Source organism: Streptomyces sp. NPDC002467, assembly GCF_042889825.1.
In the GTDB taxonomy this organism is placed as follows: domain Bacteria; phylum Actinomycetota; class Actinomycetes; order Streptomycetales; family Streptomycetaceae; genus Streptomyces.
This window is the reverse complement of the sequence record NZ_JBIARJ010000005.1, coordinates 123158-178014: the sequence shown is the minus strand read 5'-3', so window position 1 is coordinate 178014 and position 54857 is coordinate 123158. Positions and strand designations below refer to the sequence as shown.

Here is a 54857-nt window from a genome sequence, read left to right as displayed (position 1 = left end):
GTGTGGATCTCCACGCCGAGGGCGGTCAGGTGGGTGGCCAGCAAGGCGGAGGCGTCCGCGTCCAGTTGGCGTTCCATCAGGCGTTCGCCCTGCTGCGTCAGGACCACCTGCGCGCCCCGCGCGGCCAGCGCACGGGCCGCCGAGACGCCCAGCAGGCCCCCGCCGATCACCACCGCCCGGACCCCGGGGCCCACGGCCGCCGAGAGGGCCAGGCAGTCGTCCATCGTGCGGAAGGCGTGCACCCCGTCCGGGAGTTCCCGGCCCTCCGGCTCGAACAGGCCCCGCAGCGGCGGGAGTACCGCGTTCGAGCCCGTCGCCAGTACCAGCGCGTCGTACGGCAGCGCCGCGCCGTCGTCGCAGTGGACCGTACGGTCGGCGCGGTCGACGCGGACCGCCCGCACCCCGCGCCGCAGCGCCGGTCCTACCGCCGGGAGTGCGGTCACCTCCGGGGCGTACCGGCCCGCGAGGACCTCGGCGAGCAGCACCCGGTTGTACGGGACGTGGCTCTCCTCGCCGAGTACGGTCACCGCCGCGGCGCCGCTCAGCCGCGCGGCGAGTCGCAGGCCCGCGAGGCCGCCGCCGATCACCACCACACGCTGCTCCGATGTCATGGAACGAGCGTGCGGGGCCGCTGTTTCCCCTCGGCATCGCTCCTGTTACCCGGACGGAACGCCGACCTCAGCACGGGGATTAAGGGTCGGTGAGGCCTCCCTCAACGCCGCCTTAAGGATCGACCGCGCCGCCTCCGGGGCCCTTAGCGTGCTGCGCATGCGAGATGCGGCGGTGCGGGTCAGGGGTGGGATCGCGGCCGGGGCGGGGGTGGTGGCCCTGCTCTGGGCGGCGCAGGTGCGGCCCTCGGCCCGCCCCGACGCGCTGTTCGCGACCGCCGCGCACCTGACCGGGCTGCTCGCCGGGTACGGGGTGCTCGTGCTGCTGTTCCTGATGGCGCGGGTGCCCGCCGTCGAGCACGGGGTCGGCGGTGACCGGCTCGCGCGCTGGCACGCCTTCGGCGGCCGGCACGTACTGCTGCTCTGCTTCGGGCACGGGCTGTTCGCCCTGCTCGGATACGCCGTGCACGAGGAAGTCGACGTGGTCTCCGCCGTCCGGGAGCTGCTCGGCTACCGCGCGCTCGCCGCCGCCGCGGCCGGGACCGTCCTCCTGGCCGCGGTCGGCGTGTCCTCCGCCCGGGCGGTACGCCGCCGTGTCTCGCACGAAACCTGGCGCGGGGTCCACCTGTTCGTGTACCTCGCCGCCGCCCTCGCCTTCGCGCACCAGCTCGCCGGGCCCGACCTCGCCCCGGTCGCCTGGTTCTGGGCGCTCGCCCACACCATGGTCGCGGTGCTGCTGGTCTGGTACCGCGCGGTGGTTCCCGTACGGCAGGCCCTGCGGCACGGGCTGCGGGTCGCCGAGGTGAGGGCGGAGGGGCCCGGGGTGGTCTCCGTCGTGATCCGCGGGGAGCACCTGGCGGAACTGCGCGCGGAGCCGGGGCAGTTCCTGCGGTGGCGGTTCCTGGAGCGGCGGCTGTGGCACACGGCCCTGCCGTTCTCGCTGTCCGCGCCGGTGTACGGGGACTCGTTGCGGATCACCGTCAAGGGGCTCGGCGGCCACTCCCGGCGGATCCGCCGGCTGCGCCCGGGGACGCGGGTCCTGGCGACCGGTCCGTTCGGCGCGCTCACCGCGGCCCGGCGGACCAGGCCCAAGGTGCTGCTCATCGCGGGCGGGGTCGGCATCACCCCGATGCGGGCCCTGTTCGAGACCCTGCCCGGCGGCCCCGGGGACATCACCCTGCTCTACCGGGCCGGGGCCGAGGAGCACCTCGTGCTGCGCAGCGAACTGGAGGCCATCGCGGCCGAGCGGCGGGCGGGCCTGCACTACCTGCTCGGGCCGTCGGGCGCCGCCTACGATCCGCTGGCCCCGCAGGCGCTGGCCGAACTGGTGCCGGACCTGGCGGAGCACGACGTGTACCTGTGCGGGCCGCCGGGGATGGCCGAGGCGACCCGGGGCGCGCTGCTGCGGGCCGGGGTGCCGGCCGGACGGATCCATTCCGAGTGCTTCAGCTTCTGAGCCCCTTCCGATCAGAGAGGTGTTCCGTTCCATGCGCCATCCGCTCCACGTCGCCGTGTCCGTGCCGGTGTCCGCGTCGGACACCGTGCCCCTCGCGGGGGCGCCACAGGCCCGGCACCGCAAGCCGCGGCGGCCGGTCGTACCGGTTTCCCTGCGGCCCGGGCAGCGGCTGGCGGTCGGGTTGGGGCTGGCCGGCGTACTGGCCGCGACCGTGCTGACGGCGGTCCTGGACCCGGCGGCGCCGGTGGCCCCGGACCGGGCGGCGGACCCGCGAAGCTCAACCTTTGCGCAACTTTCCGCGGATTGATGGTCACTGCACCGAACAGGTCCATAGGGTCGGGTCGTGCCTGACATATCAACGACCATGATCATCGTGCTGTGCGTGGCCGCCGCGGCGGCCGGCTGGATCGACGCGGTGGTGGGCGGCGGCGGCCTGCTGCTCCTGCCCGCCCTCCTCCTCGGCCTGCCCAACGCCCACCCCGCCACCGTCCTCGGCACCAACAAGGCGGTGGCCATCGTCGGCACCGCGGGCGCCGCGATCACCTATGCGCGCAAGGCCCCGGTGAACGTGAAGCTCGCCGTCCGCATCGGCCTGGCCGCGCTCGCCGGCTCGATGGGCGGCGCCGCGCTCGCCGGAGGGATCAGCAAGGACGCGCTGCGGCCGCTGATCATGGTGGTGCTGGTGGTCGTCGCCGGCTTCGTGCTCTTCCGGCCCGGCTTCGGCGCCGCCCCGGCCACCTCGCCCGTCAGCCGCCGACGGGTCCTGCTGGCCATCGGCCTGGCGGGGCTGGGCATCGGCTTCTACGACGGACTCATCGGCCCGGGTACGGGCACCTTCCTGGTGCTCGCGCTGACCGCGCTGCTCCACCTCGACCTGGTCACCGCCTCCGCGACCGCCAAGATCGTCAACTGCTGCACCAACGCGGGGGCGCTCGCGATGTTCGCCTACCAGGGCATGGTGCTCTGGCAGCTCGCCGCGCTGATGGCCGTGTTCAACCTGGCCGGGGGCATGATCGGCGCGCGCATGGCGCTCAAGAAGGGCAGCGGCTTCGTCCGCGCGGTGCTGCTGACCGTGGTCAGCGCGCTGGTGGTGAAGCTCGGCCTCGAACAGTGGGGTTAGAGGACGCGCCCCGGGTCAGTACGTCCCGGTGAGGTGGGCGAAGACGACCACGTTGCCGCGGTAGCCGGTGCGCGGGGAGAAGCCGCCCCCGCAGGTGATCACCCGGAGCTCGGCGCGCCGCGAAGCCCCGTACACGCGCTTGTCGGGGAAGGCCCCGGCGTCGTAGACCTCGACCGCGTGGACCGTGAACACGGCGGTACGGCCGTCCGCTCGCGGCACCTCGATCGAAGCTCCCCGGTGCAGCGCGCCCAGATGGTAGAAGACGGCCGGCCCGACCGCGTTGTCCACGTGCCCGGCGATGACGGCGGTGCCCGTGGCGCCCGGGGTGGTGCCGTCGCGGTACCAGCCGGCCAGGTCGCGCCGGGCCGGCGGCGGCACCTCCAGACTGCCGTCCGACTCCAGGCCGAGACCGGTCAGCGGCGCGTCGACCCGGATCGAGGGGATCCGGATCCGGGTGGGCGGGGAACCGGGGAGCGGGGCGACGCTGGGCCCGGTGGTTCCGGCCGAGCTCAGGGCATCGGCGGGGGAGGGCAGTGGTGGTCCGATCGGCTCGCGGGAGCCGCTGGAGACGAGCCAGATGCCGATGCAGGCGGCGAGCGCGACGATTCCCCCGTGACGGCGGGCCGGGGAGTGGAGGGCCCGCCTCGGCGGGCGCGCACCCGATCCGGGGCGGATGCCGGCGGCGGGCCGGGGCTTCCGGTCGGGGCCTCGGCCGCCACCGAAATCGCCACCCATGAGAACCCCCTCGGCGTCCGTGGCGGGGTCAATGGCCGTCGCCCGCCCGCGAACGGGGGGACCTCGCGGAGCGGGCGACGGAGGACGGTACCGGTCGGACCGCGGCCGGAGCCGCGGTGGGCGTCCGTCAGCTCCGCGTGCCGCTCGCCCGGCGACGCAGGAGCCAGGTACCGCCGACGGCGGTCGCGGCCAGCACTGCCGCTCCCGCCGCGATCTTGGCGGGGTCGGTGGTGGTGGTCGTGCCACCGCCCACCCCGGTGTGGACGTGGCCCTGGGGGCCCCGTTCCGTGACGGCCAGGTCGCCGGTCGCGAACTTGCCGTCAGCGCAGGTCACCCCGATGCCGTAGCTCCCCGGCCGGATGCCGCGGGCGACCTGGAACTGCCCCACGACCACCTCCTTGTGGGTGGTGGGGACCAGCTTGAACCGGCCGCCGCCCACGGTGGTCGCATCCCCCTCGGCGTGGCTGCCGGGGCCGCACGCGGTGGTGTTCACCGTGACCGTGGCCCCGGGGGCGGCCGACTTGGGCCACACCTCCAGCGGCGCGAAGTCCCCGGGCGCGAAGGCCACCATGCCGATGTCCGCGGCCGCGAACGCACCCGCCACCGGGACGGTGAACGCGGCGGCGGTCAGCGCGGTCGCGGTCAGCGCGTGTGCGGTACGTCGGCGCATGGGGCTCTCCTGGTGACACGGGGTCGTGTCCCAGAGGTAACCCGGCCCTCCCGACGGCCGCCTGCTGATGTCTCGTCAGATATCGCCCGGCGCACCCCGCCGCCCCGCGTTTGCGCACGTCAGCAGGGCCGTGAGGCCATTCGTGCCACCCCACGCCGTCCGGGTGATCGGCCGGCCCGCAGAGCTCCTCCGCCTTGCCGAGGCACGGCCGCATCCGGGGCACCGGCGCGGGCTCCCGCCGGCCCTCGGCGGCGGCGGGGGCGGCGCAGCCGGTGGCGACGGCCGCGCAGAGGCCCAGCAGGGCGATGGGGAGACGGCGGGAGGAAGGTGTCATGGCGGGCCGGCGCCAGACGGCGGGGGTCACGGGCACCGGGAGGTTGTGCAACAGCGGTGCGTACGGTGGAGTGACGCGGAAAAGTCGGGACCTTCGACCCCGGCCCGACGGCACCGTGCCCCACCCCGAGGAGAGCCCCCGTGACATCGCTCCCGTTCTTCGTCTACGGGACCCTGCGGCCGGGGGAGGTCAACCACGACCTGTTCCTCCGCGGACGCACCGCCTCGGAGGAACCGGCGAGCCTCCCCGACACGGCGCTCTACGACGGCCCGGGGTATCCGTACGCGGTCCGGCGGCGCGGGTCGGCCGTCGTGGGGGAGCTGATCACCGCGGCGCCGGGGGTCTACGCGGAACTGCTGGCGGCGCTGGACCACCTGGAGGAGTACCGGGGGCCGGGACTGCCGGGGAACGTGTACGACCGCATCGCCCGCGAGGCCGTGCGGGTCGACGGCACCGCCGTCCTCGCCTGGGTCTACGTGGCGGCCCCACCGGTGGCCCTGCGGCTGGCCCGATCGGGCACGGAAATACCGAGCGGCGACTGGCTCCGCCGCCGCTAGCCCCCGGCGGGCCGGTTCTGTGGCACCCCGGGCCGTCGGGGTCGGGTGTGCGGTGGGGTGCCCCCGCAGGGCGTCGAACGCGACCCCACTGTGCTTGCCGGTGCCGCTGCCCGTTCGACGCCCGAGGAGGTGCCCCCGGCGCGCGCCCGGCCCCGACGGCACCGTCCCCCGGTCCGGGGCGTGGTGCCGCTGCGCGGAGCCGGTCCCCTACCCGCCCTTCCACCGTTCCCTGGGGCTCCGCCCCAGACCCCGCGCCTCAAACGCCGGCGAGGCTGAAAGCGTGCCGCGGACATGGTGCGGGCGGCGGCAGCCAAAACCAGCCCCGCCGGCGATTGAGGCGCGGGCGCGGAGCGCCGTAGGGGCGAGTCAGAGCCCTTCCGCGCCCCGGTTGCGGAGGCGTTGGCCGTATTGCTGGAGGACCCACAGTTCCTCCTGGACCGCCGCCAGTTGTTCCGGCGGTGCCTGCGCGCCCAGGCGGGACAGCGTGCCCTGGACCTCGTGCACCCGCCGGTCCACGGCGCGCAGCCGGACCTGGACCAGCTGGACGCCCGCGTACATCTCGTCCACCGTCTTCGCGTGGATCGCCTCCACCGCCAGCTCGGTGACCAGCGCCCGCACGGTGTCGTTCGGCGCGGCCTCGCGGACCCGGGCCAGGTAGTCCTCGGCGCCGAGCGAGGCGCCGCCCGCGTCCTGGATGGCCTGGCGCACCGAGGCGTACGGCGGCGCGGTGAACTCGTCGATCCCGTAGGCGTCGAAGGCCGGCGAGACCAGCGCCGGGCGCTGCAGCGCCAGCTTCAGCAGCTCGCGCTCGGTGCGGTGCGCCGGGCTGCGCAGGTTGAGGGCCGGGCCGGAGGCGGGTGCGGCGGCGGTTTCGGGGGCGGGGTCCGGGGAGCGGCGCCCGCCGCGGCCCTGCTGCTGCGGCTGGTTCCCGCGCTCCCGCGCCCACCGCGCCAGCTGCGCCACCCGCTTGACCACGAACTGCTCGTCGCGGATGCCCAGCATGCCCGCCAGCTGTACCGCCGACTCGTGCTGGATGGCGATGTTCTTGATGTTGGCGACGACCGGAGCGGCCTCGTCCAGCGCGGCCGCCCGCCCCGCCGGGTTCTCCAGGTTGTGCCGGGACACGATGTGCCGCAGCGCGAACTCGAACAGCGGCGTGCGGGAGTCCACGAGTGAGGCCACGGCCGCGTCGCCTTGGGCGAGGCGCAGGTCGCAGGGGTCCATGCCGCCGGGGGCGATGGTGATCGAGGTCTCGGCGGCGAACTTCTGATCGTCCTCGAAGGCCCGCAGCGCGGCCTTCTGGCCCGCCGCGTCGCCGTCGAAGGTGAAGATCACCTCGGCGGTGGCGTTGTCCATCAGCAGCCGGCGCAGGATCTTGATGTGGTCCCCGCCGAAGGCGGTGCCACAGGTGGCGATCGCGGTGGTGACCCCGGCCAGGTGGCAGGCCATCACGTCCGTGTAGCCCTCGACGACCACCGCCCGCGAGGTCTTCGCGATCTCCTTCTTGGCGAGGTCGATGCCGTAGAGGACCTGGGACTTCTTGTAGATCGAGGTTTCGGGGGTGTTCAGGTACTTCGGGCCGTTGTCGTCCTCGCGCAGCTTGCGCGCGCCGAAGCCGACCACCTCGCCGCTGATGTCGCGGATCGGCCACATCAGCCGGCCGCGGAAGCGGTCGATGGGCTTGCCGCTGCGGCTGTCCTGGGCGAGCCCGGAGGTGATCAGTTCCTTGTCGGTGAAGCCCTTGCCGCGCAGGAAGCGGGTCAGGTGGTCCCAGCCGGCCGGGCTGTAGCCCACGCTGAAGTGCGCGGCCGCGGCCTGGTCGAAGCCGCGCTCCGCCAGGAACTTGCGGCCGATCTCCGCCTCGGGGCCGCCGAGCTGGTCCACGTAGAACTGCGCGGCGGCCTTGTGGGCCTCGACGAGCCGGATGCGTTCGCCGCGGCCGCTGGTGCCGGCGGTGTAGCCGCCCTCCTCGTACCGCAGGGTGATGCCCGCCTGGCCGGCGAGCCGCTCGACCGCCTCCGAGAAGGAGAGGTGGTCGATCTTCATGACGAAGTCGAGGGTGTCCCCGCCGGCCTGGCAGCCGAAGCAGTGGTAGAGGCCCTTGCTGGGGCTGACCTGGAAGGACGGGGACTTCTCGTCGTGGAAGGGGCACAGGCCCTTGAGGTTGCCGCCGCCCGCGTTGCGCAGTTGGAGGTAGTCGGAGACCACGGCGTCGATCGGGACCGCGTCCCGTACCGCCTTCACGTCGTCGTCATTGATCCGTCCTGCCACCCGTGAAGTCTACGGCCGGGCACAGGCAAACCCGTCAGGCCCCCTCGGCCGGGATCAGCGACTCCAGCGGAACGGACGGGTCCGCCAGGGCCTCGCGGTCCACCGGGGCCTTTGACCTGATCAGGGCCTGGATGTGCTCCGTGACGTCCCACACGTTCACGTTCATCCCGGCCAGCACCCGGCCCTCCGAGAGCCAGAACGCGATGAACTCCCGCTTGCCCGCGTCGCCGCGCACCAGCACCTGGTCGTAGCTGCCCGCCGGGGCGTGTCCCGAGTACTCCAGACCCACGTCGTACTGGTCCGAGAAGAAGTACGGCACCCGGTCGTAGGCGACCTCCTGGCCCAGCATCGCCCGCGCGGCCGCCGGGCCGCCGTTGAGGGCGTTGGCCCAGTGCTCCACCCGCAGCCGGGTCCCGAGCACCGGGTGGTGGGCGGCGGCCACGTCGCCGACCGCGAACACGTCCGGGTCCGAGGTGCGCAGCGAGGCGTCCACGGCGATCCCGCCGCCGTGCTCCCGGTCGACCAGGGCCAGCCCGGAGGTCTCGGCGAGCGCGGTGCGAGGCGCCGCCCCGATCGCGGCGAGCACCGCGTGCGCCGGGTGTTCCTCCCCGTCGTCCGTACGGGCCGCCAGCACCATGCCGTCCTGGCCGACGATCTCCGTCAGCTTCGCCCCGAAGTGGAACCGCACCCCGTGCTCGGCGTGCAGGTCCTCGAAGAACCGGCCGATCTCCGGGCCGAGCACCGCGTGCAGCGGGGTGGCCAGCGGCTCGACCACGGTGACCTCGGCGCCGTAGGAGCGGGCCGCGGCGGCCACCTCCAGGCCGATCCAGCCTGCGCCCGCGATCAGCAGGTGGCCGTTGTCCCGGCCGAGCGAGGTGAGCGCCTTGCGCAGCAGGTCGGCGTGGGTGAGCCGGCGCAGGTGGTGGACCCCGGCCAGGCCGGTGCCCGGGATGTCCAGGCGGCGCGGCTCGGAGCCGGTGGCCAGCAGCAGCTTGTCGTAGTGCAGCAGGGTGCCGTCGCCCAGGCGCACGGTCTTCGCATCGCGGTCCAGGTGCACCGCGGGCTGGCCCAGGTGCAGCTCGACGTCTGCGCTCGCGTACCAGGACTGCTCGTGGACGAAGACGCTGTCGCGCTCCTCCTTGCCGAGCAGGTAGCCCTTGGACAGCGGGGGCCGCTCGTAGGGGCGGTCGCGCTCGTCGCCGATCAGGATCACCCGGCCGGTGAACCCCTCCGACCTCAGCGTTTCGGCGGCCTTAGCCCCGGCCAGCCCCGCGCCGACGATGATGAACGTCTGGTGTGCGTCGACCACCTGATGCCTCCTCATAACCTCTCCGCCACATGCGACCACATGCGAGCGTCCCGCACTGAGCCTGCCGCGTGAAGGGGGAGTGGCCCGATCAACTCACCCTTCGGCGCGTCGCGTGCGCCGGGTGAGGCGGGCGTGCAGCGAGCGGGCGGACGCGTCGGTGAGGCAGGCGATCTGGTCGATGACCGCCCGCTTCCTGGCCTTCTCGTCCGGCGCCGCGTCGAAGATCGCCCGGAACTGCGGGTCCAGCCCCTCGGGCGCGCGGGCCTGGAGGGCCTCCGCCAGTTCGGCCAGGACGATGCGCTGGTCGGCGCGGATCCGCTCCTGCTCGTCGCGCTGCATGACGTACAGGTCCGCGACCGCCTTCAGCACCGCGCACTCGTTGCGCGCGGCCCGGGGCACCACCAGTTCCGCGCCGTACCGGGTCAGCCGCCCGCTGCCGTGCGCCTCCCGCGTCGCACCCTCGGCGGCCAGGCAGAAACGGCCGATGAGCTGGCTCGTGGCGTCCTTCAGCCGGGCCTGGGCCACGGCCGAGCCGTCGTAGCCGTGCGGCCACCACTCCTGCTCCATCAGCCGGTCGAGGGCCTCGCGCAGCTCCTCCGGCTCGGTGTCCGCGGGGACGTAGCGGCCGATGGCCACCTGCCAGATCGCGGCGCGCTCCGGCTCGGCGAAGAGCAGGTTGGGGTCGAGGTGGCCGGCGTGGAGACCGTCCTCAAAGTCGTGGACGGAGTACGCGACGTCGTCGGACCAGTCCATCACCTGGGCCTCGAAGCACTTGCGGTCCGCGGGCGCGCCGCGGCGCAGCCACTCGAAGACCGGCAGGTCGTCCTCGTACGCGCCGAACTTCACCGAGTCGGGGTCGGTGGGGTGGCCGCCGCGCGCCCAGGGGTACTTGGTGGCGGCGTCCAGGCAGGCCCGGGTGAGGTTGAGGCCGACGCTGACGGGTGCGCCGGTCCGCGGATCGGGCGCGAACCGCTTGGGCTCCAGGCGCGTCAGCAGCCGCAGCGACTGGGCGTTGCCCTCGAAACCGCCGCAGTCCTTGGCGAATTCGTTCAGCGCCTCCTCGCCGTTGTGGCCGAAGGGCGGGTGCCCCATGTCGTGGGAGAGGCAGGCCGCCTCGACCAGATCGGGATCGCAGCCGAGCGCGGCCCCCAGCTCCCGGCCGACCTGGGCGCACTCCAGGGAGTGCGTCAGCCGGGTCCGCGGGCTCGCGTCCCAGTCGTACGAACGGGTGCCCGGCGTGACCACCTGGGTCTTCCCGGCGAGCCGGCGCAGCGCGGCGGAGTGCAGGACCCGCGCCCGGTCGCGCTGGAAGGCGGTCCGCCCGGGCCGCTTGTCGGGCTCGGTGGCCCAGCGCTCGGTGGCGGAGGCGTCGTAGAGGTCGGTCGGGTCGTCTGCGGGGGCGTGCGCGGTGCCTTCCATGGATCGACGGTAACCGGAACGTCCGACAAACCGGGATCAGGCGGAGACGAGTTCCGGCCGGAGCGGGGTGACGGGCAGGGCGGCCGCCTCGTCGTAGCGGTGCAGCAGCAGCCGCGCGAGGGCCGGGTGGTCGCCCAGGGGCGCGGACGCCGGGCCCGGCGCGGCCGCCGCGCACTGGGTCGCGAACCGGCCGGGAGCGGCGAAGTACGAGGCCACGGCGATGCGGTGGCGGCCGCGGGCGGCCAGGGCCCGGACCGCGTCGGGCACGGTCGGCGCGGCGGCCGAGGCGTAGGCGGGCACCACCGGGACGCCGCCGAGGCGTTCGGAGAGCAGGGCGGCGGTGCGGCGGGTGTCGGCGGCCGAGTCCGGGTCGCGGGACCCGGCCGCGGCGAGTACGACGGCGGCCGCGGGGTCCGGGGTCCAGTCGGCCTCCGTGAGGCGTTCGTACAGGGCCTCGACCAGCAGCGGATGCGGGCCGAGCGGGGCGGCGACGCGGGTGCGCAGGTGCGCGGCCCGGGCGGCGGCCGCGGGCAGGTCGCGCTTCACGTGGTGGCCGCGGCCGAGCAGCAGCGGCACGAGCACCGCCGCCCCGGAGGTCTCGCGGAGGGTGTCGTCGAGCAGCGGCCGGTTCAGCTCGACGTGGCCGAGCCGGACATCGAGGCGGGGCCGGAGCTCGCGGACCCGGTCGAGGAGGGCGAGGGCGGTGTGCAGGGCGCGCGGGTCACGGCTGCCGTGGGCCACGGCGACGAGGGTGGGCTGCTGCATGGGCGGTCTCCGTGGGGACGGGCGCGGGGCGGCCGCAGCCCGTTGAGCTGCGTGCCGAGCTGCGCGGTGATCCGGGTCAGCAGCTCGGCCGTGCTGCCGAAGGGGAGGGGCGGGATGGCGGGAGGGTGCACCGGCTCCGTCATGGATCGATCCTGCGCGCCGCAGGTTGCCGATGCGTTGCGCCGGGGTGACGGGTGTTTTCCGGGTGCTCACAGGGCGGTTGCGCGGCCTGTCGCCCGACCTGTCGGCGGGTCTTCGCGGGGCGGCGCTCCGCTGCGCCCCGCGAAACCGCGCGCTCCCCGGCGGCGTCCTGACCAGCGGAACGACAGCCGAGGAACCGGGGGATGGACGATGCGCGCACCGCGCCTGCCGAAGGTCGAGTGGAGCCGGGCGGCCGCCCCGCTGCGTACCGTACGGGCGCGGCGGCGGGCCGTGCGGGCGGTCATGGCGGGCTGCGTGCTGGCGCTGCTGCCGTCGGCGTGGACGCACGCGGCGGCCTCCGGCCGGCTGGGGACCACCGCGCAGGCTCCGGCCGGCGAGGTGGCAGTGGTGTTCGGGGCGGGGCTGTGGAACGGCAGGCCGACGCCGTACCTGGCCCGCCGGCTCGACGCGGCGGCCGAGCTGTACCGGGCCGGCAAGGTCCGGGTCGTCCTGGTCACCGGGGACAACAGCCGCACCGAGTACGACGAGCCGAGCGCGATGCGCACCTACCTCACCGGGCACGGGGTGCCGGCGGACCGGATCGTGGACGACTTCGCGGGCTTCGACACCTGGGACTCGTGCGTACGGGCCAAGAAGATCTTCGGGGTGGACCGGGCGGTGCTGATCAGCCAGGGCTTCCACATCCGCCGGGCCGTGGCCCTGTGCGAGACCGCGGGCGTGGACTCGTACGGGATCGGGGTGGACGACGAGCACGACTCCACCTGGTACTACGGCGGCACCCGCGAGGTCTTCGCGGCGGGCAAGGCGGTGCTCGACGCGGTCTTCGAGCCGGAGCCGAAGTTCCTGGGGCCGAAGGAGCAGGGGGTGTCGCGGGCCCTGGCCGCTCTGGCACACTGACGAGGACATCGGTTATTCCGATTAGTCATATACCGATCAGTCTGATGTGATCAGAGGTGTGGAACCGTGGCTGTTGTGGATCTGAGCGGCAAGGTCGTCGTCGTCACCGGTGGAGCCCGCGGCCTGGGCGCCGCGGCGGCGCAGGCCGTCGTGGACGGCGGCGGCAAGGTGCTGATCACCGACGTGCTGGAGGCGGAGGGTGCCGAGACGGCCGCCAAGCTCGGTGACGCGGCCCGCTTCGTCCGGCACGACGTGACGAGCGAGGCCGACTGGGCGGCGGCGCTGGAGTACGCGGTCGCCGAGTTCGGCCGGATCGACGGACTGGTCAACAACGCCGGCATCTCCACCGGCTCGTTCCTGGAGCACGAGAGCGTCGAGCACTTCCGCCGGGTGATCGAGATCAACCTGGTCGGAGTGTTCATCGGCATCAAGACCGCCGTCCCGCTGCTGCGCGCGGCCGGCGGCGGCTCCATCGTCAACATTTCGTCCGCCGCCGGCCTGACCGGACTCGCGCTGACCGCCGGCTACGGCGCCTCCAAGTGGGGCGTGCGCGGCCTGTCGAAGATCGGCGCGGTCGAGCTCGCCGAGGCGAAGATCCGCGTCAACTCCGTGCACCCCGGCATGACGCTGACCCCGATGACCGCGCCGATCGGCATCCAGGCCGGCGACGGCAACTACCCCGGCGCCCCGCTGGGCCGGGTCGGAGCCCCGGAGGAGATCGCGGCCGCGGTCGCCTTCCTGCTCTCGGACGCCGCCGCGTACATGACGGGCGCCGAGCTCGCGGTCGACGGCGGCTGGACGGCTGGCCTGACGGTGAAGTACCTGACCGGCCAGTAGCCGGGTCCGGGCCCGCGGCGCGGAGCGGGTCCCCCACCCGCCCTTCCACCGTTCCCCGGGGCCCCGCCCCGGACCCCGCGCGTTCGAGCCCCGGGCCTCACCGCGCGGGTCCGCCCGCGCTGAGCCCCCGCACCCCCGCCCGTAACGCGGTGGCGCGCCCCGCCGTAACACCCCCCGCGCACCCTGGCCGTATGCACAGCAGCCAGGAAGCCACCGCCACGCACTGCCCGTACTGCGCCCTGCAGTGCGGCATGAACCTCCGCCCGGAGCCGGGCGGGGCCGGCGTGACGGTGGAGGAACGGGCGGAGTTCCCCGTCAACCGGGGCGCGCTCTGCGGCAAGGGCCGCACCGCCCCGGCCGTGCTCTCCTCCCGGGTGCGCCTGACCGAGCCGCTCGTCCGCACCCACGCCGGGCGGCTCGAACCGGCCACCTGGGAGGAGGCCCTCGCCGCCGTCGCCGACGGCCTCGCCCGCACGGGCCGCACGTACGGGCCCGACGCCGTCGGGGTCTTCGGCGGCGGCGGGCTCACCAACGAGAAGGCCTACGCGCTCGGCAAGTTCGCCCGCGTCGCCCTGCGCACCTCGCAGATCGACTACAACGGCCGCTTCTGCATGTCCTCGGCCGCCGCCGCCCACCAGCGGGCCTTCGGGCTCGACCGCGGGCTGCCCTTCCCGCTGGAGGACGTCCCGCGCAGCGGCTGCGTGATCCTCGTCGGCTCCAACCTGGCCGAGACCATGCCGCCCGCCCTGCGCTACCTCACCGAGCTCAAGGCCAACGGCGGCACCCTGATCGTCATCGACCCGCGCCGCACGCGCACCGCCGAGCAGGCGGACCTGCACCTGGCCCCCCGCCCCGGCACCGACCTCGCGCTCGCCCTGGGCCTGCTGCACCTGATCGTCGCCGAGGGCCGCACCGACGAGGAGTTCATCGCCGCGCGCACCACCGGCTGGGAGGAGGCCCGGGCCGCCGCGATGGCGCACTGGCCCGAGCTGGTCGAACGCATCACGGGCGTCTCGGTCCCCAAGCTCCGCGAGGCGGTGGAGCTCTTCTGCGCCCCGGAATCCGCCATGGTCCTCACCGCCCGCGGCCCCGAACAGCAGTCCAAGGGAACCGACACCGTCGGCGCCTGGATCAACCTGTGCCTGGCCACCGGCCGGGCCGGCCGCCCCCTGTCCGGCTACGGCTGCCTCACCGGCCAGGGCAACGGCCAGGGCGGCCGCGAGCACGGCCAGAAGGCCGACCAGCTCCCCGGCTACCGCAAGCTCACCGACCCGGCGGCCCGCGAGCACGTCGCCGGGGTCTGGGGCATCGACCCCGCCGACCTCCCCGGCCCGGGGCGCAGCGCGTACGAACTCCTCGACGCCCTCGGCACGGACGTGAAGGCGCTCCTCCTCATGGGCTCCAACCCGGTGGTCTCCGCCCCCCGCGCCGCCCACGTCGAGGACCGCATCCGCTCCCTCGACTTCCTCGCCGTCGCCGACGTGGTCCTCTCCGAGACCGCCGCCCTCGCGGACGTGGTCCTCCCCGTCACCCAGTGGGCGGAGGAGACGGGCACCACCACCAACCTGGAAGGCCGCGTCCTGCTCCGGCGCCGCGCCCTCACCCCGCCGCCCGGGGTCCGCACCGACCTGTACGTCCTGCACGAACTCGCCGCCCGCCTCGGCGTGGAGAAGGGGTTCCCGACCGAGCCCGAGGAGGTCTTCGACGAACTGCGCCGCGCCTCGGCGGGCGGCCCGGCGGACTACTCGGGCATCGACTACGCCCGCATCGAAGCCGAGCAGGGCGTCTTCTGGCCCTGCCCGGAAGGCACTTCGGGCACGCCCCGGCTCTTCCTGGACCGCTTCGCCACCGAGGACGGCCGCGCCCGCTTCACCCCCGTCTCCCACCGCGACGCGGCCGAGGTCCCCGACGCCGAGTACCCCCTCCTGCTCACCACCGGCCGGGTCGTCGCCCAGTACCAGTCGGGTGCCCAGACCCGCCGCGTCGACGAGCTCAACGCGGCCGCCCCCGGCCCGTTCGTGGAACTCCACCCCCGCCTCGCCGCCCGCATCGGCGCCGTCGAGGGCGCCCCGCTGGCGGTCACCTCCCGCCGCGGCCGCGCGGTGGCCCCGGCCAGGATCACCGACGCCATCCGCGCGGACACGGTCTTCATGCCCTTCCACTGGCCGGGCGAGGGCCGCGCCAACAACCTGACCAACCCGGCGCTGGACCCCACCTCCCGGATGCCGGAGTTCAAGGTCTGCGCGGTCCGCGTCGAACCCGCCTGACGGCCCGGGGATCTCTTGCCGCAGTCTTGGTCGCCGCTTTGGCGACCCGTCCGGGACGCCGAACCACCTTTCCCGCCATGCCCCCACGCCCCCTCCCGTACCGCAAGCCGACCCGTGGCCGTGACTACTGGATCCTGGACGACGCCCTGCCCGATCCCGACGCCGTACGGGCCCGCTGCCTGGCGAAGGAGGACTGGGTCCAGGGCGCCCCGCACAAGCCCGAGCCCTGGCCGGGGCTCCGCGCCATGCCCGCGCTGGAGCCGGACGAACCGGCCCGCGTCGAAGGGCTGGTGCGCAAGGCGACCGGCGCCCGGCGGCACCCTGGAGGACCCGCCGAGCCGAGCGCGGCGACCAGCGCGTCGCAGGCCGCCCCCGCCTCCGCCGCCGTGCCCCGCCACCGCCGGGTCACGAACCGCTCGTGGCGACCCGAGGACAGGGCGCGGCGGGCGTTCCGCGACAGGTGCGCCCCGTGCCGGACCGCCAGGGACTGCAGGGCCTCCCGATCGAAGTCCGCCGGCAGCAGCAGCTTCAGGTGGTGTTCGAAGCGGCCGCCGCCCGGGCCCGGTCGGTCCGTGGTCCAGGGGACCGTCTCCACCTTGACGCGGACCGGGTCGAAGCCGGCCGCCCGCAGCCGCGGCACCAGGCCCTCGTGGCCCGTGCGGTCCCGCAGGGTCGGCATCGGCTGCGACACCATCCGGCCCCGGGCCAGCCGATGTGGGTGACCTTCAACTCCCGCGCGTCCGCCCAGGCGTCGAGCCGGGCCAGTGCCGCCGCGTCCGGGCAGCGCACCGTGACGTGGGTTTCGTACGCGTACATGGCGCAAATCCTGTCGGACATGCGTCCGATCCGCATCGGCACGAGGGCCAGGGGGTAACCATCGGTCACGCGCCGGACTCAGAAAGTGCTCGCACGCCCCTCGTGGCCGTGATGTGTCGTACCCCACACTGAGGTGCGGTTCCCCCGTCCTCGGAGCCCTGGAGGTCGCCCCCGTGCAGACCCGGACCCTGACCGTGAACGAGAGCGAGAGCGAGTCCTCGGAGGTCGAAGCCGTGGACGAAGAGCGCGACGCCGACGCCGAGGCGGACGCCGAAGTCGACCCCGGGCCCGAGGTGCTGGAGCTCATCGAGCGACCGGTCCCGGAGCAGCGCAGGCGCGCCAACGCGGAGGGCGGAGGCGGATCGGGGCCTTCCGCCGACCTGTTCCGCCAGTACCTGCGGGAGATAGGCAGGATCCCGCTCCTCACCGCCGCCGAGGAGGTCGACCTCGCACGGCGCGTCGAAGCCGGCCTGTTCGCCGAGGAGAAGCTCGGCAACACCCCCGACCTCGACTCCCAGCTCGCCGTCGACCTCGACAAGCTCGTCGTCATGGGCCGGATGGCCAAGCGCCGCCTCATCGAGTCGAACCTGCGGCTCGTGGTCTCCGTCGCGAAGCGGTACGTGGGCCGCGGGCTCACCATGCTCGACCTCGTGCAGGAGGGGAACCTCGGGCTCATCCGGGCCGTCGAGAAGTTCGACTACGCCCGCGGGTACAAGTTCTCCACGTACGCCACGTGGTGGATCCGGCAGGCGATGTCCAGGGCCCTCGCCGACCAGGCCCGGACCATCCGCGTGCCCGTCCACGTCGTCGAACTCATCAACCGCGTCATCCGCGTGCAGCGCCGCATGCTCCAGGAACGGGGCTACGAGCCCACGGCCGAAGAGGTCGCCGTACACCTGGAGTTGACCCCCGAGCGGGTCATGGAGGTGCTCCGCCTCGCGCAGGAGCCGGTCTCCCTGCACGCGCCCGTCGGTGAGGAGGACGACGTCGCGCTCGGCGACCTCATCGAGGACGGCGACGCCGCCTCGCCCGTGGAATCCGCCGCGTTCTTCCTGCTGCGCGAGCACTTGGAAGCGGTGCTCTCCACGCTGGGCGAGCGGGAGCGCAAGGTGGTCCAGCTCCGCTACGGGCTCGACGACGGCCGCCCGCGCACCCTGGAGGAGATCGGCCGGATCTTCGGCGTGACCCGCGAACGGATCCGCCAGATCGAGTCCAAGACCCTCAACAAGCTGCGCGACCACGCCTTCGCCGACCAGCTCCGCGGCTACCTGGACTGAGGTCGGGCCGGACCCGCGGGTCAGGCGCTGCGGAGCGCCTTGAGCGGGTCCGTACGCGCGGCGCGCAGGGCCGGGTAGAGCCCCGCCAGCAGACCGACGACCGTGCCGATCAGCGGTGCGGGCAGGGTGGCGGCGGGCTGCAGGACGGCGGTCCAGTCCCGGACGGCGGCCACGGACACCACGGTCACCACGCCGAGGCTGGTGCCGATCAGGCCGCCCAGGGTGCCGAGGGCGGTGGACTCGGTGAGGAACTGGGTGGTGATGTGCACGGTGCGCGCGCCGAGCGAGCGGCGCAGGCCGATCTCCTCGGTCCGCTCCAGCACGGCCACCAGGGTGGTGTTCGCGATGCCCACCGCGCCCACCAGCAGACAGATCCCGGCCAGGGCCAGGAACAGGCCGGTCAGGTCGGAGGTCACCTTGTCCTGGAGGCTGTGCGGGTCGGGCGGCTCGACGACGGTGAAGGCGTCCGGTGCGTCGGGCCGCAGGGCGGGCGGGATCTGTGCCGCCACCACCGAGGCGGCGCCGACCCTGGTGGCGACCAGGGCCTGGGCCGCGCGGTCCGGCTCGGTACCGGGGTTTCCGAACCGCTCCAGCGCCGTGCCGGCGGGGATGATCATGCCGAGCAGGGCGCCGGACTGACGGCGCACGTCCGAGTAGATGCCGATCACCGTGTACGGGATGGAGTCGATGAACACGGCGGGCTGGGCGTCCAGGCGGGTCACGCCCAGACGTCTGGCCGCGGCCTGGCTCAACAACACCACCGGCTGGGCCGTCTTCTGGACGAAGGCGTCCATGCCGACGCCGGCCACGAGGGTCGGCTCCATGGCGGCTACGGCGCCCGGACTGGCGGCGAAGAGGGTCAGCCCGGTGCCCAGGTTCTCGCCGCCGGGGCGGGCGGCGACCACCGGGGCCGCGGGGACCGGCCACCAGACGCCGCCCACCCGGACCCCGTCGATCGCGGCGAGCCGGCTGTCGGTGTCCTCGGGGAAGTTGCTCGGCGGGTTGGCACCCGGCGCGACTCCGTCCGTACGGGGCCTGTCGGCGACGTTGACGGTGGTGGCCTTGGTCAGGCTGAACTGTTCGCCGATCTGACCGGACGCGGTCGCGGTGAGTCCGAGGACGGCGACGAACGCGCCGATGCCCAGGACCGTGCCCAACATGGTCAGCATCGACCGCCCTGGGCGTTGCAGGACCCCGGAGAGGGCTTCCAGGAGGAGGTCCCGCAGGCCGAGCCGGGAGGCGGGATCGGACAGTACGCTGCGGGCGCGGGCCATCAGGCGGGCTCCTCGGCGAGCACGCCGTCGCGGATGTCGACCCGGCGTCCGGCCCGGGCCGCGACGGAGGGGTCGTGGGTGATCACCACCAGAGTGAAGCCCTGCGCGTGCAGCTCGTCGAACTGGGTCAGTACCGCCTCCGCGTTGGCCGAGTCCAGGTTGCCGGTGGGCTCGTCGCAGAGCAGCAGGCTGGGGCGGTTGACCAGGGCCCGGGCGATCGCGACGCGCTGACGCTCGCCACCCGACATGGTGCCGGGCATCGCGTCGGTGCGGTGACCGAGTCCGACCTGCCGCAGCGCCGTGAGGGCGGCCGCCCGCCGGGAGCGGGCCGGGGTGCGGTTGTAGATCTGGGCGAGTGCCACGTTCTCCTCGGCGGTGCGGTGCGGAAGGAGGTGGAAGGACTGGAAGACGAAACCGATCCGGCGCCCGCGCAGGGTCGAGCGGTCCCGGTCGTGGAGCGTGCCCGTGTCGATGCCGTCCAGCTCGTAGCGGCCCCGGGTCGGGGTGTCGAGCAGGCCGAGGAGGTAGAGCAGGGTGGACTTCCCGGAGCCGGAAGGCCCGGTCACGGCCAGGTACTCGCCCCGGTGGACGGTCAGGTCGGACGGGTGCAGCGCGACCACCGGCGGCCGGCCGGGGTGGGTGCGGCCCACCCCGGACAGGGCGATCACGGGCGGCTCGGTGACCGGCGGCTCGGTGCCCGCAGGCCCGGTGACCGCCGGATCCGTACCGGTCGGGCCGGTCTCGGGCCGGTCGGCGGAGGGCGGTGTGGCGGCGGGCGGTGTGGCGGTCATCGGCCGACCACCACCTGGTCGCCGGGCCGGAGTTCGGCGCCGGGGGCCGGCGTGACGGCGACCATGCCGTCGGCGGTCACACCGGTGGTCACCGGCACGGTGGTCCGGGCCCCGCCCGCGCTCACCTTGCCGACGGAGGTCCGGCCCGCCGCGTCCGTGGAGATCGCGGCCACGGGGACGGCCGTGACGGGAGTGTCGGACGTGTCCTTGAGGACGGTGAGACGGAGGTTCCTGCCGTTGAGAGCGGCCGGCAGGGGAGCACTCGGCGTGATCGCGACGGGGATGTAACTCGTACCGCCCGGCTGGCCGTTGGGTTGCTGCGCGCCGCCGTTCCCACCCGCGCCCGCCCCGCCGCCACTGCCCTGGGCGCCACCGCCCGTGGCGGCGCCGCCCCCGCCACCCGCCCCGCCGCCACCGCCGGCCGCCGGCGGGGCGGCGCCACCCAGGGTGATGACCCGTCCGGCCGGCGGCGTGGTGGTGGGTGCGCCCACGCTCGCCACCGTGCCGGTCAGTGTGGTGTTGGTGTCTTCGACGAGCACCTCCACGGCCATGCCCGGCTTGATCCCCGACGCCTGGTTCGGTGTCAGCTGCCCGGTGATGTTCAGCCCTCCGCTGGTCAGGGACAGGAGCGTGCCGGACACCGGTTCGCCCACCGAGCCGTTGACCGCCGTGACCGCGGCCGGCAGCACCGGGAGGAACAGGACGTGGGAGGCCGGCACCATCGGCCCGTGCGCCGCCTTGGCCCTGGTGAGCGCGGCCTGGTCGTCGGCCAGTTGCTTCTTCGCCACGTCGATCTGCCGACGGGCGTCGCCGGACGCCGCCGGGCCCGTCCGGACGAGGGCGTCGAGTGCCTGCCGACTGCTGTCCACCGCCTTCTGCGCGGAGTCGACGGCCTGCTGGGTGGCGGCGCCCGTCGTCGGCACCGGATACCCGAGCGCGCGGTAGAACGCGGTGACGGCCTGAGCCGTACCGGGCCCGAAGACGCCCTTCTCGTCGGACCGCGACGAGTGGCCCAGACCGGCCAGCGCGGCCTGGAGTTCCGCGACGTCGGGACCCGTGCTGCCGGGCTTGATGTCCCGGTACGCGGGCACCTGCCCGGGCAGTGCGAACAGGGGCTGCCCGGACACCTCGGCGAGCAACCGGCCCGGCCGGACGGTGTCGCCCGTCTTCACCTCCAGCCGGGAGACGTACAGCTGGGTGACCTCGGCGGAGGCCGCGGAGGGAACCACGTTGTACTGGGCCGGCGGGTACACCACCGCCCGGGCGGCCACGGACCGGTTCAGGACCTTGCTGACCACCGGAGCGGTGAGCAGGCTGTTGGCGGGCGGCGCCGCCTGCGCGGCTCTTTCGGCAGGGGACTTGACCAGCGTGGCGGCTCCCAGGCCGCCGACCGCGACGAGGGCCGCTCCGCCCGCGACGAGGCCCAGCATCCTTCGGCGGCCGGCGGCGCGGGAACGCGGGGCCGGGGACGTGTCGTCGCCGTCGGAGTCGGAGTCGACGGTGGTGTTCCCATGTTTCAACAAGGCTCTCTCCACGTGGAGTTCACTCCACAAGGGTGTCGCCACCCGGCCGTTGGACGGACACGGGCGAGCATGCGGACCGTTACCCCGTCGTGCCGCCGGCGGTGATCTGGGCGGCCTTGCGGACGAGGTCGTCGATCTGCTGCCGGTACGCGGCGAGTTTGGTGGAGTTGGCCTCCACGTACTTCTTGCCGTAGGCGGTCTGTACGGCGACGACGATGCCCACGGTGTTGTTGGCGATCTTGCATTCGACGTCCGCGGTGGCGGTGGCGATCTCCTCGGGGCCGGCCGGACCTCCGGCGTTGCCTCCCTGGGCCGAACCCCACTTCTGGTCGGTCACCGCGGCGATCGGGTCCTTGTAGTCGAACCCCCTGCCCTTCATGCACTCGGACCACTTGGCGTACGCCTCGACGATCCGCGGATCGCCGGCCGGGATCTTCGGCCCGCCGTCGGGGAGCGCCGAGTCGCTGATGACGAGGTCGTCGGCCTTGAGGGTGTCGCGGCCCTTCTGGCCGCATCCGCCGGGCGGTACCGGCTTGCCGTCGAGGGTCGGCACGGGCTGGTGCGTGGTCGGGTCGTTCCCGCTCATCGCGATGTCCTCGGCCGCGGTGGGCGGAGCGCCCCCCGTACCGTTGCCGGCAGCTCCCTGGTCGACCGCGCCCGCGCCGCGGTCGTAACCGAGGGTCTTGGCCTTCTCCACGTCGAAGTAGCCGTACAGCATGCTTCGGGTCAGGCGCTGCTTCGGTGCGTCGTCCAGCCCGAGGGTGACGGTCGGCCGCGCCGTGAGGCCGAATCCGCGCATGCACTCGGCCGTCACCGCGTCCTGGGCCTGCGTCACTTGTCTGATCTGCGCCGTGGTCACCATGTAGGCGTCGGTCGGCAGGGTGATCTGGCCGGGATCGGTGATCGTCGGCGTCGCGCCGAGGCCGGGGACCGCCGTGGTCCCCTGCCCGTCCCCGGTGCCGCACGCGGTCGCGGCCAGGGCGATGACGCCGGTGACGAATAACAGGGAGCGGCGTCCCATGTTCGTTGCCTCTTTCCGGTGCGCGTGACGGGTGTGACGGTCCGGGGGCCGGTGGGTGGGCACCGCAGGAAACGGTGCCCACCCCGTGGCCTCCGGAATCAGCGGCCCGTGATCGAGATCCAGTCGACCCGGACCTTCGGGCTGAATCCGATCGCCTTCCAGGAGCTGTAGTACGTGCGGTACGTCGAACCGTTGGTGCTCTTCCAGATGAAGGAACCGCTGTTGTTGCCGGTGTCCACCTGGTAGACGTCGTAGATCGCCACGTTGACCGAGCCGTTGTTCGCGAAGCAGACCTTCGGCGGGTAGTTCCACAGGGTGAAGAAGTCGCTGCGGGAGTTGCAAGTGGAGGTGTCGACGCGGCTGATGGCGGCGGCCGGGCCGGCGGCCACCACGGTTCCCGCGAGCGCGGCGCTCGTGGCGAGGGCCAGTGCGGCAACGTGCTTGCGTAATGCCATGATGGGGTTTGCTCCTCTGGTCGTGCCACTGAGTGGCTGATGACTGAGCGGTGGTGCGACGGAGCGGTGATACGCGTGGGCCTCGCCCTGCACGGCGGGGCCGACGTGTGCGAAACGCCGAGTGGTTTGCACGGGACAGATCCTTGCCCGGAGGCGCCGGAGTGACCAGGAACTTGGGCCGGAACTTCTGGGAGCGGGCCAGCGTTGGCCCCAAAAGTCTCGTAGTTCGAGATCGAGAGCCGGTTTCATCCGCAACTGTGTCGGTTTCACACATGATTCACATCACACGCATCGTGAGTGACCCGTGAGCTACCTATGGTGAAATCCGACCTAGCCGCATCCGGGGGGATATGGATGGAAGAGCGTCGGAAGTTATTCGGGGGTCTGCTGCGCGGGGCGCGCGAGCGGGTGGGCCTGACCCAGGAAACTCTGGCCGAACGGTCGGGACTCAGCGCGCGGGCGATCGGGAATCTGGAACGCGGACGGGCGAAGCCGCGGGCGGACTCGCTGCGGCGGATCGTGTACGCACTGGGGGGCGCTCAGCGCGAAGGGGCCGCCCTGGTGGCGGCGGCCGGACTGCAGGACGTCGACTCGGCGGAGCAGGCGGATGACCGGGCCGAACGTCACAGGCTGAACGACACCGAGGCACTGGTGCTGTTCGAGCTGCTGGGCGGAGTGGACACCGAGAGCTGGGAGCCGGAAGTACGGGCGGCCCTGTTGCGGGCCTGCTCCGGGTCGCCCGCCGCCATACGGCTGGCCGGGGCGGTGCTGGCGACCGTACCGGAACTGCCCCTGGAGGACCTGGCGCGGAGACTGGACGACCTCCAGCCGGTGTGAGACGGCGGGTGGGGACGGCCGGAACCGTCCCCACCCAACCGGTGCCCGGACAGCGGGCACCGGCGATCCCCTCCGGGTCCCGCGGGACCCGGAGGGCACGGGCCTCAGTCGACCTCGGCCACCGCCTGCGCGAACTGCGCCGCGTACAGCCGTGCGTAGGCGCCGCCAGAGGCCAGCAGCTCCTCGTGCGTGCCCTGCTCCACGATCGAGCCGCTCTCCATCACCAGGATCACGTCCGCGTCGCGGATCGTGGACAGCCGGTGCGCGATGACGAAGGACGTACGGCCGTGCGCGAGCCGGGCCATCGCCTTCTGGATCAGCACCTCGGTACGGGTGTCGACGGAGCTCGTCGCCTCGTCGAGCACCAGGATCACCGGGTCGGACAGGAACGCCCGGGCGATGGTGATGAGCTGCTTCTCGCCCGCGCTGACGCCCGCGCCCTCGTCGTCCAGCACGGTGTCGTAGCCGTCCGGCAGGGTGCGGATGAACCGGTCGGCGTGGGCGGCCCGCGCCGCCTCCTCGACCTCGTCCCGCGTCACCTCGCGCGAGGCGCCGTAGGCGATGTTCTCCGCGATGGTGCCGCCGAACAGCCAGGTGTCCTGGAGCACCATGCCGATGGAGCCGCGCAGTTCCTCGCGGGTCATCTTCGCGATGTCCACGCCGTCCAGGGCGATCTCCCCGCCCGTGACCTCGTAGAACCGCATCAGCAGATTGACGAGCGTGGTCTTGCCGGCGCCCGTCGGGCCGACGATCGCGACCGTGTGACCCGGCTCGACCGTCAGCGACAGGTTCTCGATCAGCGGCTTGTCCGGCTCGTAGCGGAAGGCCACCTTGTCGAGGGTGACCTGCCCGCGCAGCTCCTCCGGCCGCTCCGGAACCTCGGCGTCCGGCTCCTGCTCCTCCGCGTCCAGCAGCTCGTACACCCGCTCCGCCGAGGCGACGCCGGACTGCACGAGGTTCGCCATCGACGCGACCTGCGACAGCGGCATCGAGAACTGCCGCGAGTACTGGATGAAGGCCTGCACGTCACCGATCGACAGGGTGCCCGAGGCCACCCGCAGACCGCCGACGACCGCGACCAGCACGTAGTTGATGTTCGATATGAAGAACATCACCGGCTGCATCAGACCGCTGACCAACTGCGCCTTGAACGAAGCCCGGTACAGGGCCTCGTTCTGCTCGGCGAACAGCGCCGCGGACTCCTTCTGCCGGCCGAAGACCTTCACCAGCGTGTGCCCCGAGTACATCTCCTCGATGTGGGCGTTGAGCGCGCCGGTCGTCTTCCACTGCGCCACGAACTGCGGCTGGGACTTCTTGCCGATCTTCGCCGCGACGAAGACCGAGACCGGCACGGTCACCAGCGCGACCAGCGCCAGCAGCGGCGAGATCCAGAACATCATCACGAGCACGCCGACGATCGTCAGCAGCGAGTTCAGCAGCTGCCCCATCGTCTGCTGGAGCGTCTGCCCGATGTTGTCGATGTCGTTCGTGGCCCGGCTGAGGACCTCGCCGCGCTTCTGCCGGTCGAAGTACGAGAGCGGCAGCCGCGACAGCTTGGCCTGGAGCTCCTCGCGCATCCGGTACACGGTGCCGTTCATGACGTGGTTCGACAGCCGCGTCGCCACCAGCATCAGCAGACCGGCCAGGGTGAAGACCACCAGCGCCCAGATCGCCACGACCCCGACGGCACCGAAGTCGATGCCCTGGCCCGGGGTGAAGTCGGTGCCGGACAGCATGTCCGCCATCCCGCCCTGACCCTTGGCGCGCATCCCGTCCAGCGCCTGCTGCTTGGTGATGCCGGCCGGCAGCTGCCGGCCGACGATCCCCGCGAACACCAGGTCGGTGGCCTCGCCGAGGATCTTCGGGCCGACCACCGCGCAGCCGACGCTGCCGACGACCGCGGCGACCATGCCCCACAGCTTGGCCCGGTCCTGGGCGAGCTGGCCCAGCAGGCGCTTGCCCGATCCCTTGAAGTCCAGGGACCGTTGGGCCGGTCCCATCATCATCCGTCCTCCGGGCCCGCTCATGCGGCCTCCGCCTCCGTCAGCTGGGAGAGCACGATCTCCCGGTAGGTCTCATTGCCGGCCATCAGTTCGTGATGGCGCCCCTCGCCGACGACCTCGCCCTCGTCGAGCACGATGATCCGGTCGGCGTCGCGGATCGTGGAGACCCGCTGGGCGACGATGACCACGGTCGCCTCCTCGGTCTCGCGGCCGAGCGCCGCGCGCAGCGCCGCGTCCGTCGCGTAGTCCAGGGCCGAGAACGAGTCGTCGAAGAGATAGATCTCCGGGCGCTGCACCAGCGTTCGGGCGATGGCCAGACGCTGGCGCTGGCCGCCGGAGACATTGGTTCCGCCCTGGGTGATGGCGGCCTCCAGGCCGCCGTCCAGCTCGGACACGAACTCCTTGGCCTGGGCCACCTCCAGGGCCCGCCACAGCTCCTCGTCGGTCGCGTCCGGGCGCCCGTAGCGCAGGTTGGAGGCGACGGTTCCGGAGAACAGGTACGGCTTCTGCGGGACCATCCCGACCGTCCGGGCGAGCAGCTCCGGGTCGAGCCGGCGCACGTCCTCGCCGTCCACGAGCACCTCGCCGCCGGTCGCGTCGAAGAGCCGCGGGACCAGGCCGAGCAGGGTGGACTTGCCGCTGCCGGTGGAGCCGATCACCGCGGTGGTCTCGCCGGGGCGGGCCACCAGGTTCACCCCGCGCAGCACGGGTGCCTCGGCGCCCGGGTAGCGGAAGTCGGCGCCGCGCAGTTCCAGGCGGCCGCGCGCGAGGAGCTTGGTCACCGGGTCGACCGGCGGGGCCACGCTCGACTCGGTGTCCAGGACCTCCTGGACGCGCTCGGCGCACACCTCGGCGCGCGGCACCATCATGAACATGAAGGTGGCCATCATCACGGCCATGACGATCTGCATCAGGTAGGCGAGGAAGGCCGTCAGCTGGCCGATCTCCATGCCGCCGCTGTCGACGCGCATCGCACCGAACCAGATGACCGCGACGCTGGAGATGTTCACGACCAGGATCACGGTGGGGAACATCAGCGCCAGCAGCTTGCCCGCGGCCAGCGAGACCCCGGTGAGGTCCGCGTTGGCCTCCCGGAAGCGGTCCTTCTCGTAGTCGTCGCGGACGAAGGCGCGGATCACCCGGTTGCCGGTGATCTGCTCGCGCAGCACCCGGTTCACGGTGTCGAGCCGGACCTGCATCGTGCGGAACAGCGGCCGCGTCTTGAAGACGATCGCACCGACCGACAGGCCGAGCACCGGGACCACGGCGAGCAGCACGCCCGACAGCTTCACGTCGAGCGAGAGCGCCATGAAGATGCCGCCGACGCACATGATCGGCGCCGACACCATCAGCGTGAAGGTCATCAGCACCAGCATCTGGATCTGCTGGACGTCGTTCGTCGTACGGGTGATCAGCGACGGGGCGCCGAAGTGGCCGAGTTCCCGTGCGGAGAAGCTCTGTACCCGGTCGAAGACGGAAGCACGGACGTCACGGCCGACGGCGGCCGCGGTACGGGCGCCGTAGTAGACGGCCCCGGCGTTGCAGACGAGCTGGACGAGCGAGACGCCGAGCATCAGCGCACCGAAGCGCAGGATGTAGCCGGTGTCCCCGTGGACGACACCGTTGTCGATGATGTCCGCGTTGAGTGTGGGCAGGTAGAGGCTCGCGCTGGTCTGCAGCAGTTGCAGCAGGACCAGCGCGGCGATCGGTTGCTTGTACGGACGGAGGTGAGTCCGCAGAAGTCGTATGAGCACGCGCAGGCTCCGGTCGGCATGATCGAGGGGGTTCAGTCCATCTTGGGCCAACCGGCCCCCCGAACCCCAGCGGATTTCGCAAAGCCCGGTCAAAAGGCGTAGACCGCGCCGCGCCCGCCGTCCTACGCCCGCGGAGCCCCGGGGCCCCACGGGCGCGGAGCCCCGCGGAGGCTACTGCTGCGGGGCCCCGGGGCCCTGGAACGCGCCCGGATGGATCTGCTCGCGCGTCGCGACGTACTGCTGGCGCACGGCCTGCCCGGCGGGGAGGTCCTCGCCCGGCTCGAAGACCTGTGCCGGCGGGGCGGGCCAGACCGGCGGGGTGTGCGGGGCGAGCGTGCCCTGCGCCACGCCGAGCGCCCACGCCGCCTGCCGCGCCGAGCCCAGCGCCGCGTAGTCGGCCGGGGCCGGCACCACGACCTGGGTCCCGAACAGCCCCGGGGCCGTGGCCTGTACGGCGGGCAGCTCGGCCGCCGCGCCGAGCAGGAACACCCGGCGGATCACGGCCCCGCGCGAACGCAGCACGTCCAGCGCGTCCACCAGCCCGCACAGCATGCCCTCGAAGGCGGCCCGTGCCAGGTGCTCCGGCTTCATGGAGTCCCGGCGCAGCCCTGACAGGGTCCCCGCGGCGTGCGGCAGGTTCGGCGTCCGCTCACCCTCCAGGTAGGGGAGCAGTACGAGTCCGTGCGCGCCCGGCGTCGACTTCAGCGCGAGCTCGCTCAGCCCCTCCAGATCGGTGCCCAGCAACTCGGCGGTGCCGCGCAGGGCCCGTACGGCGTTGGAGGTGTTCACCACGGGAAGGTGCATGCCGGTGGCGTCGGCCAGCGAGGTGATCAGCCCGCCGGGCTCCGACAGTGCCTCGTGGTGCACCGCCATCACCGAACCGGAGGCGCCGAGCGAGACCACGGCGTCGCCGGGGCCCATCCCGAGCCCCATCGCGGCTGCCATCGTCTCGCCGGTGCCGGCGGAGATCAGCAGCCCCTCGGGCGTGGTGCCGGCGGCGTCGGCCGGGCCGAGGACCTCGGGCAGCAGCGCCCGGTGGCCGAGCGCGAGCTCGACGAGGTCGGGCCGCCAGGCTCCGGTGGCGGGGGACCAGTAGCCGGTACCGGAGGCCCCGCCCCGGTCGGTGGTCCGCCGGGCGGGACGGCCCAGCAGCTGCCACACCAGCCAGTCGTGCGGGGACATCAGCACGGCCACCCGACGGGCCGCCTCGGGCTCGTTGCGGGCCAGCCAGGCGAGCTTCGCGAGGGGCTGCGCGGAGTGCGGGACCGAGCCCACCGCCTCGGCCCAGGCCGCCCTGCCCCCGAAGGCCTCGATCAGGTCGGCGGCCGCGACCTGGCCGCGCTTGTCGTTGCCGACCAGGGCGGGACGTACGAGGCCGCCCTGCGCGTCGAGCGGCAGCAGACCGTGCTGCTGCGCGGAGACGCCGATGGCCTGGACCCCTTCGAGGAGCCCGCCGCCGGCGGCCTCGCCGAGGGAGAGCAGCCAGGTCTGGGGATCGGTCTCGTGGGGGTTGGCTCCGTCGGCCTCTCCCGCGGGCTGCGGATGGGGCGCGTAGCCCTGGCGCAGGACGGCACCGGTTTCGGTGTCACAGACGACGATGCGAGTGAAGGTTGAAGAGCTGTCCAACCCGGCGACTATCCCCATGTGGAGAATTCTGCCGCACATACGACCGGTACTGACCTCTCCGGAGTGCACGGAAGTCCCGTGGGGTTCCCGGAACCCCACGGGTCCCGGGAACCTCACGGCTCACGGCATGCGCCTCAGGTGTTGCTGGTGCCCCAGTCGTCGTCGAAGCCGCCGGCCCGGCGGTCCCTCAGCCCCCGCACCCGCCCGGCCAGGGAGTCCGGGACGGCGTCGCCGACCTTCTCGCTCACCGCGGCGAAGGCCTTCCCGGCGTACACGCGCCCGTTGTGCCCCGCGGTCTCGGCGGCGTTGCGCACCGCCGGGTTCTGCGCGAGCTCCCGCGCGGACTTCTTCAGCTGCTCGTACCGCTCGCGCCCGGCCCGGGTTCCGAGCACGTAACCGAGGGCCAGTCCGGCCAGGAAGGTCGCCTTGTATCGCATGCCTGCCACCCTTCGTCGTGTGGTGCCCGGCCCGCTGCCGATACCGATTGGCGGAGCACCCCCCTGCTTGCGCTAATCTATGACTCGCAACGGGCGCTCGCCCCCCGGCAAGGCCGGAGGTGGGCCGTTCGATGCACCGCAGCAATCCCCTGTAGCTCAATTGGCAGAGCAGCCGGCTGTTAACCGGCAGGTTACTGGTTCGAGTCCAGTCGGGGGAGCGCGATCCCCTGTAGCTCAATTGGCAGAGCATTCGGCTGTTAACCGGAGGGTTGCTGGTTCGAGTCCAGCCGGGGGAGCGAGAAAAAGAAGAAGAGGGCCCCGAGCGGGTCCTCTTCTTTTTTGCCCGGTCCTGGAACCGGGCAGCCCTCAGGACGGTCTCTCTGAACAGGCGAAGCCGATCATGCGAGGCAACCGAGGCAGGAGATCGTATGAGCGGCTATGCTGCGGCAGACGGCGCGCACAGATGTACGCGCCACGCCGTGAAGGGGCGGTAGCTCAGCCGGTTAGAGCAGCGGACTCATAATCCGTCGGCCGTGGGTTCGAGTCCCACCCGCCCCACCGCACACCAGGTGTGCAGAAACGATCCGATCAGGGATGTCTCTGGTCACGCGAGTCACCACGGTGATCCTGGCGGCCCCCCGGGGCCGCCTTTCGCGTTCCCGGGGGCGGGGAGGGTTCAGACCCGGACGGTCGTCGGCCGCTCGGCGGCGGCTTCGGTCGGAGCCGGCGAGCCCGGCCGGAAACCGTCTCCCGCCGCGGGGCCGGCGGGGGCGGGAGTACCGCCCGCCCGGAGTTCGGCCAGGCCCGAGCCGATACCGCGCTTCAGCAGCCGGGAGAGGGGGCGTTCGACGATCCGGTGCACCAGGTACGCGGCCACCAGCATGCCGACCGTGACCAGCCCGACCAGGGTCCACTTCGGGACCCGGTCGTGGAGCAGCCGGATGGCCGTCCAGCCGATCGCCTCGTGCAGCAGGTACAGCGGGTACGTCAGGGAACCGGCGACCGTCAGCCAGCGCCAACGGACGCGGGAGAGCCACCCGAGCGACACGGCGGCCATCACCGCGTAGCACAGCAGGATCATCACGTAGGCGGGCCAGACCGGCAGGTGCCGGCCGCCGAGCGCCTCGTCGATCGCGCGCTGGTGGTCGCGGGCGTAGACGAGGGACAGCACGAGGCTGACGCCGACGATGCCCCAGAGCAGCGAGGTCGGCCGGAAGCGGTACATCAGGTAGTAGGCGAGGCCGGCGATGAAGAACGAGGAGATCCAGGGCATCGCGATCACCTGGAGGGGGCCCCACTCCATCGCGACGCTCGCCAGCCCCGCCACCGTCCACAGCATGCAGAAGGCGACCACGCGGCGGTAGGTGAGGCCCCTTCGGACGACGATGCCGAAGAGCAGGTAGAAGCAGAGCTCGTACCAGAGCGTCCAGTACGAGGCGTCCACGTTGGTGATGTGCATCGCACCCTGAAGCATCGTCAGGTTCGCCAGCACCTCGTGCGCGTGCAGCGGCCGGACCACCATCGGCCAGAGCGTCAGCACGGCGGTGGTCGCCAGCACCCCGAACCAGTAGGCCGGGTACAGGCGCACGACCCGGGACGTGAAGAAGTCGCCCAGCCCCCGTCCCCAGGTGCTCATGCCGATCACGAAGCCGCTGATCAGGAAGAACAGGCTGACACCCGTCCACGTGTAGGCCCCGAACTTCGAGGCCAGCGGGAAGACGTGGGCGATCGGGCGCGACCACGCGTTGCCCGCGCCGGAGGCGGCGCCGCCGTACCCGACGTAGTGGTGGAACACCACCATCAGCGCGGCGAGGATGCGCAGCCCGTCCAGCACCACGAGGCGCCCGCCGGCCCGCGGGTTCCGGCCGCGACCGGCAGGGGTGGCCGCGGTGGGTATGCCCCGCGCAGGCTGGTTCATTGGCTCCACGTGACTGTCCCCCAGGGTTCCGATCCACCCCCGGGCCTCTTGGCGGCGGACTGGTTCGGTCTACGCGGCGAACGGGGATGCTCGGGGGAGTCTAGACCAGATGGACCTTGCGCCAGGGGGCGCCGAGGGCGCGCTCGACCGGCCCCCCGGGCGGATCCGGGCTGCGTGGCGATCACCGGGGGATGGGCCGACCATGGGACTGCCGGGAGGCTCGTGCCCGCCGGTGACAGGAGGCCGGCCATGACGCAGTCCCTTCAGGACCTGGCGGCGGACTACCCGCTGCTGGGCGCGTTCTGGACGATGATGATCATCTTTCTCTGGATCCTCTGGTTCGTCCTGCTCTTCCGCGTCTTCGCCGACGTCTTCCGTGACGACGACCTGAGCGGCTGGGGCAAGGCGGGGTGGACCGTCTTCGTGATCATCCTGCCGTTCCTGGGCGTGTTCGTGTACCTGCTCGCCCGGGGGCGCGGAATGGGCGAACGGGACCTGCGGCGGGCTCGGGACCGCGAGGAGGCGTTCCGCTCCCACGTGAGGGAGAGCGCCGGGACCGGCAGCCGGGCGGACGAGCTCGGGCGGCTCGCCGAGCTCAGGAACCGCGGTGACATCACGGCCGCCGAGTTCGAGCAGGCCAAGGCCAAGGTCCTCGCGGCGTAGGCCGGAGACGTCCGCGCCATGGCGCTCGACCTGTTCCTCATCGGCCTCGTCATCACCCTCTACCCGCTGCCGATCCTGGCCTTCGTACTGGTGGTGTCGGCGCCGCGCGGGGTGTGGAAGGGGCTGGTGTTCATCCTGGCCTGGCTCGGCTGCCTGGTCCTCGTGATCGCCATCGTGCTGCTCCTGACCAATGGGGAGCCGCCGCCGCCGAGGTCCCCGCCGTCCACCGCGGTGCTCGCGATCAAGCTGGTCCTCGGCGTGGGACTGATCGTCTACAGCGAGCGCAAGCGGCGGCGGAGGAAGAGCGCGGCCGTGGCGGCCGACGGTGGTGCGGTGCAGGCGAAGCCGGAGGCCCCGAAGAGTGCCATCACCTCCCGCACCGACCAGGCCACCTTCTGGTCCGCGGCCACGCTCGCGGTGCTCCTCCAGCCCTGGGGCATGGTCGGCCTCGCCGCCAGCACCGTGGTGGAGGCGGACCTCTCCCACACCGAGTCCTACCTGGCGCTGATGGGGTTCTGCCTGCTCGCCAGTGCCACCCTGCTGGCCATGGAGCTGTACATGGTGTTCGCGCCGGAACGGGCGCACCAGGCCCTGACGAACCTGTGGGAGTGGCTGAACGCGCACAAGGAACCGGCGATCGTCGTCTCCTGCCTCCTGTTGGGGCTGTGGATCGTGGGCAGGAGCCTCTACCAGCTCACGTCCTGAGGTCGCCGCGCTCAGGAGCAGGTGCCGGCCGGGGCGTCGTGGGTGAGGGCGCGGATCATCCGGGCGCCGCGGTCGTGGTCGGGGTACGTGGCCGGCGGTTCGGCCTTGAAGTCGTTCCACTGGCGGGTGATCTCGGCGGTGGCTCCGGCCGTCGCGCGTCCGAAGTTGCCGCCCGTCTCGGAGCGGGTGCCGGCCTCGGCCGAGCTGTTCGAGTGCGGAGCATTTGGCCCGGTCGGAGCCCTCGTCCCAGGTGCAGGGGGAGGACAGGTCGTTCTGGTCGGCGCGCACCCTGCCGTCGGCGTCCACGAGGCCGTCGGCGGCCCGGACCGCGTTCCGGAAGCGGGCGACGGAGGTGCGGACGCAGGCGAGGAGCTCGGTCGTGGCCTCGTCCCGGGTGCGGGGGTAGGCGGGGTCGTGGCGCGGCGCGAGGTAGTCGGCATTGTCGCCGTGCAGGGGGCCGACGCCGAAGTAGGGCGGGCGGTCGTCGGCGTTGACCGCCCCGGTACGGGCATCGGCCATCGCGGTCGGCGTGACGGGCTCCCAGGGCAGCGCGGCCCGGGTGACGGTCTCGTGGTTGCCGCCGGTGAAGGCGTGGGCGGGGTCGCTCGGCACGGCGCCCGGAGCCGCCGCCAGGAGGGCCCGACGGCCGCGGACGAGGCCCGGGAGCGCCCCCGAGGCCATGGGCGGTCGGCCATGCCTCCATGCTGCGCACCCGGCCCGGCCCGCTCATGCGGGCGCTACGGCTCCGGGGAGCGGGGCTGGGTCGCGGGGATCCGGTGGGTGAAGAACAGGGCGACGATCGCGGCGAAGGCGAGGATGGCGAGCGCCGCGCGCAGACCGTCGAGCCTGGCCTCGGTGTTAGCGTCCAGTGCCGCCTGGGACACCTCCGGGTTCGTTCCGGCCTCGTCGAGGGCGGTCTTGAGTTGGGCGTCGGACAGGAAGGGCGCGCCGCTCTGCAGCTGGGCGGTCGCCTGGTTCGTGACGCTGTCCGGGACCGCCGGGTTCTCGGCGATGTTGGTCAGGAAGGAGGAGGTGAGCGCGGCGATCATGATCGATCCGGCGAGTGCCGTGCCGATCGAGGCGCCGAGGTTCGTGACGGCGTTCTGCACGCCGCCGACCTCCGCGCTCTGCGCCTGCGGGACCGCGGACACGGTGACCGACCCGAGCTGGGAGGCCAGCGCCCCCATGCCGAGCCCGATCAGCAGCAGCGGGATGGTGACGATCTCCGCGCCGGCGTCGAGGTCGAGCGCGGCCATCAGGACCACCGCGCCCGCGAGCAGCGCGGAGATCCCGACCCGCACCACGCGCCGCGGCGAGACGTCGGGGAGGAAACGCGGGATCAGGGTCGCGGCCAGCAGCAGGCTCACCGACAGCGGCAGCAGGCGGGCACCGGTCGACAGCGCCGACAGGCCCAGCGCCACGGACAGGTAGAGCGGGACGACGAAGAACACGCCCATCTGCACGAGGTACTGGAAGAAGAACATCGTCAGGCCGCCGGTGAGCTGCGGGTTGCGCAGCATGTCGGGATCGACGAGGGGATCGCGGCCGCGCCCGACGACCTTGGCCTCCCAGCGGAGGAAGAGCCAGAGCAGCGCCATGCCCGCCAGCATCAGCCACGTCGTCAGGGACACCGCGATCCAGGAGGGCGCGCCGGGCTTCGGCAGGAACCAGCCCCATTCGTCGGACCGGAGCACGCCGTAGACGAACAACCCGAGCCCGGCAGCGGAGAGGACCGCGCCCGGGATGTCGATGCGCCGGCGCTCACCGGGCGGGGCGTCCGCGATGCGGCGCGCGAGGAGCAGGATGGCGAGTACCACCAGGACCTCCCCGGCGAAGACCCACCGCCAGGAGAAGTAGGTCGTCGCGATGCCGCCGATGAGCGGCCCGACGGCGATCGCGATCGCTCCCGCGGCCATGATGAGGCCGTAGGCGGCGGGACGGCGTTCGACGGAGAAGTTGCCGGCGACGAGCGACACGATCGCGGGCAGGATGAGCGAGGCCCCGAGTCCCTCCAGGAGCGCCCAGCCCAGCAGCAGCACGGTGAGGTTCGGCGCCAGCGCGGTGGTGAGGGAGCCCAGCCCGTAGATGCAGCAGCCGATCACGAACGCGCGCCTGCGGCCGATCAGCGCCCCGACCTTGCCGCCGGGGATCATGAACATCGCCATGACGAGGGTGTAGGCGGTGATCGCGCCCTGGATGCCCGTCACGTTCGTGCCGACGTCCTCGGCCACCGTGGCGATGGAGACGTTCATGACGGAGCTGTCGAGGGCCATCAGGAACTGCCCGGACGCGAGCGTCAACAGGACGATGCGCGACTTCGCGGAACTCTCGGCCGTGCCTGCCCGGGATGACATGGATGCATGCTTCCAGCCGTCAAAGGGCCCGCCGGGCCGACCCGCCGCGCGGTGGGCCGGACGGGGGCGGCGGCGCGGCGGCGGGGCGGCGCGGGGGCACCGGGGCGGGCCGGCCGCACCGGTGCCTCTGCGGCCGCCCCGCCCCGCCCGGCGGTCCGGCTAGAAGTTCTCCGTCTCGTCCGCCAGATGGCGCAGTACGTCGTTCAGGTCCTGGCGGCGGGCGAAGGCGGCGCGCTGGCGGTGCGCTCCCGAACCGTCGCGCAGCAGGCCGCCCAGGGTCTTGGCCGCGTGGTCGAGATCGCCCGACTCGGCCAGTTCCGGGGCGACCCGGTCCAGCAGGGCCTCCGCCATGTCCGCCGCGGGGAGTTCCGCCCCCGTGTACGGGTCGAGGCCGAAGCCCTCCAGCCCGTCGTGCGCGGCCCGCCAGCGCGCGAGGCGCAGTACGTCGTCCCGTACGGGTGGATCGGGGCGCTCCTCCGCGATCTCGCGCAGGGCCGTTCCCACCAGGGCGCGGGTCAGCTCGGCCTGGAGCACGGCTCCGTCGATGTCCGGGGACATGTCGGGAGCCCGGAGTTCGAGCGTCGGCCAGCGCCCCGAGGGGCGCAGGTCCCAATAGACCATCTTGGTGTCCAGGGCCGCCCCCGAGCCGAGCAGGGTCTGCACCGAGCGCCGGAAATGGGCCGTGGACGTGAAGTGCGGGGGCGGCCCCGCCGAGGGCCACCCCGACCAGGCCATCGCCCGCCAGCTGGCGTGACCCGTGTCACGTCCGCCCCAGAACGGCGAGTTGGCGGCCAGCGCGATCAACGTCGGCAGCCAGGGTCTGACCCGGTTGGACACCGCGACGGCGGTGTCCTCGTCGAGGCTCCCCACGTGGACGTGGCGGCCGCAGCTGACGAGGGTGTCGGTGAGCGCGCCGAAGCGGCGGTGCTGCTCGCGCTGGCGCGGCTCGTCGTCGGTCAGGTGGAGCGGCCCCTCCACGGCCACGACCGGCGAGGGCGCGGCCAGCAGCCGGCAGCCGTGGGCCCGGGCCGCCCGGCCGAGGGTGCGCCGCAGCGCGGCGAGCTCCGTCCGCAGCGAATCCGCCCCGTGGGCGACCGGCGTGGAGATCTCCACCTGGTAGCGGGTGCCCTCCGGGTGCAGTTCGCCCGGCAGCCCGCCGGCGGTGGCGAGGACGAGCGGGGCGGCCGGGACCACCCGGAAGGTGCGGGCGTCGACGAGGAGGAACTCCTCCTCGACCCCGACGGTGAGGGGGACGGTGGTGCGCACCGTGTTCCGCGCGGTGCCGGTGCTCGTGGTGCTGTTGCCAGGTTCGATCACTGCGCCTCCCTGGACATACGAGTCTTTTCATCATGAGCTGAACCAGAGGCGAGTAGCGCACGGCGATTCGGTCAAATGTCCGGTGATAGTGGCGAGTTACCGGCAGGAATTCGCCTGCGTCGGGATCCCGGAGCCGGGTGGGGCGACTGTTGCCGGTGTGTGAACGCCGCAAAACCCGCTCGGAGCGGCGGCGGGCCGGTGGTTATCATCCGCTGTGCCCGATACGACCACGCCCACTCGCCCGCATTCCCGGCAGCGAATATTCGCCGACCTGACCCCGCTGCGCACCTCCGCGCACTACCGGAGGCTGTGGGTCGGCAGCACCATCTCCTGGCTCGGGCAGGCGATGACCGCCCTCGCGATCTCGCTCCAGGTCTACGACATCACCCGCTCCAGCTTCGCGGTCGGGCTCGTCGGACTCTTCGCGCTCGTCCCGCTCGTCGCCTTCGGTCTCTACGGCGGCGCCATCGCCGACACCCTGGACCGCCGCAAGCTCGGCCTCTACAGCGCCCTCGGCTCCGCCGCGCTGTCCGTCGCGCTCGCCGCGGCCGCGCTGCTCGACTACCACCGGGTGTGGTTCCTGTACGCCGTCGTCGCGCTCCAGGCGGTGGCCGGGGCGCTCGCCGGACCGGCGCGGTCCGCCATGATCCCGAGGCTGCTGCCGGCCGAGCAGCTGCCCGCCGCCAACGCGCTGAACTCCGTGACCATGACCTCCGGGACGATGATCGGCCCGATGCTGGGCGGGCTGATCGTCGGCTGGTGGGGCTACCAGGCCGCCTACCTGATCGACGCCGTCACCTTCACCGCCGCGCTCTATGCGGTGTGGCGGCTGCCCTCGATGAAGCCGGACCGGGCCGAGGGCGAGCGGGGGAGGGCCTCGGTCCTCGACGGACTGCGCTTCCTCGGGACCCGGCCGAACATCCGGATGACCTTCTTCTCCGACATGGCCGCCATGGTGCTGGCGCAGCCGAAGGCACTGTTCCCGGCCGTCGCCGGGCTCTGGTACGGCGGCGACGCGAAGACGGTCGGCCTGCTGGTGGCCGCGCCCGCCGTCGGGGCGCTGCTGGGCGGGCTGTTCTCGGGCTGGCAGGGGCGGATCCGCCGGCACGGGCTGGCGATCCTGCTGTCCGTGGCCGGGTGGGGACTGGCCATCGCCGTCTTCGGGCTCACCCGGAACCTGTGGCTCGGGCTGTTCTTCCTCGCCCTGGCCGGCTGCGCGGACACCATCTCGATGGTGTTCCGGAGCACGATGATGCAGGCCGCCACCCCGGACGAGATGCGGGGGCGCCTCCAGGGCGTGTTCATCGTGGTCGTCGCGGGCGGGCCCCGGCTCGGGGACTTCCTCGCCGGGACCGCCGCCGACCTGACGTCCCCCACCGTGGCGGTCACGGGCGGGGGCCTCGCGTGCGTGCTGGTGCTGGGCCTGCTCGCCCTGCGCTGGCGGGGCTTCGCCCGCTACGACGCCCGCTCCCCCCAGGCCTGAACGCCGGGACCGCCGGGCGGGGGCCGTGCCCCCGTGTCCCGGCGGGCGGGCGTTACGCGTCCACCGCCTCGCGGGTGCGGGCGCCGCCCGCCGTGCCGGTGTTGGTGGTGCCCGACGGCTCGAAGAGGAGGAGTTCGACCTCTTCTTCGGCGACCGGGCAGTGCTCCACCCCGCGCGGGACGACGTGGATCTCGCCGGGTCCGAGGACCACGTCCCCGCCGCGCAGCCGGATCGTCAGCGTGCCGCTGACCACGAGGAACAGCTCGTCGGTGTCCTCGTGGGCGTGCCAGACGAACTCGCCCTGCAACTTGGCGACCTTGACTTCGTAGTCGTTGACGCGTGCGATGCGGTGCGGGGCCCAGTGCTCGGTGAAACCGGCGAGCTTCTCGGCGATGTTGACCTTCGGTGTCGTCATGCGGACAGCGTGCCGGGGCGGGTGCGGGGCGGTCTTGTACGTTCCTGACATGACCCCCTTACGCCCGCACAGCAGCGTTTCCGCCTGGCGGCCGCCGGTGAACGGCATCGCCGAGGTCTTCCACGCACGCTTCACCGAGCACGCGTACCCCGCCCACGTGCACGACACCTGGACGCTGATGATCCTGGACGGCGGGCGCGTCGACTTCGCCCTCGACCGGGAGCGGCACGGCGTCGGGGTCTCGGACCAGGTGATCCTGCTGCCGCCCGGGGTGGTGCACGACGGGCGTACCGTCACCGAGGCCGGTTTCCGCAAGCGGAACCTGTACCTGGACACCTCCGTGCTGCCGGAACGGCTGACCGGGGCCGCCGTCGACGCCCCGCTGCTGTCCGACCCGGCGCTGCGCGAGCGCGTGCACGGGCTGCACCTGGCGCTGGCGGAGCGGGATCCGTTCGAGGCCCAGTCGCGGCTGGCCTTCGTACGGGAGCGGCTGCTCCGGTGGCTGACCGGGCGGGAGGCGCCCGCGGACGGGGACCAGGGGACCGGTCTCGCCGGGCGGCTGCGGGAGCTGCTCGATGCCCGGGTGGTCGAGGGGATCACCCTGGAGCAGGCCTCGGCGGAGCTGGGCAACCCCCATCCCACGCACCTGATCCGGAGCTTCCGCACGGCGTACGGGCTGCCGCCGCACGCGTACCTCATCGGGCGGCGGGTGGCGCTGGCGCGGGGACTGCTGCTGGCGGGGATGGGGCCGGCCGCCGCGGCCGTCGCGGCGGGGTTCCACGACCAGGCGCACCTGACGCGGCACTTCGGGCGGCACGTGGGGGTCGGTCCGGCCCGGTTCGCCCGATCCGGCCGATTGTGAAGGGGAGTTGCCGGGTTCGTTGCCGTCGCGTTGCGAGACCTTCCCATTTCTTTCTGTTCGACATATGACAGTTCGGCAGTTCCGATCCGTGTGTCATCCCGTCGAACCAGGAGGAAGGCCTTCATGCGCCTTCGTACGCTCGCCACCACCGCGGTGGCCGCCGCCGCGCTCTGCGGCACGCTCGCGCCGCCCGCCGCCGCGGCGGCCCGGCCGGCCGGCGGGGGCACCTGCTCCCCGTACCTCTCCGTGGCGGGCTATTCCGACTCGCTGGACAAGACCGCGCTCGACGGGCGGCTGGTCGGCGGCATCTCCGGTCTGGCCGTCGACAAGGACGGCACGGTGGCCGCCATCTCCGACAAGTCGGCGCTGTACTCGCTGAAGGTGGGCCGCGGGGACACCCCGACGGCCACGGCCACCGCGCGGCTGCCGCTGACGGACGGCGCGGGGAAGGTGATCGACTCCGAGGGGATCGTCGTCGACCGGGACGGGTCGTACCTCGTCACGGACGAGACCGCGCCCGCCATCCGGCGCTACGGCCGCGACGGGCGGGTGCTGGGCACGCTGCCGATCCCGGACGACTTCCGCCTCGTGCCCGAGGGTCGGGCCGCCGTCAACACCACCTTCGAGTCGCTCACCCTGCTGCCCGGGGGCCACACGCTGGTCGCGGGCGTCGAAGGCGGGCTGGCCGGGGACGGCAAGGACGCGCGGGGCCGGACCCTCCAGCGGATCCAGACCTGGGAGCGGCGCGGCGGGGAGTTCGTACTGGGCCGCCAGTTCGCCTACCCGGTGGACGCCGGGCACGGGCTCGTCGAGCTCGCGCCGACCCGCGACGGCCGGCTGATCGTGCTGGAGCGCGGCTTCACACGGGAGTTCGCGATCACCGTGCGGCTGTACGTCGCCGATCCGCTGGGCGCGACGGACACCTCGAAGGTGCGGACGCTGACGGAGGGCCCGGGGCTGAGGCTCGCCCGCAAGACCGCGATCGGCGACTTCAATGACTGCCCGCCGCTGGGCGCCCCGTCGAAGCTGCCGCAGAACCACCCGCTCGTGGACAACGTCGAGGGCATGGTCGTCACCGACCACGACGGCGCCGACCGGGTCCGGTTGCTGCTGGCCAGTGACGACAACGAGCTCCCGCAGCAGATCACCCGGCTGTACCGGGTGGACGTGGAACTGCCCGGGCGCGGCCGGTACTAGGCCTGCTCCTCGGGCGTGACGATGCCGCGGACGACCCCCAGGGCCACCAGGTCCTGGGGACGGACACGGAGCTGGTCGGCGGTGGCGGGGGCGGAGGCCGGGGGGCGCTTGAGGATGGCCGCCGCCAGTTCCGGGGCGATCACCGAGAAGTAGCTGTCCGGGGTGACCCAGGTGTTCCCCGGCGCCGCCAGCGCGAGCGCGCCGCCCGAGCCGCCCTCGCCGATGAGCAGGGTCGTCACGGGGACGGTCGCGCCGGCCAGCGCCGCGAAGGTGTCCGCGATGGCCGCGCCGGCGCCCGCGTGTTCGGCGGCCGCGTCGTTGGCCGCGCCGGGGGTGTCCACCAGGGTGAGCACGGGGATGCCGAGCCGGTCCGCGAGGCGGATGACGCGGGAGGCCGTACGGTAGCCGGCCGGGCGGGTCGCGGTGCCGCACTGGGCGGCGTACGCGACGGCCCGCCCCTCGCGCAGCCCGAACCCGCACAGCATGCCGGGGTCGGTGCCGCCGGCGCGGTCCCCGGAGAGCGGCAGGCGCAGCTCGAAGTACGCGTCCAGGTACGCCCCGGCGTGCGGGCGGTCGGGGTGCCGGGCCTGCCGTACGGCTTCCCAGCCGCTGCGCGGGGGTCGGGCCGAGGCCGGCGCGCGAGGGGGTTCGACGGGCCCGGCGGGCCGGGGCGCGGTCAGCACGCGCAGCCAGTCGGCGAGGGCGCCGGACAACTCGGGCGCGGGGACCACGGCGTCCACGTGACCGGCGGCGTACTGCCCCTCGGCGGAGTAGGCCGCCGGATCCGCGTCCGCCGGCCGCACCCGGGAGCCGGCGAAGCCGACCTGGGCCCCGGGGAGCGCGAGGACCACGTCGGCCCCGGCGCCCAGGGTGGCCCAGCCGCCGCCGGTGGTGGGGTCGCGCAGCACGGCGAGCTGGGGGAGCCCGGCCGCCCGGGTCAGCACGCACTGGCGGGCCACGCGCTGGAGCTGGGTCAGCGCGAGCATGCCCTCCTGCATCCGGGAGCCGCCGGTCGCGATGAGGGAGACGAGGGGGAGGCGGTGCTCCCGGGCGTACGTGTAGGCGGCTTCGAGCCGGTCTCCGGTGCGCTCGCCGAGCGACCCGCCGAGGAAGCCGAACTCGAAGGAGATCAGGGCCGCTTCCCGACCGCCGAAACGGGCGGTGCCGACGACGACGGACTCCTCCTCGCCGGTCCGCGCGGCGGCGCGGGCGCGGGAGTCGTCGTAGCCCTCCCAGGCGAGGGGCCCGTCGGGTCCCGACTCCCGCCGGGGTGCGGGGAGTTCGGCGAAGCTGCCGGGGTCGGTCACGGAGGCGATGGCCGCGCGGGCCGAGAGGCGGGTCGTCGTCACGGGGTCACCCTAGGGGGTGTCACGCGGCTCGGCCCGGGAGTTGAGGGGCGCCCAGGGGCCGGAACAGGGGGAGGTCCCGGGGGAAGAGCGCGGCGGCGAACATCAGGCCCCCGAGCGGCATCAGGTCGAGGCTCACGGCCATCGTGACCGTACCCAGCACCACCAGGGCGGGACGCCAGGCGCCGACGCGGCGCCGGACGGCGAGCTGGACCATGAGCCAGACGAGGCCGACGTAGAACGGCATCGGGCCGACGGTGTAGACGGCCGGCAGCACCCCGGGGTGGCTCTGGACCTCGTCGAAGAGCCGGTTCACCTCCCGCCGGTCGGCGGCGCTCAGGCCGACGACGAGGTCGATGACCGCCTGGGCGACGACCGCCAGGGTCCCGGCGAGACCGAACAGGGTCGCGGCCCCGGCGCTCGCCCGGCCCGCCGCGCCGGCGGGCCCGGTCATCCGGCGCAGGGCCGGGAAGACCAGGGCGAACTGCAGGACCCCCGCGAGCAGGGCGATGTGGCCCACGGTCCAGGCGGGGCCGGGCCCGTGGCCGGGGTCACCGAGCCGGATGGCGCCGTAGGACCAGGATGCACAGGGGCGCGGAGACGAAGGCGACCCGGGTCAGGGCGGCCGGCCGGCGGGTTTCGCGGTGGTGCGGGGGGTGAGTGGTCATGTACCGATCATTTCGGTCGGGGGTGCGGGGTCGTATCCGGCATGACCCCGAGATCACCCCGAGCGGCTCCTGACCCCGCTCCGACGGCTCCCGCTGTTCACCCGGGGAACGGCAGCGGGAAGGCGATCTTGAGGGCGTAGGCGGCGACCAGACCGTAGCCGAGGCGGAAGGTCCAGACACGGGCGGCGCCGGAGACGCGGGTCCCCGCGAGGGCGCCGACGGCCACGAGGGTCTGCTGCCAGAGGAGCGAGGCGGCGCCGACCCCGACCAGGAACGCGGCACCGGCCGCGCCGGTGGCGAGGCTCGCGCCCTGCGCGGTGGTGAGGGCGGCGAAGTAGAGGGCCGTGGTGGGGTTCACGGCGGTGAGTCCGACGTACCGGGCGAAGGCCTTGGCCGGCCGGGGCGGGTGTGCGTGTGCGGGCCGGTGTCCGGTGCCGGTTCCGGCCTCGGGGCTCCGCCCCGGACCCCGCTCCTCAAACGCCGGAAGGGCTGGATTCGCCGGAGTGGCCGGAGTCGCCGGGGTTTCCGATTCGGGCGAAGCAGGGGCCCGGATCGCCCGTAGGCCGTGGGCGGCGATGCCGAGGAGGATGAGGGCCGAGGCGAGGCGGACCCAGGCCTCGACCGGGGCTATGTGGGAGGCCACCCAGGGGCCCAGGCCGGTGGCGAGGGCCGCGTAGGCGAGGTCGACGGCCGCGATTCCGGCGGCGGCGGCGATCGCCGTGCGGCGGTGGCGCATCGCCTCCTGCAGCAGCAGCACGCTCATGGCGCCCATCGGCATCGCCACGCCCAGGCCCGCCGCCGCGCCGCCCAGGGCGGGGGAGAGGAGTTCGGTCATGCCGAGAGGTTCGGGGTGCGGGGTCCGAGGACGCGGGCGAATACCGGGCCCGACTGCGAGAATCGCGGTATGGACCGCCTCGACAGGGAAATCCTCGGCATCCTCCAGGAGGATGCGCGGATCTCGTACCGGGACCTCGGCACCCGCGTCGGCCTCAGCGCCAACGCCACCGCCGACCGGGTGCGCCGGATGCGTCGGGACGGGGTGATCCGCGGGTTCACCGTCGTCGTGGACCCGGCCGCCGACACCCGGGGCGGGCTCGTCGTCTTCATCGACCTCACGCTGCGCCAGGACACCACCAACGAGGAGTTCGAGCAGCGGGTCGCCAAACTGCCCGGGATCACGGAGGTGGTGCACGTGACGGGGGAGTACGACTACCTCGTCCGGGCCCGGGCCGCCGATCCGGCGGCGCTGGACGGGTTGTTGCGCCGGCTCAAGCGGGAGGCGGGGGTGGCGCAGTCGAGCACCCGGATCGCCCTGCGGGCTGCCGCCCGCCCGTCGCGGACGTAGCCCTCGGCGGGTTCGCCGGTGCGGCTCACGGATCGTGGCTCCGCCCCGGACCCCGCGCCTCAAACGCCGGCGGGGCTGGATTCGCCCCCGTCCGGCCTCAAACGCCGGTGAGGCTGGTCGCTAGAGCGCCGATTCCCACGTCACCGTCGTGCCGCGGGCGCCGGATTCCGTGCTGCCGTCGTCCGACACGGTGAGCCTGACCCGGTTCGAGGTCGCGTCGATCTCCACGTCGATGGAGGTGACCGCGCTGCGCCGGTGCGCCGCGGCCAGGGCGGTGCGGAGGGCGGCGAGCAGGTCGGCCGCCACCGGGTCCGGGAGCAGTGCGTCCACCGCGCCCGCGAAGTGCACCGACGGCTGGAAGCCGAGCAGGACCGCCGCCCCGCCCGTCTCGCGCAGGACGCGGCCCCGGAAGGTCGTCGGGGCGTCGGTCGGCGGCTGTTGGAGGGCGAAGATGGCGGTGCGGACCTCCTGGATCGTGGAGTCCAGTTCGTCGACGGCCCGGCTCAGCTCCTCGCCGACCGTGTCCCCGCTCGGCGCGTTCGAGGAGCGCCGCCGGGTGGACTCCAGCATCATCTCCGTCGCGAACAGCCGCTGGACCACCAGGTCGTGCAGGTCCCGCGCGATCCGGTCGCGGTCCTCGTAGACCGCCAGCTGCTCACGGTCGTGCTGGGCGTCCGCCAGTACGAGGGCCAGCGCGGCCTGGGAGGCGAACTGCGAGGCCAGCAGCCGGTCCACGGCGTCGTACGGGGGGCCGCCGCGGGCGCGCGGCAGGGCGAGGGTGCCGATCAGCTGGCCGCCGCTCTGGAGGGGCAGCATCATGCTGGGGCCGAACCGTTCCCGCACGTGCGTGGTCATCCGGGGGTCGGTCGCCGAGTCGTCTATGAAGACCGGCTCGCCGCCCAGGAGTTGCGTCAGGACCGGGCTGCCGGGGGCGATCGCCGTGCCGACCAGGTCCCCGGGGTCCCCGTGCGTGGAGGCGGCCACGATCTCCATGCCGCCCTCGGGGGTGGGCTGGAGCACCACTCCGGCCGCGGCGTCGGCGAGCAGCCGGGCCCGTTCGGCCACGCACATCAGGGCGTCCGCCGCGGGGCGGCCGGCCAGCAGGGTGGTGGTCACCGCGGCGGCGCCCTCGATCCAGCGCTCGCGGCGGCGCGCGGTCTCGTACAGCCGGGCGTTGCCGATCGCTATCCCCGCCTGCGAGGCCAGGACGCGCAGCAGGGCGATGTCCTCGTCGGTGAACGCGCCGCCGCCGCGCTTCTCGGTCAGGTAGAGGTTGCCGAAGACCTCCGTGTGCACGCGGATGGGGACGCCCAGGAAGTTGCGCATCGGGGGGTGGCCCGGCGGGAAGCCGGCCGCGCGGGGGTCTCCGGTGAGGTCGTCCAGCAGGAGCGGGCGCGGGTCCGTGACGAGTGCGCCGAGCACCCCGGAGCGGCCGTCCGGCAGGTGCGGGATCGCGGCCCGCTGGGCCTCCGTCATCCCGGCCGTGAAGAGGGCGGTCAGCCGGACGCGCTCGGGGTCGACCACCCCGAGCGCCGCGTACCGCGCGGAGCACAGCTCGGCCGCCGAGTCCACGATGTGCTGGAGGGTGGTGCGCAGCTCCAGCTCGGAGCCGACGCTGAGCACCGCCTCCAGCAGCACCGGGAGGCTCGCCGCGTCCTCCTCGGGCTCCGGTCCGGTGTTCGTCATCCTGCCAGCGGGTTGAGGACCATGGGGGCGATCTTCCCTTCGAGCATCGCGCCGAGACCGAGCACGGCGCACACGTCCGGCCGTTCCGCGATGGCCACGGGCATTCCGGTGGCGTCCCGCAGCATCTGGTCCAGCCCGGGCAGCAGGGCGCTGCCACCCACCATCATGATCCCCCGGTCCGTCAGGTCGGCGACCAGGTCGGGCGGGCACTCCCGGAGCACCTTGCCGATGCCGTCGAGCACGGCGGTCAGCGGGGTGCGGATGACCTCGCGTACGGTCGCCGTGTCCACGTGGACGGAGCGGGCCAGTCCGGTGGCCACGTCGCGGCCGTGGATCAGGGTGGAGGCCGGTCCGTCGCCGGTGATCCCGGCGCCGTGCAGGGCCAGCTGGAGCGGCCGGACGGCCTGGCTGGGCAGCATCAGCTCGTGAGCGTGGCGCAGGTGCTGGACGACGGCGTGGTCGATGGCCTCGCCGCCGACGGGGACCCGTACGGCGGTGACGATGGAGCCGAGGGAGAGGACGGCCACCTGGGTGGCCGCGGCCCCGCACACCATGATCATCGTCGCGGTCGGCTGCTCCACGGGCAGTCCGCAGCCGACGGCCGCCGCGATCAGGGTGTCGACGAGTTCGACACGCCGGGCACCGAGCCCGACGAGGGTCTCCACGGCGGCCCGCTGGGCCAGCGGGTCCGCGTCGTGCGGGGTGCAGGCGGCGGCCCGCAGCCGCGGCTTGCGGCGCAGGGCGCGGCGCAGTTTCTCGCCGAGCAGGTGGCGCAGCATGCGCTGGGCCATCTCGATGTCGACGACGGTGCCGCCGGAGACGGGGCGCACGACCCGGATGTAGTCGGGCGTGCGGCCGGTCATCCGCTCGGCGAAGGTCCCCACGGCGATGAGTGCGCCGGTCCGCGTGTTCACGGCGGCGCAGCTGGGCTCGTCGACCACGAGGCCGGCGCCCTTGACGTACACGCGGGTCCTGGCCGCCCCCAGGTCGACGGCGACGTGGCAGCGGCGCAACTGCTCAAGACTGACGGTCACGGCAGATCCTCCCGAGAGCGCTGACGCAAGAAGACCGACGGAACCGCCGGTCGCTTTCATATCATCTCGGGCATTTCGGACTTACCGCTTGTTGAGCTGCTCCGGCCGGGGGGTGCGTCGCGGCTGCAAGGGGGTGGATTTCTGTACCGACAGGCAGCACCATGCCCGCACCGCACGCGCTACTCACGCGTAACAAGGTAAAGGGGACTCGATGCTGACGACCCGCCAGTGGCTGCCGGCGCTCCTGACGCTCTGCTTCGCCCTGCTCGCGCCCCCGGCGGCCCATGCCGTCGGCGGGGCCGCGGACGGGAGCCCCGGCCGGGAGTCATCGCACCGTCCGGTGGTCTTCGTGCACGGCTACAACGCGGACCCGGGCGTCTGGGGATCCCTCCGCGAGGACCTGCGCGCCGCCGGGTACGCCGACTCGGAGCTCTTCTCCTTCGGCTACGACACCCACCAGTCGGTCAACGAGGTCCTCTCCGGCCGGCTCGCCGCCTACGTCGAGGACGTCCGCGGGCGGACCGGCGCCGACAAGGTCGACGTCGTCGCGCACTCCTTCGGCTCGCTGGTGAGCCGCTGGTACGTGAAGTTCGGCGGCGGCGGGGCCACCGTGGACCACTGGGTCTCCCTGGCCGGCCCCAACCACGGCACCTCCACCGCGTGGGCCTGCGCCCTGTGGGACCAGGCCTGCCGGGACATGACCCCCGGGTCGTACGTGGTGAAGAACCTGGGCAGCGGGGACGAGACCCCGGGCGCCGTGAAGTACGCGACCTTCTGGTCGGACTGCGACGAGGTCGTCAACCCGGACTCCAGCGTCCCGCTCTCGGGGGCCCTCAACACGCCCGTCGGCTGCCTCAAGCACAACGACCTGCTCGGCGACGACGCCACCTCGGCGGGCGTACGGGCATTCCTCGCCTCCTGACCGGCTAGTCGCCGGGGGTCGAGACGCGCTGGAGCAGGCCGTAGGTGAACTCCGCCACGCACGGCCCGCCCGGCGCGTCGAAGGCCAGCCGCCAACGCGTCGGCGCTGTGCCCTCCATCGGTCGGACCGGTGCGAAGGCCCGCGCCACCTCGTCGACCGTCGCCGACCAAGGCAACAGGTCCGCCGCCGACTCCAGTACGGGCCCGTGGGCGCCGGGGGCCCGTACCAGCCACTCGTTCCACACCGCCCCGTCCGGCGCGGCCAGCACCTCGAAGCGCAGATCGGGCCAGAGCGGCACCGGCCACAGCAGGGCCTCGCACTCCAGGTCGCCGATCGTGCGACGTTCGGCGGACTCGGGCGGGCCCAGCACCGAGCGGTACCGGGCCAGGGCGCCGCGGGAGCGGGGCGAGCGGACCATCGCCTGCCAGTGCTTGTTGGCCTCGCGCTGGTCGGCGAGGGAGGCGCCGAGTCGGCGGCGGGCCTCGTCCGCGAGGTCCGGCTGGAAGTCGGCCATCCGCCGCAGAAGCACCAACTGGAAGGCCGTGGCCCCGAAAAAGGTCATGGAGGAAACGATTCCACACAGGATCCTTACGTTCTCGGGATCTTTATGTTGCCGGGGAGCACGTAGCCTGCGGGCGCCATGAACTTCTGCCACGCCTGCCAAAGACACCTCAATGGCGCACTGGCGTGCGCCGGATGCGGGACCCCGGCCGAATACCTGACGGCCGCCCCGCCCGCCGGAGGCCCAGGGGCGCCCGGTCGCGCGGCGCCGCCGGTACCCGAGGCGCCGACCGCGCTGGCCGACGTGTTCGCGGACGAGCTCGTCACGCTGTCCGTCCCGAACGAACGCAGGGCCGGTGCGCGCCGCCGCGCCGAGCGACGCCGGCGCAGCCGCATGACGTTGACGGTCACCCTCGGGGTGCTGCTCGCCACCGCGGCCTCGCTGCTGGTGGTCCGGATGACGGCGGACGGGCGCACCGACCGCGCCTCCGAGGTGGTGCTCACCGACGACGGGCCGCAGCAGCCCGCCCCGCTGCCGGACCTGCCGACCTCGGGCGCGCCCTCGGCGCCGGGCGGGAAGGCGACCGCGAAGGTCGCCGCCGGGCCCGCGAAGAAGGCCGCGCCCGTGAGCCTCACGCCGGGGCCGACGGCCTCCGTCCCCGAACCGACGCCGTCCGAGACGCCCTCGGTCGCCCCCAGCCCGTCCAAGTCCGGAAAGGGAGGGAAGGGCAAGCCCTCGCCGAGCCGGAGCGCCTCCGGCAGCCCCACCTCGACGCTGACCGGGGGGCCGCTCCCCAGCCCGTCGCCGTCGCCGACGAAGACGAAGTGCAGTTCGTGGTGGAACCCCCTCTGCTGGTGACCCCGGGCGCCCCGCCCGTCAGTCCAGCATCCGCTTGAGCAGGTCCCGCAGGACCGCCCGCTCCGCCGGCGACAGCCCGGCCAGCGGCTCGCGCGCGAAGTCCAGCGACTCGCGCAGCCGCTCCGCGGTCTGCCGGCCCTCCTCCGTGGGGGCCGCCAGCTTCACCCGGCGGTCGGCGGGATCCGGGTGCCGCTCGACCAGGCCGCGCGTCTCCAGCCGGTCCACGATCCCGGTCACGTTCGACGGCTCGCAGCGCAGCTTCTGCGCGATGCGGCGCATGGGCAGGGGCTCCAGGGAGAGCATGTTGAGCACCCTGGCCTGCGCGCCGGTCAGCTGATGGCTGGCGGCCGCGTGCTCGTACTCCATGTGGTACCTGGCCACGACGTCGCCGATGAGCTCGACGACCTCGACGGTCACTGGGTCTGTGCGACGACTGGGCATGGATCCAGAGTACCGACTTACTTGACAACGTGAAATATCCAGGCGCATGGTTGTTTCACCTAGTGAAGCAATTCCGTTCTTACCAGGAGCGCCGCATGTCTGAGATCCCCGCCGTGAGCCGCGAGTGGCACCTCGTCCGTCGCCCGCAGGGCTGGCCCGTCGCCGAGGACTTCGCCCTGCGCGAGGTGCCCGTGTCGGCCGAGCCCGCCGCCGGCCGGATCCTCGTGCGGAACCTCCACATGTCCGTCGACCCGTACATGCGGGGCCGGATGAACGACACGAAGTCCTACATCCCGCCCTTCCAGCTCGACGAGCCGATGCAGGGCGGCGCGGTCGGCGAGGTCGTCGCCTCCGCCGCCGAGGGCTTCGCGGTCGGCGACCACGTCCTGCACCACCTGGGCTGGCGCGAGTACGCGGAGCTCGACGCGAAGTTCGCCACCAAGGTCGACGCCTCGCTCGCCCCGCTCTCCGCCTACCTCGGCGTGCTCGGCATGCCGGGCCTGACCGCCTACGCGGGCCTCTTCGAGGTCGCCTCCTTCAAGGAGGGGGACTCCGTCTTCGTCTCCGGCGCGGCCGGTGCCGTCGGCAGCCTCGTGGGCCAGTTCGCCAAGATCAAGGGCGCCTCCCGGGTGATCGGCTCCGCCGGCTCGGACGAGAAGGTGACGCTCCTCACGGAGAAGTACGGTTTCGACGCCGCCTTCAATTACAAGAACGGTCCCGTCGCCGAGCAGCTCCCCGCGGCCGCCCCCGACGGCATCGACGTCTACTTCGACAACGTCGGCGGCGACCACCTGGAGGCCGCGATCTCCTCGATGAACGTGCACGGCCGGGCGACCCTGTGCGGCGCCATCTCCGGCTACAACGACACCGAGGCCGCTCCCGGCCCGCGCAACCTGATGCAGGTCATCGGCAAGCGCCTGCGCCTCCAGGGCATCCTCGTGGGCGACCACGCCGGGATCCAGCAGCAGTTCGTCCAGGACGTCGCCGGATGGCTGCGTTCCGGTGAGCTCCGGTACGACGAGACGGTCGTCGAGGGCGTCGAGAACGCGACCTCCGCCTTCCTCGGCATGCTCCGCGGCGAGAACACCGGAAAGATGATCGTTTCTTTCACCGGTTAGTCTCTCTGTACACCGTTGTGACCGTGGGCGCGAGTCGCGACGATTACCAGGAGGATCTTCTTACATGTCCATCCAGCAGTCCGACGTCGCGTACACCGCTGTCGCCACCGCCGAGAACGGCCGTGACGGCCGCGTCGCCACCAACGACGGCCAGCTCGACGTCGTCGTGAACCCGCCGAAGGAGCTCGGCGGCAGCGGCGCCGGCACCAACCCGGAGCAGCTGTTCGCCGCCGGCTACAGCGCCTGCTTCCAGGGCGCCCTGGGTGTCGTCGCGAAGAACGTGAACGCCGACATCTCCGGCTCCACGGTCACCGCCGAGGTCGGCATCGGCAAGAACGACGAGGGCTTCGGTCTGATCGTCAAGATCTCCGCCGTGATCCCGAACGTGGACGCCGCCACCGCCAAGGAGCTCATCGAGAAGGCCCACGAGGTGTGCCCCTACTCGAAGGCCACCCGCGGCAACATCACCGTCGAGCTCGCCGTCTGATCCGGCACCGCTCGCCGAAGGCCGCACCCCATGGGGTGCGGCCTTCGCCGTTTCCCGGGCCCCATAAACTGCCGCCATGCGTGATCTTGCGGAGGGGTTCCGGTACCTGCTGGCCGGACAGGGATGGGTACTGCGCCACGGACGGTGGCTGGGGTTCGGGCTGCTGCCCGGGCTGGTCTCGCTGGTCCTGTACGCGGGCGCGCTCATCGGGCTCGGCTACGGCGCGGACGACTTCACCGCCTGGGTCACCCCCTTCGCCGACGACTGGAGCTCGCCCTGGCTCGCCCTGTTCCGGGGCTTCCTGACCTTCCTGGTCTTCGGACTCGGGCTCTTCCTCGCCGTCATCACCTTCACCGCCGTGACCCTGCTGATCGGCCAGCCCTTCTACGAGTCCCTCTCCGAGCAGGTCGACCGCAGCGAGGGCGGCGACGCCCCCGAGTCCGGACTGCCGCTCTGGCTGGAGCTGTGGGTCTCGGCCAGGGACAGCCTGAAGGTGCTCGCCCGGGTCGTCCTGTACGGACTGGTCCTCTTCGCCCTCGGCTTCATCCCGGTGATCGGGCAGACCGTGGTCCCGGCGCTCGGCTTCTGCGTCTCCGGCTACTTCCTGACCCAGGAGCTCACCGCCGTCGCCCTCCAGCGCCGCAAGGTCGAGCTGTCCGAGCGGCTGGTCCTGCTGCGCTCGCGCCGGATGCTGGTCCTGGGCTTCGGGGTGCCGCTGGTGCTGGCGTTCCTGGTGCCGCTGGTCGCCGTCTTCCTGATGCCGGGCGCGGTGGCGGGGGCCACGCTGATGGTGCGGCACCTGACGCAGGCCGACGAGGAGCCCGCCGGGGCCGCCCCGGCCCCCGAGGACACCCCCACCGGCTTCGGCCCGCCGCCGCCCGCGTACTCGTAACCGCCGGACCTGGGGCCTGTCTTTCGGATCAGGCCCTACGCCCGCGGCTGCACCCACAGGGCCTCGCCGACCGCGCACAGCTCGCCCGCGGCCGTGGCCAGCGCCGTGCCCACCGAGTACTTGCGGCCCGAGCTCCCGAGCAGCCAGGCGTACGAGACCAGCCCCTCGCCCACCGGCACCGGCCGCAGCAGCCGGGCGGTCAGCGCGGCCGTGACCGCACCGGCCGGGCGCCCGTCGAGCAGCCGGCCGGCCGCGTTCCCCGGGCAGTCCAGCGCGCCCCACACCAGCTCGGCCGGCAGCAACCCGTCCGCGCCCGCCAGCTCCCGGCCCGGGGTCCAGGCGGTGGCGACCATCCCGCCACCCGGCACCGCCCCGCAGTGCAGGCGCAGCCCCGTGGCGGGCGTGCGGTCCAGGCCGCAGCCGAAGCAGTCGACCTGCCCGTCCGGCGGGGCCGCCCGGTACGCCTCGGCCGCCGCAGAGGCCCGCTCCCAGGAGGGCGCCGCCGGGGCGTCCGCGCCCTCGAACGCGGCCGGGGTCGCCGCGGCCAGCAGCAGCCCCTCCGCATCGATCAGCTCGCAGCCGCCGTCCGGGCGCGCGGCCGACCGCACGGGCGCTTCCGTCGGCACGGGCCGCCGGAAGTCCACCCGTACGGTGCCCGCCGCGGCGCGCCCGGCCAGCAGCCCCGCCACGTAGCCGCCGTAGGCCACCCCCGGATAGCCGTGGAGGTGTTCCGGAACCGTGATCGTCTCGAAGGCGAAGGTACTCATACCGATCAGCTCATCACATCGATCGTCACCACGGACGGGGTACGGTCGTCCGCCTCGGCCAGCAGCTCACCGCCGGGCCCCCACACCGCCGCGCCCCCGCAGCCCGTCCACGGCCCCGCGGGTCCCACGTGGTTGGCCAGGACCACGTACAGGCCGTGCTCCTTCGCGATCCCCGGGTAGACCGTGGCGCGCTCCCCGATCCCGCCGCCCGTTCCGTACAGGGAGCTCGCGAGGTGCACCCGGCAGCCGTCGGCCGCGGCCCGGCCGGGCAGTTCGGGGAAGTGGTTGTCGAAGCAGACCCCCAGGGAGAAGCGGATCCCGCCGAGCTCGAAGCGGCCGTCGGCCCCGCCCGGCACGAAGACGTCCCGCTCCTGCTCGTAGAGGTGCCGCTTCGCGTACGTGGTCACGTGCGCGCCGTCCGCGTCGTGCACCAGCGTCGCGATGGCGGGCCGCGGGCCGCCGGTGGGCAGGGCGACGTTGACCGCGGTGGCGATCCCGGCGGAGCGCAACGGGTCCAGCCGGGGATCGTCGACGCCCGTCCACAGCCCCGGATCGGCGGCCAGCGCCGCCAACTCGTAGCCGGTCAGCGTGAACTCGGGGAAGACGACCAGCTCGGCGCCCTGCTCCCGGGCCAGGGCGGCGAGCGCGGCGGCCCGTGCGGCGTTGGCGGGGACATCGGCGGGTACGCAGGTCAGCTGCGCTGCGGCGATCTTCACCGGGCTCAGGATGCCAGGACGGCGGCGGTCTCCTTCAGCAGGGCCAGGAAGGCCGAGGCGGCCGGGGAGGGGGCGGTCCCGAGCGGGGTCGCGGCGTAGACCCGGCGGCGCGGGGTGTCCTCCGGAGGCAGCGGGACGAGCACGAGGTCGGACCGTGCGGAGGAGGCGGCGAGCGCCGGCACCAGGGTGACGCCGAGCCCGGCGGCCACGAAGCCCTGCTTGGCGATCCAGTCGGCGGCGAACAGGCCCTCGCGCGGGCGGAACCCCCGGGCCAGGGCGGAGCCCAGCAGGGTGTCCTCGGGGCGGGCGCCGCCCGTGATCCACACCTCGTCGGCGAGTTCGGCCAGCCGCAGGTCGGCGCGGCCCGCGAACCGGTGCCCGAGCGGCAGGGCCACGTACATCCGCTCGTCGAGCAGGTGGTGCGGGGTGCAGCCGCGCGGCGGCTCCCCGGAGGTGGCGGCCACCACCGCGAGGTCGAGGTCCCCGGAGGCCAGGAGCGCCAGGTGCCCGGCCGACAGGCCCTCGGTGCGGGTGACCTCGACCGCGGGGTGGCGGGTCCGGAACACGGCCAGGGTGCGCGGCAGCAGCGCGGCGTCGGCGGTGGCGAAGGAGCCGATCCGCAGCCGGCCGGCGCCGAGCGTGCGCAGGGCGTCGAGTTCGGCGCGGGCGGCGCGCAGCCGCTCGCCGACCGCCTCGGCGTGCGGGAGCAGGATCCGGCCCGCCTCGGTGAGCCGGACCCCGCGGGGGAGGCGGTCGAAGAGCGCGGTGCCCCACTCGTCCTCCAGGGTCTGGATCTGCCGGGAGACCGCGGACTGGGTGTAGCCGAGGGAGCGGGCGGCCGCGGTGAAGGAGGCCAGGCGGGCGACGCGCAGGAAGACCTCGTACAGGCCGGGCGAGGCGTGCGGGGCAGCCGATGTGGGCGAGGCATGCGGAATGGGCATGGTGACCATGCTAGACATTCGCTTGTCGCATGAATGGAGTGGATCTAGCGTCGGGGGCATGGACGCAACGGACGCAGCACAGAAGATCGCCTTCCTCGGCCTCGGCAACATGGGTGCCCCGATGGCCCGTCACCTGCTCGCCGGGGGCCACGCGCTGACGGTGTGGAACCGCACGCCGGGCAGGACCGAGGCGCTGGAGGCCGCAGGCGCCGCCGTCGCCGGCACGCCGGCCGAGGCGGTCCACGGCGCGGACCTCGTCATCACGATGCTGGCCGACCCGGACGCCCTGCGGGCCGTCTCCGAGAGCGTGCTGCCGGCCCTGCGATCCGGAGTCCACTGGATCGACACCTCGACGGTCGGGCCCGAGGCGGTGCGCGAACTCGCGGAGCGGCTGCCGGCGGGCGTGACCCTGACCGACGCGCCCGTGATGGGGAGCGTGGACCGGGCGGCCGCGGGGGAGTTGTGGGTGTTGGCCGGGGGGCCGCTGCCCGCCCCCGTCCGTGCGGTGCTGGACGCGCTGGGCGAGGTCACCGAGTGCGGCCCGGTCGGCGCGGGCGCCGCGCTGAAGCTGGTGCTGATCAACGCGGTGGTCGGCGGGGTCGGCCTGGTGGCCGAGGCGCTGACGCTGGGCCGCGCACTGGGCCTGCCCGAGGCCCTGGTCCGCACGGAGCTCGCCCGAGGGCCGCTGGCGGGCGCGGTGGCGCGCGCGTACGCGGACGCCTCCCGCTTCCCGGTGGCCCTGGCCGCCAAGGACGTGGCCCTGGCCACCGGTCACACCCCGCTCCCGATCCTGGAGGCGGTGCGCGCCACGCTCACGGCCCGCCCGGACCTCGCCGACCAGGACCTCTCGCGGATCAGGCCGGGCGCCGCGGTCCAGGGCGCCCCGGTCGAGGGGGGGCGCGGGGGGGGGGGGGCCGGCGGGGGGGGGGGCGCCGGGGGGGGGGGGGGGGTGGCGGCGGGGGCGGGGGCGGGGGGGGGGGGGGGGGGGGGGGCGCGGGG

The 54857-nt window shown here is 73.4% G+C and carries 51 protein-coding genes, 3 tRNA genes and 1 pseudogene (1 of these 55 cut by a window edge); 25 read left to right on the top strand and 30 right to left on the bottom strand.

The genetic code is table 11. The annotated features are described in order from the left end of the window. A protein-coding gene (locus ACFYYJ_RS13360; protein ID WP_389131815.1) for an NAD(P)/FAD-dependent oxidoreductase crosses the window boundary here: on the bottom strand, positions 1-611 show its 5' portion. It extends 817 nt beyond the left edge of the window; 611 of the gene's 1428 nt are visible here — the first part of the coding sequence; the start codon lies at positions 609-611; its stop codon lies beyond the left edge, outside the window. A gap of 157 nt (positions 612-768) precedes the next feature. Here ACFYYJ_RS13360 and ACFYYJ_RS13355 point away from each other — a divergent pair, with 157 nt between their 5' ends. From ACFYYJ_RS13355 to ACFYYJ_RS13345, 3 genes are read left to right on the top strand one after another with little or no spacing between them, the layout of a single operon-like run. Continuing rightward, a complete protein-coding gene (locus ACFYYJ_RS13355; protein ID WP_389131813.1) occupies positions 769-2064 on the top strand; it encodes a ferric reductase-like transmembrane domain-containing protein in 1296 nt (431 codons plus the stop codon). A 31-nt stretch (positions 2065-2095) separates the two neighbouring features. After that, positions 2096-2371 (top strand): hypothetical protein, encoded by a 276-nt coding sequence (locus tag ACFYYJ_RS13350; RefSeq protein ID WP_385361688.1) that lies wholly within the window; start codon positions 2096-2098, stop codon positions 2369-2371. A gap of 36 nt (positions 2372-2407) precedes the next feature. After that, positions 2408-3184 carry a sulfite exporter TauE/SafE family protein gene (locus tag ACFYYJ_RS13345; protein WP_385127713.1) on the top strand — a complete coding sequence of 259 codons (777 nt, stop codon included), beginning with the start codon at positions 2408-2410 and terminating at the stop codon, positions 3182-3184. Between the two features lie 15 nt (positions 3185-3199). Here the strand turns inward: ACFYYJ_RS13345 and ACFYYJ_RS13340 are convergent, their stop codons facing one another. After that, positions 3200-3919: a class F sortase gene (locus ACFYYJ_RS13340; protein WP_389131811.1), complete on the bottom strand. Its 720-nt coding sequence runs from the start codon at positions 3917-3919 to the stop codon at positions 3200-3202. A 127-nt stretch (positions 3920-4046) separates the two neighbouring features. After that, on the bottom strand, positions 4047-4589 hold the full coding sequence (locus ACFYYJ_RS13335; protein WP_385127717.1) for a hypothetical protein: 543 nt from the start codon (positions 4587-4589) through the stop codon (positions 4047-4049). 474 nt (positions 4590-5063) lie between these two features. Here ACFYYJ_RS13335 and ACFYYJ_RS13330 point away from each other — a divergent pair, with 474 nt between their 5' ends. Continuing rightward, entirely contained in the window at positions 5064-5480 is a 417-nt protein-coding gene (locus ACFYYJ_RS13330) for a gamma-glutamylcyclotransferase family protein (protein WP_389131807.1), read from the top strand. Positions 5481-5846: 366 nt separating this feature from the next. Here ACFYYJ_RS13330 and dnaG read toward each other — a convergent pair whose 3' ends face one another. From dnaG to ACFYYJ_RS13310, 4 genes are all read right to left on the bottom strand, one after another. Beyond that, positions 5847-7751, bottom strand: coding sequence for a DNA primase (gene dnaG, locus ACFYYJ_RS13325; RefSeq protein WP_385127721.1), 1905 nt, complete (start codon positions 7749-7751; stop codon positions 5847-5849). Positions 7752-7785: 34 nt separating this feature from the next. Further along, positions 7786-9060 carry an NAD(P)/FAD-dependent oxidoreductase gene (locus ACFYYJ_RS13320; RefSeq protein WP_385127723.1) on the bottom strand — a complete coding sequence of 425 codons (1275 nt, stop codon included), beginning with the start codon at positions 9058-9060 and terminating at the stop codon, positions 7786-7788. A 93-nt stretch (positions 9061-9153) separates the two neighbouring features. Then, entirely contained in the window at positions 9154-10479 is a 1326-nt protein-coding gene (locus ACFYYJ_RS13315; RefSeq protein ID WP_389131803.1) for a deoxyguanosinetriphosphate triphosphohydrolase, read from the bottom strand. A gap of 36 nt (positions 10480-10515) precedes the next feature. Next, positions 10516-11244 (bottom strand): sirohydrochlorin chelatase, encoded by a 729-nt coding sequence (locus ACFYYJ_RS13310; RefSeq protein WP_385361692.1) that lies wholly within the window; start codon positions 11242-11244, stop codon positions 10516-10518. Between the two features lie 351 nt (positions 11245-11595). On the opposite strand from ACFYYJ_RS13310, the gene ACFYYJ_RS13305 reads away from it, so the two are divergent. From ACFYYJ_RS13305 to ACFYYJ_RS13285, 5 genes and pseudogenes are all read left to right on the top strand, one after another. Further along, positions 11596-12303, top strand: a complete 708-nt coding sequence (locus tag ACFYYJ_RS13305) for a vancomycin high temperature exclusion protein (protein WP_389131800.1) — start codon at positions 11596-11598, stop codon at positions 12301-12303. A 66-nt stretch (positions 12304-12369) separates the two neighbouring features. Next, positions 12370-13140, top strand: coding sequence for a glucose 1-dehydrogenase (locus ACFYYJ_RS13300; protein WP_389131798.1), 771 nt, complete (start codon positions 12370-12372; stop codon positions 13138-13140). 191 nt (positions 13141-13331) lie between these two features. After that, a complete protein-coding gene (locus tag ACFYYJ_RS13295) occupies positions 13332-15407 on the top strand; it encodes a molybdopterin oxidoreductase family protein (protein ID WP_389131796.1) in 2076 nt (691 codons plus the stop codon). A 77-nt stretch (positions 15408-15484) separates the two neighbouring features. Continuing rightward, positions 15485-15736: pseudogene (locus ACFYYJ_RS13290) on the top strand (hypothetical protein); the annotation flags it as partial. A 681-nt stretch (positions 15737-16417) separates the two neighbouring features. Beyond that, complete coding sequence (locus tag ACFYYJ_RS13285; protein ID WP_385361720.1) at positions 16418-17500, top strand: RNA polymerase sigma factor; 1083 nt, start codon at positions 16418-16420, stop codon at positions 17498-17500. Between the two features lie 20 nt (positions 17501-17520). On the opposite strand, the gene ACFYYJ_RS13280 is transcribed toward ACFYYJ_RS13285, so the two are convergent. The 5 genes from ACFYYJ_RS13280 to ACFYYJ_RS13260 form a co-directional block, all read right to left on the bottom strand. Then, positions 17521-18774, bottom strand: coding sequence for an ABC transporter permease (locus ACFYYJ_RS13280; RefSeq protein WP_389131793.1), 1254 nt, complete (start codon positions 18772-18774; stop codon positions 17521-17523). After that, on the bottom strand, positions 18774-19565 hold the full coding sequence (locus ACFYYJ_RS13275; RefSeq protein ID WP_389131791.1) for an ABC transporter ATP-binding protein: 792 nt from the start codon (positions 19563-19565) through the stop codon (positions 18774-18776). The genes ACFYYJ_RS13280 and ACFYYJ_RS13275 overlap by 1 nt, the downstream gene beginning before the upstream one ends. Further along, positions 19562-21088 carry a peptidoglycan-binding protein gene (locus ACFYYJ_RS13270; RefSeq protein WP_389131789.1) on the bottom strand — a complete coding sequence of 509 codons (1527 nt, stop codon included), beginning with the start codon at positions 21086-21088 and terminating at the stop codon, positions 19562-19564. Before ACFYYJ_RS13270 ends, ACFYYJ_RS13275 begins: the two co-directional genes overlap by 4 nt. Before the next feature lie 79 nt (positions 21089-21167). Next, a complete protein-coding gene (locus tag ACFYYJ_RS13265; protein ID WP_389131787.1) occupies positions 21168-22109 on the bottom strand; it encodes a hypothetical protein in 942 nt (313 codons plus the stop codon). A 98-nt stretch (positions 22110-22207) separates the two neighbouring features. Further along, complete coding sequence (locus tag ACFYYJ_RS13260; protein WP_385127747.1) at positions 22208-22564, bottom strand: beta/gamma crystallin domain-containing protein; 357 nt, start codon at positions 22562-22564, stop codon at positions 22208-22210. Between the two features lie 354 nt (positions 22565-22918). On the opposite strand from ACFYYJ_RS13260, the gene ACFYYJ_RS13255 reads away from it, so the two are divergent. Continuing rightward, positions 22919-23401 carry a helix-turn-helix domain-containing protein gene (locus ACFYYJ_RS13255; RefSeq protein WP_389131784.1) on the top strand — a complete coding sequence of 161 codons (483 nt, stop codon included), beginning with the start codon at positions 22919-22921 and terminating at the stop codon, positions 23399-23401. 104 nt (positions 23402-23505) lie between these two features. Here the strand turns inward: ACFYYJ_RS13255 and ACFYYJ_RS13250 are convergent, their stop codons facing one another. The 4 genes from ACFYYJ_RS13250 to ACFYYJ_RS13235 all read right to left on the bottom strand — a co-directional run bounded on the left by ACFYYJ_RS13250 (position 23506) and on the right by ACFYYJ_RS13235 (position 29221). Then, positions 23506-25428: an ABC transporter ATP-binding protein gene (locus ACFYYJ_RS13250; RefSeq protein ID WP_385127749.1), complete on the bottom strand. Its 1923-nt coding sequence runs from the start codon at positions 25426-25428 to the stop codon at positions 23506-23508. Beyond that, positions 25425-27158 carry an ABC transporter ATP-binding protein gene (locus tag ACFYYJ_RS13245; RefSeq protein WP_385127750.1) on the bottom strand — a complete coding sequence of 578 codons (1734 nt, stop codon included), beginning with the start codon at positions 27156-27158 and terminating at the stop codon, positions 25425-25427. Before ACFYYJ_RS13245 ends, ACFYYJ_RS13250 begins: the two co-directional genes overlap by 4 nt. Positions 27159-27329: 171 nt before the next feature. Then, entirely contained in the window at positions 27330-28802 is a 1473-nt protein-coding gene (locus ACFYYJ_RS13240) for an FGGY family carbohydrate kinase (RefSeq protein WP_385361710.1), read from the bottom strand. Positions 28803-28918: 116 nt separating this feature from the next. Then, the gene (locus tag ACFYYJ_RS13235) at positions 28919-29221 is read right to left on the bottom strand and encodes a YtxH domain-containing protein (RefSeq protein WP_385127754.1); all 303 of its coding nucleotides are present in this window, start codon (positions 29219-29221) and stop codon (positions 28919-28921) included. A 145-nt stretch (positions 29222-29366) separates the two neighbouring features. Between ACFYYJ_RS13235 and ACFYYJ_RS13230 the strand changes: the two genes are divergently transcribed. The 3 genes from ACFYYJ_RS13230 to ACFYYJ_RS13220 all read left to right on the top strand — a co-directional run bounded on the left by ACFYYJ_RS13230 (position 29367) and on the right by ACFYYJ_RS13220 (position 29779). Then, positions 29367-29439 (top strand) — tRNA-Asn (locus tag ACFYYJ_RS13230). Positions 29440-29444: 5 nt separating this feature from the next. After that, positions 29445-29517, top strand: a tRNA-Asn gene (locus tag ACFYYJ_RS13225). Between the two features lie 188 nt (positions 29518-29705). Beyond that, positions 29706-29779: transfer RNA gene (locus ACFYYJ_RS13220), tRNA-Ile, on the top strand. A 118-nt stretch (positions 29780-29897) separates the two neighbouring features. On the opposite strand, the gene ACFYYJ_RS13215 is transcribed toward ACFYYJ_RS13220, so the two are convergent. Continuing rightward, positions 29898-31139, bottom strand: coding sequence for an acyltransferase family protein (locus ACFYYJ_RS13215; RefSeq protein ID WP_389131780.1), 1242 nt, complete (start codon positions 31137-31139; stop codon positions 29898-29900). Between the two features lie 249 nt (positions 31140-31388). On the opposite strand from ACFYYJ_RS13215, the gene ACFYYJ_RS13210 reads away from it, so the two are divergent. Further along, positions 31389-31802 carry an SHOCT domain-containing protein gene (locus tag ACFYYJ_RS13210; protein ID WP_389131777.1) on the top strand — a complete coding sequence of 138 codons (414 nt, stop codon included), beginning with the start codon at positions 31389-31391 and terminating at the stop codon, positions 31800-31802. Positions 31803-31820: 18 nt separating this feature from the next. Continuing rightward, entirely contained in the window at positions 31821-32507 is a 687-nt protein-coding gene (locus ACFYYJ_RS13205; protein WP_389131774.1) for a GAP family protein, read from the top strand. Positions 32508-33244: 737 nt separating this feature from the next. On the opposite strand, the gene ACFYYJ_RS13200 is transcribed toward ACFYYJ_RS13205, so the two are convergent. Both ACFYYJ_RS13200 and ACFYYJ_RS13195 read right to left on the bottom strand, forming a co-directional pair. Then, positions 33245-34861 (bottom strand): MFS transporter, encoded by a 1617-nt coding sequence (locus ACFYYJ_RS13200; RefSeq protein WP_389131772.1) that lies wholly within the window; start codon positions 34859-34861, stop codon positions 33245-33247. A gap of 159 nt (positions 34862-35020) precedes the next feature. Then, positions 35021-36178, bottom strand: a complete 1158-nt coding sequence (locus tag ACFYYJ_RS13195) for a glutamate--cysteine ligase (protein WP_389131770.1) — start codon at positions 36176-36178, stop codon at positions 35021-35023. A 214-nt stretch (positions 36179-36392) separates the two neighbouring features. Between ACFYYJ_RS13195 and ACFYYJ_RS13190 the strand changes: the two genes are divergently transcribed. Continuing rightward, positions 36393-37661: an MFS transporter gene (locus tag ACFYYJ_RS13190; RefSeq protein ID WP_389131768.1), complete on the top strand. Its 1269-nt coding sequence runs from the start codon at positions 36393-36395 to the stop codon at positions 37659-37661. A 52-nt stretch (positions 37662-37713) separates the two neighbouring features. On the opposite strand, the gene ACFYYJ_RS13185 is transcribed toward ACFYYJ_RS13190, so the two are convergent. Further along, positions 37714-38076: a cupin domain-containing protein gene (locus ACFYYJ_RS13185; protein WP_385127766.1), complete on the bottom strand. Its 363-nt coding sequence runs from the start codon at positions 38074-38076 to the stop codon at positions 37714-37716. Between the two features lie 49 nt (positions 38077-38125). On the opposite strand from ACFYYJ_RS13185, the gene ACFYYJ_RS13180 reads away from it, so the two are divergent. Then, a complete protein-coding gene (locus ACFYYJ_RS13180; RefSeq protein ID WP_385127767.1) occupies positions 38126-38938 on the top strand; it encodes an AraC family ligand binding domain-containing protein in 813 nt (270 codons plus the stop codon). Between the two features lie 123 nt (positions 38939-39061). Next, complete coding sequence (locus tag ACFYYJ_RS13175) at positions 39062-40135, top strand: esterase-like activity of phytase family protein (RefSeq protein WP_389131764.1); 1074 nt, start codon at positions 39062-39064, stop codon at positions 40133-40135. Here ACFYYJ_RS13175 and ACFYYJ_RS13170 read toward each other — a convergent pair. The 3 genes from ACFYYJ_RS13170 to ACFYYJ_RS13160 all read right to left on the bottom strand — a co-directional run bounded on the left by ACFYYJ_RS13170 (position 40132) and on the right by ACFYYJ_RS13160 (position 42984). Next, complete coding sequence (locus ACFYYJ_RS13170; protein ID WP_389131763.1) at positions 40132-41484, bottom strand: carboxyl transferase domain-containing protein; 1353 nt, start codon at positions 41482-41484, stop codon at positions 40132-40134. The two genes, ACFYYJ_RS13175 and ACFYYJ_RS13170, sit on opposite strands and share 4 nt — an antisense overlap. Positions 41485-41503: 19 nt before the next feature. Next, a complete protein-coding gene (locus ACFYYJ_RS13165) occupies positions 41504-42001 on the bottom strand; it encodes a hypothetical protein (protein WP_389131760.1) in 498 nt (165 codons plus the stop codon). 245 nt (positions 42002-42246) lie between these two features. Further along, positions 42247-42984: a LysE family transporter gene (locus ACFYYJ_RS13160; protein WP_389131758.1), complete on the bottom strand. Its 738-nt coding sequence runs from the start codon at positions 42982-42984 to the stop codon at positions 42247-42249. Between the two features lie 69 nt (positions 42985-43053). Between ACFYYJ_RS13160 and ACFYYJ_RS13155 the strand changes: the two genes are divergently transcribed. Then, positions 43054-43494, top strand: coding sequence for an Lrp/AsnC family transcriptional regulator (locus tag ACFYYJ_RS13155; protein WP_376659152.1), 441 nt, complete (start codon positions 43054-43056; stop codon positions 43492-43494). A gap of 120 nt (positions 43495-43614) precedes the next feature. Here the strand turns inward: ACFYYJ_RS13155 and ACFYYJ_RS13150 are convergent, their stop codons facing one another. After that, entirely contained in the window at positions 43615-45180 is a 1566-nt protein-coding gene (locus tag ACFYYJ_RS13150) for a GAF domain-containing protein (RefSeq protein WP_389131754.1), read from the bottom strand. After that, positions 45177-46214 (bottom strand): rod shape-determining protein, encoded by a 1038-nt coding sequence (locus ACFYYJ_RS13145; protein ID WP_385127777.1) that lies wholly within the window; start codon positions 46212-46214, stop codon positions 45177-45179. The genes ACFYYJ_RS13150 and ACFYYJ_RS13145 overlap by 4 nt, the downstream gene beginning before the upstream one ends. A gap of 211 nt (positions 46215-46425) precedes the next feature. Here ACFYYJ_RS13145 and ACFYYJ_RS13140 point away from each other — a divergent pair, with 211 nt between their 5' ends. Next, on the top strand, positions 46426-47136 hold the full coding sequence (locus ACFYYJ_RS13140; protein WP_389131750.1) for an esterase/lipase family protein: 711 nt from the start codon (positions 46426-46428) through the stop codon (positions 47134-47136). A 4-nt stretch (positions 47137-47140) separates the two neighbouring features. Here the strand turns inward: ACFYYJ_RS13140 and ACFYYJ_RS13135 are convergent, their stop codons facing one another. Continuing rightward, entirely contained in the window at positions 47141-47698 is a 558-nt protein-coding gene (locus tag ACFYYJ_RS13135) for a hypothetical protein (protein ID WP_385127781.1), read from the bottom strand. 78 nt (positions 47699-47776) lie between these two features. Here ACFYYJ_RS13135 and ACFYYJ_RS13130 point away from each other — a divergent pair, with 78 nt between their 5' ends. Then, positions 47777-48496 (top strand): hypothetical protein, encoded by a 720-nt coding sequence (locus tag ACFYYJ_RS13130; protein ID WP_389131747.1) that lies wholly within the window; start codon positions 47777-47779, stop codon positions 48494-48496. Positions 48497-48514: 18 nt separating this feature from the next. On the opposite strand, the gene ACFYYJ_RS13125 is transcribed toward ACFYYJ_RS13130, so the two are convergent. Then, positions 48515-48937 carry a MarR family winged helix-turn-helix transcriptional regulator gene (locus tag ACFYYJ_RS13125; RefSeq protein WP_385364420.1) on the bottom strand — a complete coding sequence of 141 codons (423 nt, stop codon included), beginning with the start codon at positions 48935-48937 and terminating at the stop codon, positions 48515-48517. Positions 48938-49032: 95 nt separating this feature from the next. Between ACFYYJ_RS13125 and ACFYYJ_RS13120 the strand changes: the two genes are divergently transcribed. From ACFYYJ_RS13120 to ACFYYJ_RS13110, 3 genes are all read left to right on the top strand, one after another. Next, positions 49033-50055, top strand: a complete 1023-nt coding sequence (locus ACFYYJ_RS13120; RefSeq protein ID WP_385127787.1) for an NADP-dependent oxidoreductase — start codon at positions 49033-49035, stop codon at positions 50053-50055. A gap of 64 nt (positions 50056-50119) precedes the next feature. After that, positions 50120-50542 carry an organic hydroperoxide resistance protein gene (locus ACFYYJ_RS13115; protein WP_030657091.1) on the top strand — a complete coding sequence of 141 codons (423 nt, stop codon included), beginning with the start codon at positions 50120-50122 and terminating at the stop codon, positions 50540-50542. A gap of 76 nt (positions 50543-50618) precedes the next feature. Continuing rightward, the gene (locus ACFYYJ_RS13110; protein WP_389131743.1) at positions 50619-51434 is read left to right on the top strand and encodes an EI24 domain-containing protein; all 816 of its coding nucleotides are present in this window, start codon (positions 50619-50621) and stop codon (positions 51432-51434) included. Positions 51435-51469: 35 nt separating this feature from the next. Here the strand turns inward: ACFYYJ_RS13110 and ACFYYJ_RS13105 are convergent, their stop codons facing one another. The 3 genes from ACFYYJ_RS13105 to ACFYYJ_RS13095 are packed head-to-tail and all read right to left on the bottom strand — an operon-like array spanning position 51470 to position 53858. After that, positions 51470-52201, bottom strand: coding sequence for a PaaI family thioesterase (locus ACFYYJ_RS13105; RefSeq protein ID WP_389131740.1), 732 nt, complete (start codon positions 52199-52201; stop codon positions 51470-51472). Between the two features lie 5 nt (positions 52202-52206). Beyond that, on the bottom strand, positions 52207-52917 hold the full coding sequence (locus ACFYYJ_RS13100) for a carbon-nitrogen hydrolase family protein (RefSeq protein WP_389131737.1): 711 nt from the start codon (positions 52915-52917) through the stop codon (positions 52207-52209). 5 nt (positions 52918-52922) lie between these two features. Continuing rightward, positions 52923-53858: a LysR family transcriptional regulator gene (locus tag ACFYYJ_RS13095; protein WP_389131734.1), complete on the bottom strand. Its 936-nt coding sequence runs from the start codon at positions 53856-53858 to the stop codon at positions 52923-52925. 58 nt (positions 53859-53916) lie between these two features. Here ACFYYJ_RS13095 and ACFYYJ_RS13090 point away from each other — a divergent pair. After that, a partial coding sequence (locus ACFYYJ_RS13090; RefSeq protein WP_389131732.1) for an NAD(P)-dependent oxidoreductase occupies positions 53917-54857 on the top strand: 941 nt, incomplete at its 3' end.

Excerpts from the sequence above, each read along its gene's own strand:
- ACFYYJ_RS13355 (WP_389131813.1), top strand. The coding sequence starts at position 769 with ATGCGAGATGCGGCGGTGCGGGTCAGGGGTGGGATCGCGGCCGGGGCG.
- ACFYYJ_RS13350 (WP_385361688.1), top strand. The coding sequence starts at position 2,096 with ATGCGCCATCCGCTCCACGTCGCCGTGTCCGTGCCGGTGTCCGCGTCG.
- ACFYYJ_RS13340 (WP_389131811.1), bottom strand. The coding sequence starts at position 3,919 with ATGGGTGGCGATTTCGGTGGCGGCCGAGGCCCCGACCGGAAGCCCCGG.
- ACFYYJ_RS13335 (WP_385127717.1), bottom strand. The coding sequence starts at position 4,589 with ATGCGCCGACGTACCGCACACGCGCTGACCGCGACCGCGCTGACCGCC.
- ACFYYJ_RS13315 (WP_389131803.1), bottom strand. The coding sequence starts at position 10,479 with ATGGAAGGCACCGCGCACGCCCCCGCAGACGACCCGACCGACCTCTAC.
- ACFYYJ_RS13310 (WP_385361692.1), bottom strand. The coding sequence starts at position 11,244 with ATGCAGCAGCCCACCCTCGTCGCCGTGGCCCACGGCAGCCGTGACCCG.
- ACFYYJ_RS13305 (WP_389131800.1), top strand. The coding sequence starts at position 11,596 with ATGCGCGCACCGCGCCTGCCGAAGGTCGAGTGGAGCCGGGCGGCCGCC.
- ACFYYJ_RS13295 (WP_389131796.1), top strand. The coding sequence starts at position 13,332 with ATGCACAGCAGCCAGGAAGCCACCGCCACGCACTGCCCGTACTGCGCC.
- ACFYYJ_RS13280 (WP_389131793.1), bottom strand. The coding sequence starts at position 18,774 with ATGGCCCGCGCCCGCAGCGTACTGTCCGATCCCGCCTCCCGGCTCGGC.
- ACFYYJ_RS13275 (WP_389131791.1), bottom strand. The coding sequence starts at position 19,565 with ATGACCGCCACACCGCCCGCCGCCACACCGCCCTCCGCCGACCGGCCC.
- ACFYYJ_RS13265 (WP_389131787.1), bottom strand. The coding sequence starts at position 22,109 with ATGGGACGCCGCTCCCTGTTATTCGTCACCGGCGTCATCGCCCTGGCC.
- ACFYYJ_RS13260 (WP_385127747.1), bottom strand. The coding sequence starts at position 22,564 with ATGGCATTACGCAAGCACGTTGCCGCACTGGCCCTCGCCACGAGCGCC.
- ACFYYJ_RS13255 (WP_389131784.1), top strand. The coding sequence starts at position 22,919 with ATGGAAGAGCGTCGGAAGTTATTCGGGGGTCTGCTGCGCGGGGCGCGC.
- ACFYYJ_RS13250 (WP_385127749.1), bottom strand. The coding sequence starts at position 25,428 with ATGAGCGGGCCCGGAGGACGGATGATGATGGGACCGGCCCAACGGTCC.
- ACFYYJ_RS13240 (WP_385361710.1), bottom strand. The coding sequence starts at position 28,802 with ATGGGGATAGTCGCCGGGTTGGACAGCTCTTCAACCTTCACTCGCATC.
- ACFYYJ_RS13235 (WP_385127754.1), bottom strand. The coding sequence starts at position 29,221 with ATGCGATACAAGGCGACCTTCCTGGCCGGACTGGCCCTCGGTTACGTG.
- ACFYYJ_RS13215 (WP_389131780.1), bottom strand. The coding sequence starts at position 31,139 with ATGAACCAGCCTGCGCGGGGCATACCCACCGCGGCCACCCCTGCCGGT.
- ACFYYJ_RS13210 (WP_389131777.1), top strand. The coding sequence starts at position 31,389 with ATGACGCAGTCCCTTCAGGACCTGGCGGCGGACTACCCGCTGCTGGGC.
- ACFYYJ_RS13205 (WP_389131774.1), top strand. The coding sequence starts at position 31,821 with ATGGCGCTCGACCTGTTCCTCATCGGCCTCGTCATCACCCTCTACCCG.
- ACFYYJ_RS13200 (WP_389131772.1), bottom strand. The coding sequence starts at position 34,861 with ATGTCATCCCGGGCAGGCACGGCCGAGAGTTCCGCGAAGTCGCGCATC.
- ACFYYJ_RS13185 (WP_385127766.1), bottom strand. The coding sequence starts at position 38,076 with ATGACGACACCGAAGGTCAACATCGCCGAGAAGCTCGCCGGTTTCACC.
- ACFYYJ_RS13180 (WP_385127767.1), top strand. The coding sequence starts at position 38,126 with ATGACCCCCTTACGCCCGCACAGCAGCGTTTCCGCCTGGCGGCCGCCG.
- ACFYYJ_RS13175 (WP_389131764.1), top strand. The coding sequence starts at position 39,062 with ATGCGCCTTCGTACGCTCGCCACCACCGCGGTGGCCGCCGCCGCGCTC.
- ACFYYJ_RS13160 (WP_389131758.1), bottom strand. The coding sequence starts at position 42,984 with ATGACCGAACTCCTCTCCCCCGCCCTGGGCGGCGCGGCGGCGGGCCTG.
- ACFYYJ_RS13155 (WP_376659152.1), top strand. The coding sequence starts at position 43,054 with ATGGACCGCCTCGACAGGGAAATCCTCGGCATCCTCCAGGAGGATGCG.
- ACFYYJ_RS13150 (WP_389131754.1), bottom strand. The coding sequence starts at position 45,180 with ATGACGAACACCGGACCGGAGCCCGAGGAGGACGCGGCGAGCCTCCCG.
- ACFYYJ_RS13140 (WP_389131750.1), top strand. The coding sequence starts at position 46,426 with ATGCTGACGACCCGCCAGTGGCTGCCGGCGCTCCTGACGCTCTGCTTC.
- ACFYYJ_RS13135 (WP_385127781.1), bottom strand. The coding sequence starts at position 47,698 with ATGACCTTTTTCGGGGCCACGGCCTTCCAGTTGGTGCTTCTGCGGCGG.
- ACFYYJ_RS13130 (WP_389131747.1), top strand. The coding sequence starts at position 47,777 with ATGAACTTCTGCCACGCCTGCCAAAGACACCTCAATGGCGCACTGGCG.
- ACFYYJ_RS13125 (WP_385364420.1), bottom strand. The coding sequence starts at position 48,937 with ATGCCCAGTCGTCGCACAGACCCAGTGACCGTCGAGGTCGTCGAGCTC.
- ACFYYJ_RS13120 (WP_385127787.1), top strand. The coding sequence starts at position 49,033 with ATGTCTGAGATCCCCGCCGTGAGCCGCGAGTGGCACCTCGTCCGTCGC.
- ACFYYJ_RS13115 (WP_030657091.1), top strand. The coding sequence starts at position 50,120 with ATGTCCATCCAGCAGTCCGACGTCGCGTACACCGCTGTCGCCACCGCC.
- ACFYYJ_RS13110 (WP_389131743.1), top strand. The coding sequence starts at position 50,619 with ATGCGTGATCTTGCGGAGGGGTTCCGGTACCTGCTGGCCGGACAGGGA.
- ACFYYJ_RS13105 (WP_389131740.1), bottom strand. The coding sequence starts at position 52,201 with ATGAGTACCTTCGCCTTCGAGACGATCACGGTTCCGGAACACCTCCAC.
- ACFYYJ_RS13095 (WP_389131734.1), bottom strand. The coding sequence starts at position 53,858 with ATGCCCATTCCGCATGCCTCGCCCACATCGGCTGCCCCGCACGCCTCG.